Annotated in this window: 43 protein-coding genes (1 of these 43 running past the window's edge); 28 read left to right on the plus strand and 15 right to left on the minus strand. The window is 38.1% G+C overall.

The window, feature by feature from the left end:
• From QM481_RS19480 to QM481_RS19490, 3 genes are all read left to right on the plus strand, one after another.
• Nucleotides 1-735 (plus strand): IS3 family transposase (locus QM481_RS19480; RefSeq protein ID WP_283382982.1); only part of this gene is annotated, 735 nt, incomplete at its 5' end.
• Nucleotides 736-981: 246 nt separating this feature from the next.
• The gene (locus QM481_RS19485) at nt 982-1,869 is read left to right on the plus strand and encodes a DMT family transporter (protein ID WP_283382983.1); all 888 of its coding nucleotides are present in this window, start codon (nt 982-984) and stop codon (nt 1,867-1,869) included.
• A 388-nt stretch (nt 1,870-2,257) separates the two neighbouring features.
• A complete protein-coding gene (locus tag QM481_RS19490) occupies nt 2,258-3,652 on the plus strand; it encodes a DUF6056 family protein (RefSeq protein ID WP_283382984.1) in 1,395 nt (464 codons plus the stop codon).
• A gap of 280 nt (nt 3,653-3,932) precedes the next feature.
• Here QM481_RS19490 and QM481_RS19495 read toward each other — a convergent pair whose 3' ends face one another.
• Nucleotides 3,933-4,892, minus strand: a complete 960-nt coding sequence (locus QM481_RS19495) for an AAA family ATPase (protein ID WP_095166371.1) — start codon at nt 4,890-4,892, stop codon at nt 3,933-3,935.
• 342 nt (nt 4,893-5,234) lie between these two features.
• Here QM481_RS19495 and QM481_RS19500 point away from each other — a divergent pair, with 342 nt between their 5' ends.
• Nucleotides 5,235-6,566 carry a DUF58 domain-containing protein gene (locus tag QM481_RS19500; protein ID WP_283382985.1) on the plus strand — a complete coding sequence of 444 codons (1,332 nt, stop codon included), beginning with the start codon at nt 5,235-5,237 and terminating at the stop codon, nt 6,564-6,566.
• A gap of 414 nt (nt 6,567-6,980) precedes the next feature.
• On the opposite strand, the gene QM481_RS19505 is transcribed toward QM481_RS19500, so the two are convergent.
• On the minus strand, nt 6,981-8,255 hold the full coding sequence (locus tag QM481_RS19505; protein ID WP_095166370.1) for a Glu/Leu/Phe/Val family dehydrogenase: 1,275 nt from the start codon (nt 8,253-8,255) through the stop codon (nt 6,981-6,983).
• Nucleotides 8,256-8,699: 444 nt separating this feature from the next.
• Between QM481_RS19505 and QM481_RS19510 the strand changes: the two genes are divergently transcribed.
• The 5 genes from QM481_RS19510 to QM481_RS19530 all read left to right on the plus strand — a co-directional run bounded on the left by QM481_RS19510 (nt 8,700) and on the right by QM481_RS19530 (nt 13,659).
• The gene (locus QM481_RS19510) at nt 8,700-9,098 is read left to right on the plus strand and encodes a TraR/DksA family transcriptional regulator (protein ID WP_240915740.1); all 399 of its coding nucleotides are present in this window, start codon (nt 8,700-8,702) and stop codon (nt 9,096-9,098) included.
• 171 nt (nt 9,099-9,269) lie between these two features.
• Nucleotides 9,270-11,855: a M14 family metallopeptidase gene (locus tag QM481_RS19515; protein WP_283382986.1), complete on the plus strand. Its 2,586-nt coding sequence runs from the start codon at nt 9,270-9,272 to the stop codon at nt 11,853-11,855.
• 71 nt (nt 11,856-11,926) lie between these two features.
• Nucleotides 11,927-12,265, plus strand: a complete 339-nt coding sequence (locus QM481_RS19520; RefSeq protein ID WP_283382987.1) for a phage holin family protein — start codon at nt 11,927-11,929, stop codon at nt 12,263-12,265.
• Between the two features lie 238 nt (nt 12,266-12,503).
• Nucleotides 12,504-12,932, plus strand: coding sequence for a hypothetical protein (locus tag QM481_RS19525; RefSeq protein ID WP_283382988.1), 429 nt, complete (start codon nt 12,504-12,506; stop codon nt 12,930-12,932).
• Nucleotides 12,892-13,659 (plus strand): phosphoglycerol geranylgeranyltransferase, encoded by a 768-nt coding sequence (locus QM481_RS19530; protein ID WP_283382989.1) that lies wholly within the window; start codon nt 12,892-12,894, stop codon nt 13,657-13,659. The genes QM481_RS19525 and QM481_RS19530 overlap by 41 nt, the downstream gene beginning before the upstream one ends.
• A 17-nt stretch (nt 13,660-13,676) precedes the next feature.
• On the opposite strand, the gene QM481_RS19535 is transcribed toward QM481_RS19530, so the two are convergent.
• Complete coding sequence (locus tag QM481_RS19535; RefSeq protein WP_283382990.1) at nt 13,677-16,760, minus strand: serine hydrolase domain-containing protein; 3,084 nt, start codon at nt 16,758-16,760, stop codon at nt 13,677-13,679.
• 561 nt (nt 16,761-17,321) lie between these two features.
• A protein-coding gene (gene prfB, locus QM481_RS19540; RefSeq protein ID WP_166553164.1) for a peptide chain release factor 2 occupies nt 17,322-18,396 on the minus strand; the annotation gives its coding sequence in 2 pieces (ribosomal slippage) (nt 17,322-18,335 and nt 18,337-18,396; 1,074 coding nt in all).
• 373 nt (nt 18,397-18,769) lie between these two features.
• On the opposite strand from prfB, the gene QM481_RS19545 reads away from it, so the two are divergent.
• From QM481_RS19545 to QM481_RS19555, 3 genes are all read left to right on the plus strand, one after another.
• On the plus strand, nt 18,770-19,762 hold the full coding sequence (locus QM481_RS19545; RefSeq protein WP_166553165.1) for a DUF4382 domain-containing protein: 993 nt from the start codon (nt 18,770-18,772) through the stop codon (nt 19,760-19,762).
• A gap of 323 nt (nt 19,763-20,085) precedes the next feature.
• Nucleotides 20,086-21,480 carry a dihydrolipoyl dehydrogenase gene (gene lpdA / locus QM481_RS19550; RefSeq protein ID WP_166553166.1) on the plus strand — a complete coding sequence of 465 codons (1,395 nt, stop codon included), beginning with the start codon at nt 20,086-20,088 and terminating at the stop codon, nt 21,478-21,480.
• Nucleotides 21,481-21,641: 161 nt separating this feature from the next.
• Nucleotides 21,642-23,462 (plus strand): FAD-dependent oxidoreductase, encoded by a 1,821-nt coding sequence (locus QM481_RS19555; RefSeq protein ID WP_283382991.1) that lies wholly within the window; start codon nt 21,642-21,644, stop codon nt 23,460-23,462.
• Between the two features lie 80 nt (nt 23,463-23,542).
• Here the strand turns inward: QM481_RS19555 and QM481_RS19560 are convergent, their stop codons facing one another.
• Nucleotides 23,543-24,538, minus strand: a complete 996-nt coding sequence (locus QM481_RS19560) for a YhdH/YhfP family quinone oxidoreductase (protein WP_166553168.1) — start codon at nt 24,536-24,538, stop codon at nt 23,543-23,545.
• A gap of 347 nt (nt 24,539-24,885) precedes the next feature.
• Here QM481_RS19560 and QM481_RS19565 point away from each other — a divergent pair, with 347 nt between their 5' ends.
• The 3 genes from QM481_RS19565 (at nt 24,886) to QM481_RS19575 (ending at nt 26,239) form a co-directional block, all read left to right on the plus strand.
• Complete coding sequence (locus QM481_RS19565; protein ID WP_283370408.1) at nt 24,886-25,221, plus strand: winged helix-turn-helix transcriptional regulator; 336 nt, start codon at nt 24,886-24,888, stop codon at nt 25,219-25,221.
• A gap of 135 nt (nt 25,222-25,356) precedes the next feature.
• Nucleotides 25,357-25,812, plus strand: coding sequence for a GyrI-like domain-containing protein (locus QM481_RS19570; RefSeq protein WP_166553170.1), 456 nt, complete (start codon nt 25,357-25,359; stop codon nt 25,810-25,812).
• A 34-nt stretch (nt 25,813-25,846) separates the two neighbouring features.
• Entirely contained in the window at nt 25,847-26,239 is a 393-nt protein-coding gene (locus tag QM481_RS19575) for a VOC family protein (RefSeq protein ID WP_283382992.1), read from the plus strand.
• Nucleotides 26,240-26,391: 152 nt separating this feature from the next.
• Here QM481_RS19575 and QM481_RS19580 read toward each other — a convergent pair whose 3' ends face one another.
• From QM481_RS19580 to QM481_RS19595, 4 genes are all read right to left on the minus strand, one after another.
• The gene (locus QM481_RS19580) at nt 26,392-27,642 is read right to left on the minus strand and encodes a sulfate adenylyltransferase subunit 1 (protein ID WP_283370411.1); all 1,251 of its coding nucleotides are present in this window, start codon (nt 27,640-27,642) and stop codon (nt 26,392-26,394) included.
• A 42-nt stretch (nt 27,643-27,684) separates the two neighbouring features.
• Nucleotides 27,685-28,062: a four helix bundle protein gene (locus QM481_RS19585; protein WP_166553173.1), complete on the minus strand. Its 378-nt coding sequence runs from the start codon at nt 28,060-28,062 to the stop codon at nt 27,685-27,687.
• Between the two features lie 63 nt (nt 28,063-28,125).
• The gene (cysD, locus tag QM481_RS19590; protein ID WP_095166345.1) at nt 28,126-29,076 is read right to left on the minus strand and encodes a sulfate adenylyltransferase subunit CysD; all 951 of its coding nucleotides are present in this window, start codon (nt 29,074-29,076) and stop codon (nt 28,126-28,128) included.
• A 211-nt stretch (nt 29,077-29,287) separates the two neighbouring features.
• Entirely contained in the window at nt 29,288-29,998 is a 711-nt protein-coding gene (locus QM481_RS19595) for a phosphoadenylyl-sulfate reductase (RefSeq protein WP_166553175.1), read from the minus strand.
• Nucleotides 29,999-30,205: 207 nt separating this feature from the next.
• On the opposite strand from QM481_RS19595, the gene QM481_RS19600 reads away from it, so the two are divergent.
• The 5 genes from QM481_RS19600 to QM481_RS19620 all read left to right on the plus strand — a co-directional run bounded on the left by QM481_RS19600 (nt 30,206) and on the right by QM481_RS19620 (nt 37,292).
• Nucleotides 30,206-30,901 (plus strand): AlbA family DNA-binding domain-containing protein, encoded by a 696-nt coding sequence (locus QM481_RS19600; RefSeq protein ID WP_205691002.1) that lies wholly within the window; start codon nt 30,206-30,208, stop codon nt 30,899-30,901.
• Between the two features lie 222 nt (nt 30,902-31,123).
• Nucleotides 31,124-32,512, plus strand: a complete 1,389-nt coding sequence (locus tag QM481_RS19605; protein WP_283382993.1) for a monooxygenase — start codon at nt 31,124-31,126, stop codon at nt 32,510-32,512.
• Between the two features lie 279 nt (nt 32,513-32,791).
• A complete protein-coding gene (locus QM481_RS19610; RefSeq protein WP_095166342.1) occupies nt 32,792-34,735 on the plus strand; it encodes a KUP/HAK/KT family potassium transporter in 1,944 nt (647 codons plus the stop codon).
• Between the two features lie 77 nt (nt 34,736-34,812).
• The gene (locus tag QM481_RS19615; protein ID WP_166553178.1) at nt 34,813-35,874 is read left to right on the plus strand and encodes an NAD-dependent epimerase/dehydratase family protein; all 1,062 of its coding nucleotides are present in this window, start codon (nt 34,813-34,815) and stop codon (nt 35,872-35,874) included.
• A gap of 734 nt (nt 35,875-36,608) precedes the next feature.
• Nucleotides 36,609-37,292 carry a hypothetical protein gene (locus QM481_RS19620; protein WP_283382994.1) on the plus strand — a complete coding sequence of 228 codons (684 nt, stop codon included), beginning with the start codon at nt 36,609-36,611 and terminating at the stop codon, nt 37,290-37,292.
• Between the two features lie 199 nt (nt 37,293-37,491).
• Here the strand turns inward: QM481_RS19620 and QM481_RS19625 are convergent, their stop codons facing one another.
• The 4 genes from QM481_RS19625 to QM481_RS19640 all read right to left on the minus strand — a co-directional run bounded on the left by QM481_RS19625 (nt 37,492) and on the right by QM481_RS19640 (nt 40,066).
• Nucleotides 37,492-38,484, minus strand: a complete 993-nt coding sequence (locus tag QM481_RS19625) for an aspartate-semialdehyde dehydrogenase (RefSeq protein ID WP_166553180.1) — start codon at nt 38,482-38,484, stop codon at nt 37,492-37,494.
• A 114-nt stretch (nt 38,485-38,598) separates the two neighbouring features.
• Nucleotides 38,599-39,120, minus strand: a complete 522-nt coding sequence (locus tag QM481_RS19630) for a hypothetical protein (protein WP_283382995.1) — start codon at nt 39,118-39,120, stop codon at nt 38,599-38,601.
• A gap of 212 nt (nt 39,121-39,332) precedes the next feature.
• On the minus strand, nt 39,333-39,920 hold the full coding sequence (locus QM481_RS19635) for a 5-formyltetrahydrofolate cyclo-ligase (RefSeq protein ID WP_283382996.1): 588 nt from the start codon (nt 39,918-39,920) through the stop codon (nt 39,333-39,335).
• Nucleotides 39,917-40,066, minus strand: coding sequence for a DUF2256 domain-containing protein (locus tag QM481_RS19640; RefSeq protein WP_283382997.1), 150 nt, complete (start codon nt 40,064-40,066; stop codon nt 39,917-39,919). The genes QM481_RS19635 and QM481_RS19640 overlap by 4 nt, the downstream gene beginning before the upstream one ends.
• Nucleotides 40,067-40,876: 810 nt before the next feature.
• Here QM481_RS19640 and ileS point away from each other — a divergent pair.
• On the plus strand, nt 40,877-44,266 hold the full coding sequence (ileS, locus tag QM481_RS19645) for an isoleucine--tRNA ligase (protein ID WP_283382998.1): 3,390 nt from the start codon (nt 40,877-40,879) through the stop codon (nt 44,264-44,266).
• 448 nt (nt 44,267-44,714) lie between these two features.
• Here the strand turns inward: ileS and QM481_RS19650 are convergent, their stop codons facing one another.
• Nucleotides 44,715-45,056, minus strand: a complete 342-nt coding sequence (locus QM481_RS19650; RefSeq protein ID WP_283382999.1) for a hypothetical protein — start codon at nt 45,054-45,056, stop codon at nt 44,715-44,717.
• 360 nt (nt 45,057-45,416) lie between these two features.
• On the opposite strand from QM481_RS19650, the gene QM481_RS19655 reads away from it, so the two are divergent.
• A complete protein-coding gene (locus QM481_RS19655; RefSeq protein WP_283383000.1) occupies nt 45,417-45,884 on the plus strand; it encodes a hypothetical protein in 468 nt (155 codons plus the stop codon).
• A gap of 159 nt (nt 45,885-46,043) precedes the next feature.
• Nucleotides 46,044-47,477 (plus strand): TolC family protein, encoded by a 1,434-nt coding sequence (locus QM481_RS19660; protein WP_283383001.1) that lies wholly within the window; start codon nt 46,044-46,046, stop codon nt 47,475-47,477.
• 348 nt (nt 47,478-47,825) lie between these two features.
• Here the strand turns inward: QM481_RS19660 and QM481_RS19665 are convergent, their stop codons facing one another.
• Nucleotides 47,826-50,333, minus strand: a complete 2,508-nt coding sequence (locus tag QM481_RS19665; RefSeq protein ID WP_283383002.1) for a glycoside hydrolase family 95 protein — start codon at nt 50,331-50,333, stop codon at nt 47,826-47,828.
• Between the two features lie 627 nt (nt 50,334-50,960).
• Between QM481_RS19665 and QM481_RS19670 the strand changes: the two genes are divergently transcribed.
• The 5 genes from QM481_RS19670 to QM481_RS19690 form a co-directional block, all read left to right on the plus strand.
• Nucleotides 50,961-52,118, plus strand: coding sequence for an iron-containing alcohol dehydrogenase (locus tag QM481_RS19670; protein ID WP_283383003.1), 1,158 nt, complete (start codon nt 50,961-50,963; stop codon nt 52,116-52,118).
• A gap of 466 nt (nt 52,119-52,584) precedes the next feature.
• Nucleotides 52,585-54,231 (plus strand): helix-turn-helix transcriptional regulator, encoded by a 1,647-nt coding sequence (locus QM481_RS19675; RefSeq protein WP_283383004.1) that lies wholly within the window; start codon nt 52,585-52,587, stop codon nt 54,229-54,231.
• 588 nt (nt 54,232-54,819) lie between these two features.
• Nucleotides 54,820-55,506, plus strand: a complete 687-nt coding sequence (locus QM481_RS19680; RefSeq protein WP_283383005.1) for a hypothetical protein — start codon at nt 54,820-54,822, stop codon at nt 55,504-55,506.
• 36 nt (nt 55,507-55,542) lie between these two features.
• Nucleotides 55,543-57,228 (plus strand): hypothetical protein, encoded by a 1,686-nt coding sequence (locus QM481_RS19685; protein WP_283383006.1) that lies wholly within the window; start codon nt 55,543-55,545, stop codon nt 57,226-57,228.
• An 82-nt stretch (nt 57,229-57,310) separates the two neighbouring features.
• A protein-coding gene (locus QM481_RS19690) for a hypothetical protein (protein ID WP_283383007.1) crosses the window boundary here: on the plus strand, nt 57,311-57,671 show its 5' portion. The gene runs 74 nt beyond the window's last position; the window shows 361 of its 435 coding nt (coding positions 1-361); the start codon lies at nt 57,311-57,313; its stop codon lies beyond the right edge, outside the window.

The raw sequence follows: 57,671 nt of genomic DNA on the forward strand, positions 1-57,671 counted from the left end.
TATCAGCCAGAAGGAATCGGACGAGATGCCTTTATTAGCATTGGACTCTATTATGGCTTTCGAGTAAAAGCCTATAGAAACCTCTGTAGGACTACTTTTTCAAGTCCTTACAGTCGTTACAGTCGTTACAAAAACCTTTTGGTTGATAAAGTTATCACTGATATTAACCAACTCTGGACGAGTGACATTACCTATTTTAAAGTAAATGATCGGTTTTACTACATCGTTTTTGTTTTAGATGTGTATTCTCGTTTTATCGTTGGATATTCTCTTGCGGATAATATGAGAGCAGAAAACAACATCATTGCTTTAAAAATGGCATTGAAAACTCGGAAACAGAATAAGTTCAAGCATGAGCTTATCCATCATTCAGACAGAGGAAGTCAGTACATCAGTGAAACCTATATTAGCATTTTAAACGAAGCTGAAATTAGCATCAGTATGTGTAATGAAGTTTACGAAAATGCTCATATTGAAAGAGTGAATGGCACGATTAAAAATCAGTATCTAAGCTATAAAAATATTACAAATTTTGACGAATTAGCAACTGAGCTTAAAACGGCTATTCACACATACAACTATCAAAGACCACACGCAGCCCTGAAAGGACTAACACCTTTTGCGTTTGAACAGTACATCAAAGAACTAAACAATGAAAACAAACCTAATTTGCCGATTTGGACATGTGATTATTCAAAAAACACAAACCCAAATCAAACTATTTTACTATTTTGATTACTTTAACTTGGCTAAAACTCAGGGCAACCTATTTTAGGCAAGGACAACAATAACTGTCAGCACTTTATATTCATAATTCATAATTTATAAATCCTCTAAATGAGTTAACTTTTCAGTTAGGAAACAGCGTGTCTATGGACTAATGTTTACTAACTCAATGGTTAACTCATTTTTGTTTATACGCCACTTTTATTTCATTTGTTCTAAAACAAGTATACCTTGGTTGATTAAACAACAGATTTTATGCAAAACAAAACTACCAAAGACTATATCCAATTACACTTCATTGTATTATTACTTGGTTTTACGGCGATATTAGGGACTCTTATCTCTGTACATTCTTTGAGTACTGTATTTTTCAGAACTGCCATTGCTGCTGTTGGAATATATTTTGTGTTAAAGTTTCGTCAGGTAGATTTAAAAATAGATCGCTCGGGAGCAATCAAGTTATTATCAACAGGATTTTTGATTTCATTACATTGGTTTTTGTTTTTCTTTGCTGCCAAAATATCCAATGTAGCCTTATGCTTGGCTGGCTTTTCCACCGCTACTTTGTGGACAAGTATTATTGAGCCTATTACTTACAAACGCAAAGTTCGTCCACATGAAGTGCTGCTTGGCTTATTAGTCATCGGTGGACTTTGCATGATTTTTTTATCAGAAGTAAAGCATATTTGGGGTTTGATTTTAGGTATTTTGGCAGCTATGCTAAGTGCCTTATTTTCGGTAATCAACTCCAAACTTGGTAAGTCGTTTCCTTCGCAGGTTATCACATTTTACGAAATGACGGGTGCAGCGATTACCTCATTAATTCCTTTGCTCTATACTCTCAAAAGTGGCTACTTAACCATCGATCAAGTAATTCCACATGGTTGGGATTGGCTTTGGTTGGCGATATTATCTTTGATTTGTACGGTATATGCGTTCACTGTTACGATAGGTTTACTGATTAAATTTTCAGCCTTTATATTCAATCTTGCCCTCAATCTGGAGCCTGTTTATGGGATTATATTTGCCTATCTAATTTTTGGAGAAAAAGAACAAATGAACTTAGGTTTTTATGCAGGAACAGGGGTTATTTTAATCGCTATTTTGATTTATCCTATCTTGAATAAAAGGTTTGGCAAATGATGCTTTTCTCTATCAATGCGAGTATTTATTAATTGACTAACAAGAAAATCTAAGAAATCAGGTAATTTTGCTAGGGGTATCTTTTAAGAATTATCATTTAAAAGATACCTTTGAAGGCAATAAGAGTTTATACGTTCTAAAATTCTTATTACCGCACATCATCACATAAGTTAGCGGGTAAAATTAAAAGAATTTTACCCGCAGTAGGCATTAAGCGATACGCCGTAAGCTGAAAGTTAAATAGTTTTTTTCATGGAGGAATTAAAGCTTTTTTGCCTAACGCCTACGGCTTATAGCCTAAAGCACATTAATGCAATTTTATTTTGCAAGATTATTTGAGTCTAGGTAGGCTTCTTTCATATTCATTCACTCTAGTTTACGTTCGGTTTTGAAACTTATACAAACTAAAGCATTTTCGCATTCGATTATCTGGGTAATTTTCTTACTTAGTGTAGTGCCCATTGCGATTTTGGGCTATTTCAATCATCCATCTGTAGCAGACGACTATTGCTTTGCCTACATGACCCGTGATTATGGATTTTGGGAAGGTCAGCGTTTATACTACGAAGGCTGGTCGGGGCGATATATTTCTAACATGTTATTCCATGCCTCACCGCTGGCATTTGGTTATTTTGGCTTTGTCAAGATTATGCCTGTTCTCATTTTGGCGCTACTATTTCATTCATTTTACCTGATGATTGGAGAGTTTATTCCAACAATTCGTAGTAATAAACTAGTGCTTACAGGAGCATTTTTGAGCCTTTATATTGCCGAATCTGCAAGTATTATTGATAATTTTTTCTGGTACACTTCAGTCTTTATTTTTCCCATATCGGTGTGCTATTGGATGTATTTGGTGGCTGTGCTCATACGATATTATTCTCCACAATATCAATCTCTTCAAAATGCCGTAGCCTTGCTTTGCGCCACATTAGTTTTTTTTATTGTAGGTTCAAACGAAGTGGTAATGTTGATGATTATTGCTTTTTTAGGACTGGTTTGGCTATATTTTCTTCTTTTCGAAAAGCGTTTTGACAAGTTTTTTACCATGCTTGGCATTGTAGCTGTGTTGTGTGCGTATTTCTTGGTAATCAAAGCCCCAGGTAACCAAGTTCGTATGCAAGGTGGCGCTTTGAGCGGTAATATCGTCTTGGCAATAACGAAGGCAATCAAATCAACATTCAAAGATAGTTTCCACTGGGTAGTTTATAGCCCACTCCTGCCTATGACTCTTTTGTTTGCGGCATGGTATCAAAAATTTGTACCCAATACCAAGATAGCATTATTCAAAACCAATTTGCTATATACCATTGCAAGCCTTGGGGTTTTGCTTACGTTAATGTTTTTTGCGATTCACTACGGTAACCCTGATGGCGTGCCCGATCGTGTCAAAAATGCCATTTATGTGTTTTTCTTAGCAGGCTGGTTTTACTTGATATTAAGTATCTTAAATCAGTTTCCAAAACTGATTACTTTACCTTTGCACAACGTTGTTTTTGTACTGGGCTTAACAGCATGGTCGTTATTTGCTTGGTCAAAAAGTACCAATCTACGAATTATGTATGCGGATATTCGCTCAGGAAATGCCAAAGGATATGATGAAGAAATGACGGCTAGATACAAGCTAATTCAGGAGTCAAAAGCAGATACCATTTATGTAACACCTTTGAAACACGCTCCCAAAACCTTGTACTTCGATGAGATTAAAGATAATCAAGACCATCTTTGGAACAAGTGCTATGCTACTTATTTTAAAAAGAAGGTGATTGTGATGAAGAAATAAATCTACTATCACATCCTTTCCTTAATTGAGTGATTTTTTGATTGAGTGGATGAGTGATTATTGTTAATCTACATTTTACTAGTAAAGACGCAATGCTTTGCGTCTAAAGAGGTACCATGTTGAAATACATTATCAAAAAAGGCGGTCGAAATTAGTTTTCGACCGCCTTTTTTGATTTTACCGTGCTAGATATGACGCTGATTAAGACGCAATCATTGCGTCTCTACTGCTAAAGCTCAGATTTTTAACTACTAAAGTCAAAATGGTTTCTATTTTCAACTTATCTACCAATAGCCACTCTTCTCAAAATCGTATCAATTACCTGCATAGTGGTTATACCATCAGCTTCGGCCTCGTAATTGAGCATAATTCTATGGTTTAGTACATCTGGTGCTATTTCTTTAATATCTTCTGGCAATACGTAGTCTCTTTCATCAAGATAAGCTAATACTTTTGCGGCAAGGTTCAGGTTAATCGTTGCACGCGGTGATGCACCAAACTGTACATAACGAGCCTCATCTCTCAAGCCGTAATCTCCAGGTTTACGTGTCGCAAAAATCAATTCGATGATATATCTTTCGAGTGTTTCTGAAATCGTAATTTTATTAATTTCTTGACGGATATTAGATATGTCTTCTTTTGTCAAAATAACCTTCGGCTTATAATTAAAGTCCATATTTGACATTTTTTGCATTACCTCTAGTTCTTGTTCTTTGCTCAAATATCCCATAAATACTTTTAGCATAAAACGGTCAACCTGAGCTTCTGGCAACGGAAACGTACCTTCTTGCTCTACAGGGTTTTGGGTAGCTAGTACCAAAAAAGGCTTATCCAAAATATAACTTTCGTCGCCAATGGTTACTTGCTTTTCTTGCATAGCCTCCAACAATGCCGACTGCACTTTGGCAGGTGCACGGTTGATTTCGTCAGCCAAAATGATATTGGCAAAAATAGGTCCTTTGCGTACCTCAAAATCATCAAGCTTACGATTATAAATCATCGTCCCAATCAAATCAGCAGGCAATAAGTCGGGGGTAAATTGAATACGGTGAAAATTCAAATCGAGGATTTTAGCTAGTGTATTTATCGTAAGGGTTTTGGCCAAACCTGGCACACCTTCCAAAAGAACGTGTCCTCCAGTAAAAAGTCCAATCAACAATCGGTTGGTAAGGCGCTCGTGCCCCACCACGATTTTACCCATTTCATCAAATACCTGTTTTATTTTTGCGCGAGAATTCATCAGTCAATAAGAAGTAAGTTTTTGTACAAGTTTGCCTAAGTACAAGCAAGAGTTTATTTTTACAAGCCTTTTCCAACAACACTATTCTCTTAGGCTTTCGTGACAAGTTTACGAAAAAAAGCTCAAACTGCCAATCGTATCGAGTTTCAATGAATAGAAGCTTCTTTGCTACATTCAAAACCTTCGAGTAGGTTCAATCTTCCCTCTTTCATTCATTTTAAAAAACTTTCCCCTTAAAGTTGAAACAAAGCGTTTGACTTTATGAAAAAAACCATTCAAATTTACCAATAGCAAAGAGTCTAGTTCTATGCTGTTGTCTTACTCGCACAATTCCACTTTCTCGTGAAACAAATCTTATCTATCTATATCAATAAGCCTGTCTATTGGGGATTTACCGCTCTCATTAGTCTTTTCTGCTTAGCATTTGTATTGCCTTGGCTTTTTAATATTTCTGTGTTATTGAGCTTGGCATTTGGAGGAATGCTTTTGGTAGACTTAGCAATGTTATTGGGGAGTCAAAAAACGTTTATTGCCAAAAGATTTATTCCAGAACGTTTGTCCAATGGCGACCAAAATACCATCGAAATAGCCTTAGAAAACCGCTATGGTTTTGAGGTAAAGATTAGCTTAGTCGATGAGATTCCTTTTCAGTTTCAAAAAAGAGATTTTCAGATAGATACCCAACTAGCAAGTAATACAACCCAAAATTTACAATATACCCTCCGACCTACCCAACGAGGAGAATATCTATTTGGCGCATTAAATGTATTTGTGAGTTCGCCTTTGGGTTTGTTACAACGGAGATTTCAGTTTGAAAAAGATAAAACGGTAGCCGTCTATCCCTCATTTTTGCAAATGCGAGAATACGAATTAATGGCGATTTCGAACCGATTAACGGATGTGGGCATCAAAAAAATCAGACGAATTGGACATACGCAGGAGTTTGAACAAATCAGAAGCTACGTACAAGGCGACGATATTCGAACGATCAACTGGCAAGCTACAGCCCGACGCAATGAGCTGATGGTTAATAGTTATCAGGACGAACGAGCGCAGTCGATTTATTGTCTTATCGATAAAGGTCGAATTATGCAAAGTCCTTTTGATGGACTCACGCTATTGGATTATGCGATTAATTCGAGCTTGGTGTTGTCAAATATCGCTTTACACAAGCACGATAAAGCGGGAGTGATTACTTTTTCGAATAAAATTAATCAAACGCTTTTGGCCGACCGTAAATCGGGACAACTTCACCGTATTTTGGATATGTTGTACCACCAACAAACACTTTTTCAGGAAAGCGACTACGAGGCATTGTACATCCATGTCAAAAAGCAAATCAAGCAACGAAGCCTGTTGATAATTTATACCAATTTTGAAACGGTCAATTCTATGCGTCGTCAGTTGCCTCATTTTCGAAAGCTTGCCAAAGAACATCTAGTATTAGTCGTTTTCTTTGAAAATACGGGACTACAGAATATTCTTGAACAACCCGCTTCGACAACGGCAGAAATTTACCAAAAAACTATTGCAGAAAAGTTTTATTATGAAAAAAAGCTGATTGTGAAAGAGTTAGAGCAATATGGGATTCAAGCATTATTGACAAGTCCACAACAATTATCAATTAACACCATCAATAAATACTTGATGTTGAAAGCTAAAGGAGCGATTTAAAGGAGTTATTAGGTATTGGTTATCGGTTATTGGCTTTTGACCTGTTAATTTATACCAAACATGAGTCATCCCCAGTTTAGTAATTGAATGTATGATTATATTAAAATTTTTATTCTAGCAGTAGAGACGCAATGATTGCGTCTCAAGCCAAGTTATATATAGTAGTTGTTTATCAAAAAAGGCGTTCGAAATAAGTTTTTCGAACGCCTTTTTTGATAAACATTTAGAGAATATTCCCAATGTTGCACTTTGGGATAACACATTTTTTAATTTTTGTTTTGCAATAAGAAAAGGTAAATGAATGAATATGTTTCACCCAAAAGCGGTCAAAAATTGTTTTTTCGACCGCTTTTTAATACGGATTAAGACGCAAGCATTGCGTCTCTACAGATACGTTAAAATCACTCAATACGATTAATATCCACCTCTAAATTTGTAGGTATCAGCTACTTTTTTGATAGCTACGATATAGGCAGCAATACGCATCGGAACATTAAATTGTTGAGAAGTTAAGAATACCTTGTCAAAAGAATCTTTCATGATACGGTCTGAACGACGGTTAATACGGTCAAGATTCCATTTGTAGCCCATGCGGTTTTGTACCCATTCAAAATACGATACGGTTACACCACCAGCATTCGCCAAAATATCAGGTACAACCAAGATACCTTTTTCATTGATAATATCATCAGCTGATGCCGAAGTTGGACCATTAGCACCTTCTACAATCATTTTTGCTTGAATAAAGCTAGCATTATCGTGTGTAATAACGTCTTCTTTAGCAGCAGGCACTAATACATCTACATCCAGCGTCAAAAGTTGTTCGTTAGTGATTTTTTCTGCTCCTGGGAAGTTTTCTAAAGTACCTCGATTCAAGTCTCTATATTTGATAGCACCTTCGATATCGATACCGTTTTCGTTGTAATAGGCACCCGAAATATCAGAGATAGCCACTACTTTTACCCCTCTTTCATGTAACAAAATAGCCGCATGCGAGCCAACATTTCCAAAACCTTGAATAGCCGCAGTAGCCTTATATGGATTAATTTTTAGTTTGTCCATACCAGCCATAGCCGAAACCATCACACCTCTACCTGTTGCCTCTGTACGACCCAATGAGCCGCCCAATACAAGTGGTTTACCAGTTACGACAGCATTTACAGTCATACCCTTTGCTTTGGAGTATTCGTCCATCAACCAAGCCATCTCACGAGGACCAGTACCCATATCAGGCGCAGGAATATCACGATCTGGGCCAAATACATCTAACATAGCTACCGTGTAAGCACGCATCAAACGCTCCATTTCACCCGCAGACATTTCGCGTGGGTTACAAGCAATACCACCTTTTGCACCACCGTAAGGAATATCCACAACGGCACATTTCCAAGTCATCCAAGCTGCCAAAGCACGAACCTCGTCGATGTTTACAGCTGGGTCAAAACGAATACCTCCTTTGGCTGGACCAAGAATATTTGAGTGTATAACTCTGTGACCCTCAAACACTTTGATTCTTCCATCGTCCATGGTAATAGGTAATCCAACCGTTACTTGGCGTGCGGGTACTTTCAAGATATAGTACATTTCTTCAGAGATACCTAACAACTCAACAGCCTTGTCAAATCGTTGCATCATGGATTCTAAAGGGTTCTCCTTATCTTTGATAGGAGCTGGTTCTATGTATGTCATAGCATTATCACAGTTTGTTGAAATCTATTAAGTTTTATAAAAAAATTGAGTGATTTTTCTCATAAATTAATCACCAGCTCGTTCTTTATAAAATACAAAATAAACTTCCAAAAAATCAATTTGTTAATGAAATATTCACAATATTGCAACCCTTAAACGAGAATGTCAAGTGTCTGGTCTGTAAGTAGAAATACCCGATTTTTTAGCCAAAAACACAATTTTACACAATTTTTCATTTTTGCTTTTTAACTTTATGGGTAATACAAGCATTTACCAAATAACCATTGGCAAAATTGGTAAATTACCAAATTGTTATTTTTGGGAAAATTTTTATTATTTCTTGAAATATTTCAATTACTAAAAATTTACCACGTATATTTGCGCAATTTTAAGGATGTTCCCTACGCAAAGGGATTTTGACTCACTAAAATCATTGGTACAATTATGATGAATACAGGTTCGGCAGAAGAAAAAACACGCTACTCTGAAGAGGAATTGAAGGAGTTTGAAGAGCTAATCACTAAAAAATTAGATGACACTCGTAGTGAATTAAATTACATCCGTGAAGCTCTACACAAGCGTAACGACCCAGGTACTGATGTGACTTCGGGAAGCTCAAAGTTGATGGAAGATGGTGCTGATACTTCTGAAAAGGAAAGTATGAGCCAATTGGCTGCTCGTTTACAAAAATTTGCAACGCAGTTGGAAAATGCCTTGATTCGTATCAAAAATGGCACTTATGGTGTTTGTATTGATACTGGCAAGTTGATTCCAAAAGAGCGTTTGAGAGCAGTGCCTCATACTCAACAAACAATCGAAGCAAAACTCATGAAGCAACGTTAGTAACGTTTGTCCACTGAGTTTCTAGTGCTTTTACTTAAAGGTTATCTAGCTACTAGAAAATCTTTTGGTAATTCGTGTGCATTTATTTTTTGAAAACTTTATATAAGCGCCAACACACAAGATGGTGCTCAAATTTTTATCGTCTTTCTTTATCAACCAACTTTTCACACTATGAATTACCGCTACTCGTTTAGCATTAGCATATTAAAGCGGGCAACCGCTTTTTTGCTTTTAATGCTTAGTCATTTGTCGTTTGCTCAAGTAGCAGACAGCTATTATTTACCACAAAATGTCAAATATGACCCAGCCATTCCAACGCCACAGCAATATTTTGGCTTCCAAGTAGGCGAATGGCATATCCAGCACGAACAGCTTGTTGGATATATGAAAAAGGTTGCTGAAGTATCTAATCGTGTCAAGTTAGTCGAATACGGAAGAACTTACGAAAACCGTCCGTTACTCCTCTTAACTATTTCTTCTCCAAAAAATTTGGCCAATATCGACCAAATCAAAGCTGAACACCACAAACTTGTTGAACCAGATAAGTCATCTAGCCTCAAAACGGCAGATATGCCAATCGTTGTTTGGATGGGCTATTCGGTACATGGCAACGAAGCCAGTGGTACTAATGCCTCTCCTTTGGCGGTGTATTATTTAGCAGCAGCACAAGGCGCAGAGATTGATTCGGTCTTGAATGAGTCGGTGATTTTGGTTGACCCACGCATCAACCCTGATGGTGGCGAACGTTTTTCGAGCTGGGTAAATGCCAATAAAAGCATGAACTTGGTAGCTGACCCCAACAGTCGTGAGTTGAATGAAACTTGGCCAGGTGGTCGCTACAATCACTATTGGTTTGACCTTAACCGTGACTGGTTGTACACTCAGCACCCTGAAAGTAAAGGTCGTATTGTGAAATACCACGAATGGAAGCCTAATATTTTGACTGACCACCATGAAATGGGAAGCGGCTCGTCATTCTTTTTCCAGCCAGGTATTCCAGCACGTACGCACCCTATAACACCAAAGAAAAACATTGAACTAACTGAGAAAATCGGAAAATTCCATGCTTCTGCTTTGGACAAAATCGGCTCTTTGTATTTTACCAAAGAAGGTTACGATGATTTTTATTACGGAAAAGGTTCGACCTTCCCAGATGCACAAGGTTGTATTGGTATCTTGTTTGAGCAAGCAAGTTCACGTGGACACTTACAAGATACACCTAATGGACCGATGAGTTTTGCCTTTACGATTCGTAATCAATTTACGACAACGCTTTCTACACTACGTGCCGCAAAAGCAATGCGTCAAGAATTGTTAGATTACCAACGCTCGTTTTATCAGGAGAAAAATCCTAGCGCTACGCAAGCCTACGTTTTTGGTAATACAACAGATCATGTGAAGACTCATGAAATGATCCGTATTCTACGTCAGCACGACATTGAAGTGTATCGTTTGTCAAAAGATGAAACAGTAGAAGGTAAATCATTCAAAAAAGAAAATTCGTATGTAGTGCCACTTTCACAACCACAGTATCGTTTGGCACAGGGTATTTTTGAAAAACGTACCAAATTCGAAGATTCACTTTTCTATGATATTTCAGCATGGGGAATGCCATTATGCTTCAACGTACCTTATGGCGAAGCTAAAACGCCTGTAGCTTTAGGCGAGAAGTTATCCAAAAATGATTTCCCTAAAGGTCGTGTGGTTGGTACAAGCAATTACGCTTACTTGTTTGAATGGGATGGATATTTTGCACCACGTGCTGCGTATGAACTACAGAAAAAAGGCTATAAGCTTAAAGTTGCCACAGAACCATTTACAGGCGTAATCGAAGGCGGCACCAAGTCTTTTGACTATGGTACTGTAGAAATTACCGCTGGCGGTAACCAACTAAGCAATCTCGACGGATTACGAACGTTACTAGAAAAATTGGCTGAAAGAGATGGTATTGATTTCTATGCAGCTCCAACAGGCTTGACGCCAACTGGTATTGACTTAGGAAGTAGCTATTTTGCCCCAATGCGCGCACCACGTCCATTGATGATTACAGGAGCCGGTATCAATCCAAACGATGCGGGAGAAATTTGGCATTTGTTGGATACTCGTGTAAACTTGCCATTGACGATGTCTGATATTGCACAAGTAAACCGTATGAGTCTTGACAAGTACAATACCTTGATTCTATCGAGTGGTGAGTATAGCGCCTTGAACGAAGAGAAAATCAAAAACTGGGTACGTGCAGGTGGTACACTAATCGCCGTAACAGATGCTGTACCATGGGTAGCTTCGAAAGGGCTTTCACCAGTAAAAATCAAAAATACGCCTGCAGATACTACTTCAAGTCCAAAACCTTATGCTTTGGCTGAGAGATACAAAGGCGCTCAATTAATTGCTGGAGCTATTTTTCAAGTAAAATTAGACCCAACTCACCCAATTGGTTATGGCTACAAAGAACCTACTTTGAGTGTATTTAAGGACAATACAATTTTCTTAGAAAAAATCAAAGATCCGTACAATGCTCCATTAATTTACGCTAACGACCCATTGGTTAGTGGGTACATTACAGAGCCAAACAAAAAGACCATGAAGAACACTCCAGCAGTAGTTGCTACAGCTTACGGAGCAGGAAAAGTTATCGTGATGACTGACAATCCTAACTTCAGAGCTTTTTGGTATGGAACTAATAAGTTATTTTTGAATGCTATTTTCTTCGGAAGCAATATCCTTTCTGGTATCAGAGGGGGCGACGAAGACTAATATATAGCCCGAACCCTAGTTCGGAGTTCATTCATAAACCTCCGAACTAAGGTTCGGGCTGATTCAAAAATATGAAACTTTTAGAACCCAACGGCTTGGTCGATAATTTGTACAAATACGTACAAACTCAAATTGAACTAACTCAGATTGAAGTTCAAGAACGCATTGAAGCAGCCATCAAAAAGCTGGTGTTACTGCTTGTTTTGGGCATAGTTTCTGCCATTTTCCTTGTCTTTGTCTTCATTACTTTTGCCCTTTACCTAAATCATCTTACGCATAGTGACTTTTTAGGATTTGTGATTGTCACAAGCCTACTTGGTATCATTACAGGGCTTGTATTTTTTCTTCTCAAACAACCTTTACAGGAAAACGAACCGCTCAAAACTCCCTCAACCAATACGGTTGAATAGTAGCTCGGAAACTCATTTTTGAAGAATTTTCACAGAAAAGAATACTTTTTTTCCTAGTTTTGAACGCAAAGAGCTTTCCACACCTAAGGGTTGTAGAAGTGCTTGATGCATTGATTGGTATTTTTCTAAACATTTATACCTTAATTTTTCAATGTTTAGAAATGTGTTTTTCGTTTGAATCAAAAGGTTTATCAATCGTTTTTCATTCAAATCTTTCGAGATAAAAGCCCTATCCCTTATGTTACCAGCATTGAGTTCACCAAACACAGCTGCTCGCAAGGAGCAATTGCAGCAAGAAGCACAGGAATATAAAAATAAAATCGACACGCAAGTAATCACTCTCAAAACCGAAGCTACTAAAGTCGGTACAGCCACTTTGGTCATTGGTGGTGTTTTGTTTGGCACTTATTTATTGTTCAGATGGCTTTCGCCTGCCGATAAAAAAACGAAGGTGAAAGAAATCGTCTACGATGAAAATACCAATCTTCCTCTGGCCGTTAAAGAACCCAAAGAAGAATCATGGATTATTAGCTCAATCAAGGGATATATCATGTCTTTTTTGATTGCCATTGCTAAAGACAAAATCTTAGAAGCGATTTCGCTGATGAAAGAATCTATTAATGCTGATGCAGACGACAACAACAACCTTACTCCAACAACTGAATAGCTTTAAAGAGCAACGAAAAAAGGCACTAGCGGTGCTTATTGACCCTGATAAAGTGGATGAAGACTCTTTATCGAAGTTGTTGGCTCTTTGTAATACCTATCCAATAGATTTCTTTTTGGTGGGTGGTAGTTTAATTACCACGCCTTCTATCCAGTCTGTGATTAGTCAAATTAAATCGCAGACTTCTAAGCCTGTCATTCTTTTTCCAGGAAATAGCTTGCATATCGAGCCATCAGCCGATGCCATTTTGTTTTTGTCATTGCTTTCGGGACGAAATCCTGAATTTTTGATTGGTCAACATGTGGTTGCTGCTCCTTTGCTCAAACAAAGCCAGCTAGAGGTATTATCGACAGGTTATTTGCTTATTGAGAGTGGTCGCCCGACGACGGTCTCGTATATGTCTAATACCACGCCAATTCCAAATAACAAACCAGATATTGCGGCTTGTACCGCTTTGGCTGGACAATATTTAGGAATGAAATTAATTTATTTGGATGCAGGTAGTGGAGCCGAAATTCCAGTCCCTGCCAAATTGATTCAGGCAGTGAGAGGGATGATTGATATTCCGTTGATTGTAGGAGGAGGATTAAATACGCCTGAAAAGGTAGCTCAAGCCCTAGAAGCAGGGGCAGATATTATCACGATTGGCAATGCCTTTGAGGACAAACCAGAGTTTTTGGAAGAAGTAGCAAAGGTTTTTGAAAAATATAATCAAGCTTCTATTTGACTCCTGATATTTCTACTCTATTTAAGCGCTTTATAAACCACATCCATTACTTTTCTACGAATACCTAATGTATTTATTTTGGTGTTTTCAGCTGAAGTATTTACTCTGTTAGACAAAAATACAAATACGATTTCCTTGGTTGGATCTACCCATACAAGCGTGCCTGTATAGCCCGAGTGTCCATACGAGGTGGGTGATACCAAAGAGGATATATAGCTACTAGAGCCTCCTGAGGGCAATCTATCCCAGCCCAATGAGCGATGACTTCTTGGAGATTTGGTTTGGGTAAAATATTCGACAGTACTTTCTTCCAAGTACTTTTTGCCAGCATACGAGCCTTTGAGTAAATTCATTTGCATCAAAATAGCCAAATCTTTTGCTGAACTAAACAAACCTGCATGTCCAGATACACCTCCCAACATGGCAGCAGTTTGGTCTTGTACCGTTCCTTGTAATAATCTCTCTCTAAATACCTTATCGTTTTCAGTCGGTGCCATCTGAACTTTTGGAAAACGTTGTAAAGGATTATAGCCCGTAGTAGCTAGCCCTAATGGTTGATAAAACGTGTTTTTTACAAAAATATCCAAAGATTGATCTGATACTTTTTCTACTAAATGTTGCATCATAATCAAACCCAAATCACTGTAGACAAATCCATAATGTCCTTCTTTGTCTTTTTTTCCAGTCAATGACGATTGAATTACCCAATGCCAAACAGAATCACGAATAGCAGTTTTGGCATACATTCCTTCGGCTACTTGCAATGGATATTCGGACGATTCAGTATTGCTGTAATATTCATTTTTCCAACCTAAAGGTGTGCGTGTACGATTCCAAAAAGGGATATAAGCTACTAACCCTGCCTGATGCCAAAGCACATCTTTGATGGTAATATGTTCTTTGTTAGTACCACGTAACTCCTCTAAATAAAAAGAGACCTTTTGTTCAAGGTCTATTTTCTTTTGATCGTATAAAGCCATAATGGCTTGTAAGGTGGCTGATACTTTGGTCACTGATGCCAAATCATAAATGGTTTGGTCGTTGACTGGATTGCTGGACGACTCATAACTTAGTCGTCCGAAGTTTTTCTGATATACAATTTGTCCTTTACGAGCTACCACCACTTGACAGCCGGGAAAAGCTTTTTGCTCAATGGCACTCTGAACAATCGTATCTATTTGGTTAAGTGTTGTGGTATTAAAACCCAAACCTTCAGGATTACCATCTTGTACCAATCCTGTTTGATTGGTAATAATACCATCTCCTGCTTTGTACAATCCTTCTACGGATACTGGAAGTTTTCCTTTGGCTGAAAGTCTACCAAAAATCACATTAGCAACTGCTTTGTGCGCTTCAGACACATCCTCGTAGCCACAAATTACGGTTTTAGACTCGTTGAAATATTTTAAACTGTAAGGGTTTCCAAAAACACATAGAATGACATTGGTTTTCTTTTCTAGTTTTTTGATAAACTCCTGCATTGAAGTACTTACTCCGTAGCGTGTATATGGCGTGTTTTTCAAATCATGAATCCCAACAACCACCGTGCTAGTTGAGTCTACTGAGCGAAGGACTTCATTATAAAATGCCTCAGAATTTTTGCCTCCGCTAGTAAAATGTTGGAAGTTACCGTATTGATCCAAAGCCCTTTCAAAACTATTATCAGGACTGATATCAAGACCTACGGAAACCAATTTTTTGTCTCCCCCACTCATTGGAAGTAAAGTCTGGTCATTTTTCACCAAAGTCACAGCACCATTGAATAACTCTTGACGAATGGCTGCTGCCTCTTGCGTATGAAGGTCTTGATATAGGTTAGTAGTCTCAACATATTTGAATTTGTTTAACCCTACCCAATATTTAGCATGTAAAATTTTCTTTACTCTATAATCTACCTCCGCTTGTGGAATGGTGCCATTGGTAATGGCTTCTTTGATTTTTTTGATACCTTCTGGAATATTTTCAGAGTATAACAAAATATCATTTCCTGCCAAAAACGCTTGCAAATCTACGCCACCGGGTATATGAGGAGATGTTTGAACTCCACGCATATTTAAGGCATCAGTAATAACTAATCCTTTAAAACCCATTTCTTGTTTCAACAAATTTGTCACAATAGTTGGAGAAAGCGTGGCAGGTTTCCAATCATATACTGGTACTTGGAGGTGTCCAACAATAACAGACTTGATAGAATCATTAATTAATCGTTGGAAAGGATATAGTTCCATGTCCTTGAGGCGTTGTGCACTATAAGCCAATTGAGGTAAGGTACGATGTGAGTCTCCATGTGTATCGCCATGCCCCGGAAAATGTTTGGCACAAGCCAATAATTGCTCAGCCTGCATACCACGCATATAAGCACTACTTTTGGCGGCTACATTCTCGCGTAGCTCACCGAAAGAACGGTGTCCAATAATCGGATTATTAGGGTTGCTGTTGATATCTACTACTGGAGCAAAATTGAGATGCACACCCAAACGCTTACATTGACGAGCAATTTCTTGCCCCATACGATAAATCAAGTCGTTGTCTTGAATCGCACCAAGGGTAATTTGTTTCGGAAAAGCCATCGTATAATTCATACGCATAGCCAAACCCCATTCGCCATCGATGGATACTAATAAAGGAACGCGAGCTTGTGATTGAAGACGGTTATTGATTTGTGCTTGAAGGTGAGGTTCGCTTTTGAAGAAAATTACTCCTCCTACTCCATAATTGTTGACAAGTGTTTCAACTTTTTTGAAATGTCCTTCTCCATTATTGGGATGTACCGCCAACATGAAGAACTGACCTATTTTTTGGTCATCTGTCAAAGTTGTAAATACACTATCAACCCATTGATTTTCTAGTAAAATACTGTTGGTATTAAAAAGAGGAGCTGTTGGCGGTGTAAAAACCATATTCGCAATTGGGTGCGCTATTGCCACACGTCGCACACGTGCACGACTTTTGCGTGATCGACTACTTTTGCGACTCACATGGCGACGCTTTCGGGCTCTTTGCTGTTCAAGCGGTGAAGCCGACGAAACATCCGTTGCCACAACGATGGCACCTAACAATAGGGTTATAATACAACTTAACGCTAATAATCTTTTCAACATCTTCTTCTCTAATTTCCTATTCAGTCTATTGCTAAACTAAACGAATTCAATGGCTAGGTTATCTTTTATTGTCCGTTTTGACAATCATTTTCCACAAAAACCACTCCTCAAGCCTAATTCCACAAAACAAATTTTCTTTTAAATTACAAATTTACCATAAATACTTTGGCATTAAAAACCTGAAACCAAACTTATTATCAATTGCGTGAATTGTGATGGAGGGTTTGAGTGATTTTACTTATTTATGTATTCATGTGGCATTGTGAGTCATAAATTAGGGTTGTTATGAAGGATTTTATTTTGTCAAAAAGAGTTCTTATGATTAGTATTTTTAGATGTAGTGGCAACCATTGCAGTTGTCGCCTTCAAAATAGCAACTACAAGAGTTGCCACTACATCAATTTCATTAAAAAAAGCGGTCGGAAATTGTTTTTCTGACCGCTTTTGGGGTAATAATATGCTACGTCTAACTCGGCTTAAAACGCAAAGCATTGCGTCTCTACCAATGACAATGTATTTTTAATAATCGCTCAACCACTCATTCACTCAATTCACCTGAAACTATTGTTCCATCAAATAAGCTTTGATAAATTCGTTGATTTCGCCATTTAATACAGCATCTGTATTAGAAGTCTGGTAATTGGTTCTATGGTCTTTTACACGACGGTCGTCGAGGACATAACTACGGATTTGTGAGCCCCATTCAATCTTTTTCTTTCCTGCTTCTACCTCGGCACGAGCAGCGTTACGCTTTTCAATTTCGATTTGATAGAGTTTAGACTTCAATAATCGTAGGGCAACTTCTTTGTTTTGTAGCTGTGAACGCTCTTGCTGACAAGCAATAATAATTCCCGAAGGTTTGTGCGTCAAACGTACTGCTGTTTCTACTTTGTTTACGTTCTGACCACCTGCACCTCCCGAACGGAAAGTATCCCATTCAATATCTGCGGGATTTACGTCAATTTCAATTGTATCATCGGCCAATGGATATACATATACAGACGCAAAAGAAGTATGACGACGAGCATTGGAGTCAAACGGAGAGATACGAACTAAGCGGTGTACCCCATTTTCGGACTTAAGATTTCCATAGGCAAATTCGCCATCAATTTCGAGTGTCACAGATTTTACACCCGCTACATCGCCATCGTTATGGTCTACTTCTCTTACTTTGAAGTTGTTTTTCTCGCCCCACATGATATACATACGCATCAGCATAGCAGCCCAGTCTTGCGACTCTGTCCCTCCTGCTCCTGCATTGATTTCTAGTACAGCAGACATATTATCGCCTTCATCAGACATCATTTTGCGGAATTCGAGTTCACCAAGTTGGGTTTCAAGTTTCTCTCCTTCGGCATCTACCTCTTCTTCTGAAGCTTCGCCAAGGTCATAAAACTCAAAAATAGTTTCTAAATCCCCCAAGTGTCCATTGGCTTTGTCAAAACCCGAAGTCCAGAATTTCAATTCACGCATTTGGCGCATGATGCTTTCTGCTTTTTTGGGGTCATTCCAAAATTCAGGATCTAGCGTGATGGTTTCTAATTCTGAAATTTGGTACTTCTTGTTATCGTAGTCAAAGATACCTCCTCAAAGCCTCTACTCTGGCTTTCAGGTCATTGAACCTGTCTCTTGTCATGTTGTTTGATTGTTTTAATTGAGGTGCAAAGATAGTGCATTTTTAGGGAAGAAATAACAGCGACTTCGGTATTCGGATTAAGGATATTGGATTTCGAATTTGTGGTAATTGGTTAAAATAGGAATGGTAAATTTTATTCCGCAAGCCAATTCTCATATCTCTATTTCGTCACCCAATCATGTGAAGCAGCATCTAAAGTGGTTTTTCTGAAAAAGTTTAAAATGAGTGTTTTAGAAAAACGTTGCCTTTTTTTAACCACATCATTGGGTGATAATTAAATCTGAGTCACAATTCTTATCGTTAGTTAAGTACAAAAGTCTTCAAACGATGGCTTTACGTCCTTTACTTTATTCCCTTAAATTTTTCCTTATTTATGAAAACTAACAAATTCCTTACATTGGCCCTAGCTGTAATGGGCGCTGGTATGATTCAATGGTCTTGTAGCAAAAACGAAGATAGCATCGAGCCTGTTCAGCAAGACCCTAACGCACCCAAAGGTCAAGTACGCATTGGCGTGACGGATGCTCCTATCGACAATGCCGAAGTCAAAGGTGCTTTTGTTACAATCACTGAAGTACGTGTTGATGGTAGAGTTTTCGATGCTTTCAAAGGTCCTAAAACGGTCAATATTGCAGAACTTAACAACGGAAATTTCCTAACGCTTGGCGAAGGGCAGTTGCAAGCAGGTACTTATTCGAAGTTGACTTTTTTCTTTGATTATGAAAAAGATGCGATGGGAAATGCGCCAGGGTCTTACATTCTTAAGGCTGATGGCACAAAAAGTAAACTAGTTATTTCGGGAAATGCCCGTAACTATCTTGACTTAAATACAAAACCTTTTACCATTAGTCAGGATGGAACAACCGATTTGATGGTAGATTTTGATTTGCGTAAAGCGATTAAAACATTCAATGAAAATGCACAAAAACAATACTCTTTTGTAACCTACGGCGAGTTACAATCCTCGATTCGAGTGGTAAACAAAACGGCTACAGGTACTATTTCTGGACAAGTGAGTGGTTATAACGCAGCCACAATGGGCAATGTAGTAGCCTTTGTGTATAAAAAAGGGGAATTTAACCAAAACGTTGAAACAAAAGGTCAAGGAGAAAGTTCAGTAGAGTTTAAGAATGCCGTATCGAGTGCCAAGGTAGATGCCGCAGGTAATTTTAAGGTATCATTCTTGGAAGAAGGAGATTACGAAATCCATTTTGCTTCCTTCAAAAGTTCGGGCGATGCTAATTCGTCTGTAGCGCTAAACTCATTCTTGAACCTTTCAGGAAATCTTGATTTGACAAAACTTTCGGTAAAAAGTAGCACAGAGGTACGTTTATCACTATCTATCAAAGGTTTTTTAGGCTTATAAAAAGCAATAGATTATAAACAGCTCATTTTTTATCCGAAAAACACTGGTTGACGAGTGCTTATACCTTGAATTTATATCTTAACTTAATTTGTTTTGACAATCCTCCTTCGAATTTTCGGAGGAGGATTTCGTTTTTTACTGAGAGGGTTTACTGCTTTTGAATATTTATACTTCTTCCTCAATACCTTGAAGTTATCAAAATTGACAGATGAAGTATAAACTGTATAAGTTTAGCCAAAAACTTGTAATTAATCACTTAGCAGTTGACAGCTTATAACTATATTTGTAGCCAAATTGTACTTTTCCCTTTAAAATAGAACAAAATGGCAACAACTTATGATTTAATAGTGATTGGTTCAGGACCAGGTGGATATGTAGCTGCAATTCGTGCGTCTCAGTTGGGTTTGAAATGTGCCGTAGTAGAACGCGAATCGTTGGGAGGTATCTGCTTGAACTGGGGCTGTATTCCTACTAAAGCTTTATTGAAATCAGCGCAAGTTTTTGAATACATCAAACATGCTTCTGATTACGGTATTACTGTTTCTGAAGCTAGCGCAGATTTCGGTGCTGTTATCAAGCGTTCACGTGGCGTTGCCGATTCCATGAGCAAAGGTGTTCAATTCTTGATGAAGAAGAACAAAATTGACGTAATCATGGGTAACGGTAAAGTAAAACCTGGCAAAAAAGTAGAAGTAACCGCTGCCGATGGTGCTGTTACAGTATATGATGCCAAAAATATCATGATTGCTACTGGCGCACGTGCTAGAGCTTTGCCAAATATCCCTATCGATGGCGTAAAAGTAATCGACTACCGTAAAGCAATGTCTCTTGAAACTCAACCAAAATCATTGGTTGTGATCGGTTCTGGAGCAATCGGTGTTGAGTTTGCTTACGTGTACGCTGCTATGGGTACAAAGGTGACGATTGTAGAATTTATGCCAAACATCGTTCCTGTTGAAGACGAGGACGTATCTAAAGAATTGGCTAAACAATACAAAAAATTAGGTATCGATATTCATACTAACTCATCTGTTGAATCTGTAGATACAGCTGGTGAAGGTTGTAAAGTATCGGTAAAAACTCCTTCTGGTAATATCACAATCGACTGTGACATCGTTCTTTCGGCTGCTGGTGTTATTTCTAACCTTGAAAACGTAGGTTTAGAAGATGTTGGTATTATTACTGACAAAGGCAAAATCTTGGTTAACCAATGGTACGAAACTAACATCCCAGGCTACTATGCTATCGGTGATGTTACACCAGGTCCTGCATTGGCTCACGTTGCTTCTGCCGAAGGTATTATCTGTGTGGAAAAAATCGCTAACCACCCAGTACACCCATTAGACTATAGCAATATTCCAGGCTGTACTTACTGCTCTCCAGAAATTGCTTCTGTAGGTCTTACTGAGAAAAAAGCAAAAGAAGCTGGATACGAAATCAAAGTGGGTAAATTCCCATTTGTAGCATCTGGTAAAGCTACTGCTGCTGGTGCTAGAGACGGTTTTGTGAAAGTAATTTTCGATGCAAAATACGGTGAATTCTTAGGTGCACACATGATTGGTTACAACGTAACTGAAATGATTGCTGAAGTAGTTGTGGCTCGTCGCCTTGAAACTACTGCTCATGAAATCATGACAGCTGTTCACCCTCACCCAACTATCTCTGAGGCTATCAAAGGTGCAACTGAAGCAGCTTATGGCTGTGCTGTTGACTTATAATCAGCGTTGATATTCTTCATAAAGGCCGTGTAGAACCCTCTACACGGCCTTTGTTTTTTATATAACTTAGAATAAAATTAAAAGGCAGAAGATGATTTGAAAGAGCTGAATTACCCTTCTACTTTTATCATTTTATGAGTCTTCTCAAGATTTTATCATTTATGAAAAAATTTGCACTCCTCTTTATATACTTTATTCCTCTTTGGAGTTTCGCACAGCTAAAAACAGATGTTCTTGTGATTGGTGGAGGTGCTAGTGGCGTGATGGCAGGTATTCAAGCTGCTCGGTTGGGCGTAAAGGTTACCATTATTGAAGAGGAAGCTTGGCTTGGTGGAATGCTTACTTCGGCGGGGGTCAGTGCCATAGATGGTAATCATCATTTACCAAGTGGGCTTTGGGCAGAATTCAAAAATGCACTTGTCAAACATTATGGTACAGCCACCGCCCTACAAACAGGTTGGGTAAGCCAAGTGATGTTTGAGCCTCAAGTAGGACAACAGATTCTTTCCGAGATATGTAGTAAAGAATCAAACCTTCATGTGTTATTGGGCACTCGATATACACAGATTATTTCTCAGAATAACAACTGGCTTGTTTCTTTGGCAGGAAATACCTCCGAAACTATTCAGGCCAAAATCCTTATCGATGCTACCGAGTTAGGCGATGTTGCAGCTCTCTTAGGGGTAAAATATGACTTAGGAATGGATGCCAAAAGTACCTATCAGGAAAGAGTAGCTCCTCAGCAAGCCAATGACATTATTCAGGACTTGACATACGTGGCTGTACTAAAAGACTACCATCAGGTTCAAAAGCCTGTAAGCCCTTCTGCTGATTATCATAGAGAGGATTTTATTTGTGCTTGTGAAAAATTATGCCCTGACAAACAAATGCCTAGACTTTGGGATTGTGAAAAAATGAAAACGTATGGGAAGCTACAAAACGACCTGTACATGATTAATTGGCCAATTCATGGCAATGATTATTATGCTAATATGGTTGATATGAATGCCGAACAACGCAAACAAGCCATTATTAAAGCCAAAGAGCATACCCGAAATTTTGTGTACTTCATGCAAACCGAATTAGGCTGGAATACCCTCGGATTAGCTGATGTTTTTGAAACAAAAGATTCTCTCCCTATGATTCCCTATCACCGCGAAAGTCGACGTATCAAAGGACTAGCACGCATCAATATGAATCATCTTGAAAAACCATTTACCCAAGCCGAACCACTTTACCGTACAGGTATCGCCGTGGGAGATTATCCTATAGATCAGCATCATGGCAAAAACCCCAAAGCACCCGATTTGTACTTTGTTCCAGTACCTTCTTTCAATATTCCTTTGGGGAGTCTTATCCCTGAGAATGTCAGTAATCTTATCGTTGCTGAAAAATCTATCTCCGTATCCAACCTTGTCAACGGAGCTTCACGCCTTCAGCCTGTTGTCATGGAAATAGGACAAGCGGCTGGCGTGCTGGCTGGTCTTGCGGTTCAAAACAAGGTTTCTCCAGAAAAGGTATCTATTCGAAAAGTACAAAATACCTTAGTCAACCAGAAAGCATACCTGATGCCTTATATCGATGTCTCTCCTGAGCATCCTTATTTTAGAGCTATTCAAAAAATTGGAGCAACAGGTATCTTGAAGGGAGAAGGTAAAAACAACAAATGGTCGAATGAAACATGGTTCTACCCAGACTCCACCATTTTGTTGAAAGATTTCTTGCTAGGACTAAAACCTTACTATCCCAAGCTCAAGTTACCCACATTTATAGAGTCGGAGTTGAGTTATCCACTGAGTTATCCACAATTGGCGAGCATATTTATCCACATATCACCAAAACATCAAGTAAATCTTCCACCGACAGGAACTATCCAAAGAGGAGAACTTGCCTATCTGGTGGATAAAGTATTAAATCCTTTTTATCAAAAAATCGACCATCAAGGGTTTTTAGCACAAGAAAAAAACACAAAAAATCCATAGATTTACCTTCTATTTTTTACCAATTCTAGAAAGATAAATCTATGAATTTCGGAAAAAGGTTTTATCGGGATTATCCTATTTTAGTCAATAATTTTAACCAAGCTTTTCCCCAATGCTTTTCCCTGTAACATCAAGTCTAATTTTGCTGGAACTTCCTCTAAACCAATCTCATGACTAATTAAATTTAGGTTGTCTAACTTCCAGTCACTGGCTAAATGCTGCCAAATTTCTAGGCGTTTAGACATTGGACATTCGGCCGAATCTATACCTAACAGAGCATTGCCTCTTAAGATAAATGGAAATACCGAAGTAGGTAAATCAGGAGATGCCACCAGACCGCAAGCTGCAACAGCTCCGCCATAGTGAAGTGACTTCAAAATAGTTGCCAAGATATTCCCTCCTACGGTATCTACTGCTCCTGCATAAATGGACTTTAACATCGGACGACCAGAGGTATCATTTAAACTTTCGCGACTAACAATCTCGGTTGCCCCTAAACGCTGGAGTAACTCCGCTGCTTCGGGTTTTCCTGTGACAGCCACTACCTCGAAGCCTAATTTTGCTAAAATAGCTACCGATAAAATACCTACTCCACCCGTTGAACCTGTGACAATCACTTTGCCTTTTTCTGGACTAACCCCATATTTCAACAAAGCATCAATACATAAACCTGCCGTAAAACCCGCTGTACCCAGTATCATCGCTTCGGCAAGACTCAATCCTGCTGGCAGAGCAATTACCCATTTGGCAGGTACACGGATATATTCGGCCAAAGCACCCGAAGTATTCATTCCCAAATCGTAACTGGTGACTAATACTTCTTGTCCAACCGAAAAATTAGCATCGGTACTTTCAACCACGACACCCGAGGCATCAATCCCTGGTGTATGCGGATAATTACGGGTTACGCCTTTGTTTCCAATCGAGGATAGGGCGTCTTTATAATTCAAAGTAGAATAATGGACTTTGATTAATACCTCACCTGCGGGTAAGTCTTCGATATTACGTTGCGTGATGGTTCTTACATATTGCTTTTCAGCATTTTCGGATACCACAAGGGCTTTAAATTGGCTCATAGTTTTGTTATGTTAATGGGCATTTTGCCCGCTTTAAGCTTTATGCATTAAGCTCAAAACTGTGCTTGCCTACGGCTTACTGCATAAAGCGTAATAATTTATTATTACTAATGATATATCTATCTATTACTTCTAATCAAAGAGTTATTTCAAAATTTCTATTCTTACCCAATATCTCAACTGAACTTTACCACTCTCATTAGATTGCTTTCAGATAAAATTCATTTATTTTGCTTTCTGTCATAAACTTCTACAAAATATCCCTGAAAGTCAAGCAATTACAAAGGGTACAGATACTTACAAAAAATGCAGTTTTGCTGACTATCAATGTTTTATTTTTTGAAATAATGGAAAAAAATCTTGTTGAATATAACTGTCCTTCAGATGTATTTATGAAAGTCTTGAAGGGAAAATGCAAAACCACTTTATTGGTACTTATCAAAAAAGGGGTCAATCGATTTGGCGAAATGAAACGCGCGCTTCCAACCATTAGCGAACGTATGCTCGCTAAGCAATTAGATGAACTCGAAGCAGATGGTATTTTGAGTAGAACCGTTTTTGCCGAAGTTCCGCCACGTGTGGAATACGCTTTGACCGAATATGGAGAAACGCTTTACCCGATTGTAAAGGAAATTCGAAAGTGGGGCCGTATTCATCAGGAAAAAACTTTACAAAATATATAATTTTTTTTGACCCTACTGACATACCCTTGTCACTGAGCTGTACTTATTTTGTCATGTCTTCAATGCAAAGCGAAAAGTTGAACATTGATTTAACCCATTGCAAAAACTTCTTATACTTTAAACTTCACAATCAAAATGACAACTAAACAAATCCCTGCTCAGAAGTATTTTATCTACAGTACTGAAACTACCTTACCGCATGTCAATACCATAGCTATGCGAGAAGTAGAACCTCTGTACGTAACGGCATCTCAATTAGGTTTAGAAGCACAAGGACCTTTAGAGTTTATTTATTGGAATGCCTCTGGCGACCCGACCAAACCTTTTACACTCGAAATCGCATTGCCTGTCAATGAAGCAGAGGTTGAGTTACCTGAAAAATATACTTTAACAACACACGAAAGCTTCAAGGCTATGGCTCATGTGCATCATGGTGATTTCAGTAATATCGAGGCTGTATATGAAGTTTTATTTAAGGAATTATATGGCAGTGGCGCAAAACCCACCAATCAAGTTCGTGAAGTGTATATTCATTGGGTCGATTTAACTTCAGCCGACAATGTTTCAGAGATTTTATTAGGAATAGAATAAGATTTATTTCGTCAAAACTCAAATCCTATTTGCTATGATTAAGTTTGCCTATACCATTCTGTATGTCTCAGATGTTGAAAAGTCTGTGGCATTTTATGAAAAAGCTTTTCAATTTACTACTAAGTTTATCAGCCCCGACAGTACGTACGCAGAGTTGATTACAGGTGAAACGACTTTATCTTTCGCGCATAAATCTTTAGCCGCAAGTAATTTGCCTGAGGGTTTTCAGGAAAGTAGTCTTTCGTCTAAACCTTTCGCTATTGAAATTGGCTTTACTACCGATGATGTTGAAGCTTTGGTACAACAATCCATAGAAGCAGGCGCCACCTTGGTAGCTCAGCCAAAACAAAAGCCTTGGGGACAAACAGTAGCTTATGTGCGTGATATTGATGGCTTTTTAATAGAGCTTTGTACGCCGATGGGATGAGGATATTGAGTGAGTTAGCGATTGGAGATTTAGTGATTTTCATTCTTAGGCATACATCATCCAAATCCTTTAATTCTTAAAATTATTTACAAAAAAAGGTTGTCAAAGCTCTATAGCCTCGACAACCTTTTTTTCATTCTTTTTTGTCAAACCTACAACACAAAACCAACACCTACGGTTGAGTGTGAAAACTCATCTACTAAAATAAAAGCTCCGTTAGATGGGTTATCTTCGTATTTATCTGCAAAAATTGGTTTGGCAGTTTTGATTGTTACCTCTGCAATTTCGTTTAATTTCAATTCTGAGAAATCAGCAATAACATCGTGATTTACGACATCGTACTTTTTATTCAAGCTTACAACTTTAGCTTTTGAATCGTTGATACCATGTTGTAAAATGTAGTTGCGACCCGAAGTAAGTGCTTGAGAGTCTAACCAACATACTTTTGCATTGATTTCTTTCAACTGCGCTGGTTGGTCGTCTGATTTTACCAACATATTACCACGCGATACATCCACATCTGTTTCGAGAGTAATTACTACAGATTCTTTTGGACCAGCTGTTTCGAGCTTTTGACCAAATTTCTCAATAGTAGCAATTTTTGTACTTTGTCCAGTTGGCAATACCGTTACAGTATCTCCTACAGTAAACTCACCACTAGCAATTTTACCAGCATATCCTCTATAGTCGTGGAATTCTTCTGTTTTTGGACGAACCACAAATTGTACAGGGAAACGAGCCGAGTGCGAAGCACCAACTGCTGTTTCTGGATGGAATTGCTCTAATTCTTCTAATAATGGTAAACCGTTGTACCAAGACATTTCGTCAGATTTGGTAGAAAGGTTTTGTCCGTACAAAGAAGACATAGGAATGAAAGTAATCTCTTGACCTTCGAAAGATACTTTTGAAGCTAAATCTTCAACGCTAGCTTTGATTTCGTTGAAACGCTCTTCGCTATAACCTACCAAGTCCATTTTATTGACACAAACAACAACTTTTGGAATTCGCAAAGTAGAAGCGATAAAGAAGTGACGGTAAGTTTGCTCCAACACACCATTACGAGCATCAATCAAAATCATTGATACTTTGGTATTCGAAGCACCAGTTACCATGTTACGCGTATATTCGAAGTGCCCAGGCGTATCGGCAATGATATATTTGCGTTTTGGTGTCGAGAAATAAATATGTGCCACGTCGATTGTGATACCTTGTTCACGCTCGGCAATAAGGCCATCTGTCAACAATGACAAATCAAGAAAATCAAGACCTTTTCTTTTCGAAGCCGCTTCAAGTGCTTCGATTTTGTCTTTTGTGATAGATTTTGTTTCGTATAATAAACGTCCAATCAATGTACTTTTTCCGTCATCAACCGAACCTGCTGTTGCTATTCTTAAAATGTCCATCTTTCGATTTGGGATTTTAGATTTTCGATAGGGGATTTTACCTTATCTCTCTTTTACTCTAGTTTTTTGTTCTAAACTACGTTTTGCTGTTTTGATTGAGGATACTATAATAGAGGTTAATTCATTGGCCTCCGTCATGAGTAATTCCAACTTTTCTTTTTTAACAATACCTGATTCTACTAAAAGCTCTAACCAAAAAAGAGATTCATCCGCTTCCTCCTCAACAATTCCTAACTTTGCAATAAATTCAGCTTGTGAACGTGCACGGCAAGAGGCTCTATAATTGGCTGCAACAGCAGTACTAGATCGTACTATTTGTTTTGCAATAACCTGTGCTGAAACAGTCTGAGGCAAAGAGTCTACAAGTCGAATAACTCTAATAGCAAATGTTTTTGTTCTTTGCTTTATTAGCTCTTTCATAAGATTAAGGTTTTGTAGAAAGCTTTCAGATAAAATCTGAAATCAAAAATCAGCAATCCGAACTTAGAAATATCCTTGTTGCTTGCGTTTTTCCATGGCAGCTTCAGAGCGTTTGTCGTCGATGCGGGCACCACGTTCTGAGATTTCGGCAGCAAGGATTTCGCCAATAATATCGTCTAGCTCTACTGCTTCTGAAGATACCGCTGCTGTACAGGTCATGTCGCCTACTGTACGGAAACGTACTGTAGCTTCGAATGGGATTTCGTCAGCGTCTTTGTTTAAGTATTCAGAATCAGCCCAAAGCATTCCATCTCTTTCAATTACCTGACGTTTGTGCGAGTAATAGATTGAAGGAATCGCCATTTTCTCTTCCTTGATATAATTCCAAACATCTAATTCTGTCCAGTTTGAAATAGGGAAAACACGTACGTTTTCACCAATAGAGATACGTCCATTCAACATATCGAACAACTCAGGACGTTGGCGTTTAGCATCCCACTGACCGAAGTCGTCACGTACTGAGAAAATACGCTCTTTAGCACGAGCTTTTTCTTCGTCGCGACGAGCGCCACCGATACAAGCATCAAACTTAAATTCTTCGATTGTGTCTAGCAAGGTTACTGTTTGCAAAGCATTTCTTGAAGCATACTTACCTGTCTCTTCTTTTACTTTGCCTTGGTTGATAGAATCTTGCACATAGCGAACGATTAGGTCGGCACCTACTTCGTTGGCTAGCCAGTCTCTAAACTCAACGGTTTCAGGGAAGTTATGTCCAGTATCGATATGTACTAATGGGAAAGGGATTTTCCCTGGATAAAACGCCTTTTGTGCCAAGCGCACAAGGGTAATAGAGTCTTTACCCCCTGAAAACAACAAAGCAGGACGCTCAAACTGCGCCGCTACTTCGCGGATAATATAAATGGCTTCGTCTTCCAATTCACGAGGAAACACACCCCATTTTGGTTGCGCTTCGGAAGCTACTTCAACATCTTTTTCTATCGATACATTACTCATATTCTATTATTATTTAATCAATATTCTTCTATATATTGAGTGATTTGAGAATGAGCGATTTGACTCATTCATGGTCAAATTGACAAATTCACTAAGTTAGTGGACAAAATAAAAATTACACATTCGGCTTTCAGCAAAAGTATCTCTCAATTCAATGAAGCGTTTTGGCTTAATGCCTAAAGCTTACAGCCCATAGCCTATTAATTCAATTTTATTTTGCTGCATGTAATCCGCATTCTTTTTGAGATGCTTCCCACCACCAACGACCTGCACGAGGATGCTCTCCTTCGGTAATAGCACGTGTACATGGCGCACAACCAATCGAAATAAATCCTTTGCGATGCAATGGACTATCAGGAACGCGATTAGCTTTGATATAGGCCAATACCTCTTCGTAAGTCCAGTGGATTAATGGATTGAACTTAATGATTTTATTAGCTTCATCCCACTCTACAATTGGCATATCCGAACGGTTGTCTGATTGTTCGGCACGCAAACCTGTAATCCAAACCTCTGCACCTGTCAAAGCACGCTTTAATGGTTCGATTTTACGAATAAAACAACATTCTTTACGATTCTCAACAGAGAAATAAAAACTATTAAAGCCCTTTTCCTTTGCCAATGCTTCTACCTTTGCTGTATTTGGGAAATACGTTTCGAACGATTGATTGTACTTAGCTCTTGTAGCATCCATCAAATCGTACGTTTCCTGAAACAAACGACCAGTATCAAGCGTAAAGACACGAATATTGAGAGCAGCATTGGTAGGATTGTTCTTGTAGATTGCGTCGGTAATTACCTGATCTTCCTGCCCAAATGAAGTAGAAAACACTACATTTTGATAATTTTCGGCTACATACTGAAGCGCTTCGCCGAGAGAGAGTGATTCTAATGTTTGTTTTAACGCGAATAAATCTGCCATTTTCACATAAAGCAAGTATCGTACCTTGCTGATTTAGCGAGGCTTAGCCTCATTTCAATTCTACTACAAATATATATAAAGTCTAGTGATAAAGTAGTCTTGTTAGGTGAAATATTTTTTATTTACATGAAATTTTCTCAATCTAAAACTGTTATCTTTAAAAGCAATAGTGACAACTAAGCGTGTCGAGCATAAATATAAAAAGCTATGAATCAGAGACTTGTTTCGTATTTTGAAAAAACAAACAGTCGCAGCCGCATGTCGGACATGGACTTGAAGGATTTGAAAAATCTTGTGCGGAAAGGAGAAGGCAGTCAACTCGAATTCAAGCTAAAAGCCAAGCATCCTGAAAAAATTATTCGTGAAATAGTAGCCTTTGCCAACACTGATGGAGGAACCTTATTGTTGGGTGTTGGCGATGACAAAAGTATTCCAGGCTTAAAATTCGCTGACGATGAGGAGTTTATTCTGGTACAAGCCATTGAAAAATTTTGCGACCCTCCTATTAATTTTCAACTCGAACGAATGGCTATTACCAACGAGCGTGATATATTGATTTTTACGATACCTCAAAGTAATGAAAAACCGCATTTTGTTAAACTTTCGTCTACAGAACCTCCAAAGGCTTATGTAAGAGTACAAGATCGTTCGGTACAAGCCAGCAAGGAGGTTAAGCAAATTTTACGTCGTGAAAATGAGGAAGGTATTCGATTTGTATTTGGGGAAAAAGAAAAAGTATTGATGGAGTATCTAGCTCAACATCAAAATATTACTTTAGAAAAATTTGCTGAGATAGCCAAAATTCCACTATGGCTCGCCTCAAGAACATTGGTGTTATTGGTATTAGGTCATGTACTAAGAGTACAACCCAACGAGTTGGTAGATACGTATGTGATTTACTAAATTATTGCTGAATGAGGATTCTTGTGTAGAGCAACCATATTTTAAAACTCTACACAAATCTTTGGGCAAAATTGAATAAATGTTACCCGCGATAGGCAATATGTCATAGGATAAAAGTATTCCTAAATACATTTTTGCCAAACGCTTACGGCTTATAGCATAAAGCGTATTAATACAAAAGTTAACCATTTCTGTTTTCTTTACATTTCTCGAACCTCCAATATGAAAAACTCTTACTCCATTTTGTTATTTGGAGCTTTTTTAAGCGTACTTACCATTACTCTAAGTTGCTCTAAAAAATCTATTGATAGCAATGATACTACCACAGCATCCTCTTTTGACTTAATTCAACAAAAGATATTAACCCCCTCTTGTGCTACCTCTGGTTGTCATGCCTCCACCAGCGACAATACCTATGCTCAACATGGCTTGGTGCTAGAAAAATCTGTAGCTTACCAAAATCTCGTAGGGATTAGTCCCAAGAATGATTTGGCCAAGACAGACAATCTGCAAAGAGTTAAACCTTTTAAATCTTTAGAAAGCCTTCTTTTTCATAAACTCGAATGGGATGCAAGCCACCACAGTGGCAAGCAATACGGCCTTCCGATGCCGCTTGGAAGCAATGCTTTATATGTAGGACAAATTGAATTTATCAGAAGATGGATAGAAGCTGGTGCTCCACGCACAGGCGATGTGGTAGACAAAACTTTATTGGACGACACTACGCCAAGCTATGCCACAAATAGTACACCTTTCGAAGCACTCAAAAGTCCACAAGAGGAAGGAGTAACAGGTATTCAGTTGCATGTAGATGCTTTTAATGTAGCGGCTAATTTTGAAAGAGAAATTTTTGTTCGAAAAAGTTTGGGCAACTCTAGCGATGTGTATGTCAATCGCATCAAGCTCAAGTCCCGTGCCAATAGTCACCACTTAGTTCTTTATGATTTTAGAAATAAAGATAATGCTTTGTTGATACCTACTATTGATGTGGTACGTGATTTGCGTAATGCTGATAATTCTCTAAATGCCCTTACTGTTTTACAAATGTCAAACCATATTTTCTTGGGAGGGGGCACCGACCCTAATCAAGATTATATATTTCCTGAGGGTATAGCCTTGAAACTCCCCGCTGGTGCTGCAATTGATATAAATCCTCATTATTTCAACAAAACGAATCAACCGTTTTTAGGCGAAAATTATGTCAATCTCTACACGGTTCCTGCTTCAAAAGTCCAGAAAGTAGTGCAAATGATTGATTTTAATAATACAAGCTTTAGTCTTCCTGCCAATCAGCGCACCACTATTACCAAAGATTTTAAATTTGATAGCAATGTCACCATCGTTTCGCTCACCTCACATAATCATAAGTATGGTGAAAAATTTGTTATCAAAATCAAAGGAGGCACACGAGATGGCGAGACCGTTTATGAAAGCACCGACTGGGAACATCCTAAAGTGATTAATTTTAGCGTTCCTATACAACTTAAAAAAGGCGAAGGATTAACCTCCGTAGTAACCTATAACAATACAACTAACAAAAACTTAGGCTTTGGTTTAACCTCTGAAGATGAAATGAATATCATCTTTGGATACTACTATGTTAACCCATAAAGCCAAATTCCAAATCATCAGCGACTTAATCCGTTCATAGATAAAATATATCTTTCATTAATTGGGGAACTTTTTCTTGATGAATAAATCAGAAGAGATATTATATTTGCTCACTTTTAGCACTTTGAAATATTATCAGACAAATATCTATTACAAAACCCCTAACTTTTTGTGTTTTTTATAGATTAGAGAAACGTACTTACCAACAATAAGTCATAATTTACAGATACTCAGACAAGTAATTCTAATCATTATTATAAAACACAAGCGATTCCATCTATGGAACACAAACATACCGACAAAGCCACAGCAGCGGGTCTGCTAGTGGCAATGGGAATTATCTACGGTGATATTGGTACATCCCCACTCTACGTAATGCAGTCTATAATAGGCTCCGCTCCTATCAATGAAACAACCGTTTTAGGCGGTTTATCTTGTATTTTTTGGACATTGACCTTACAGACAACACTCAAATATGTTATCCTGATTTTGCGAGCAGATAACCGAGGCGAGGGTGGTATTTTTGCACTATTTGCCTTAGTTCGTCGTCATGCCAAATGGCTCACAGTTCCTGCAATCATTGGTGGAGCTACCCTACTAGCCGACGGAATTATCACACCTCCCGTGTCAGTCGCCTCCGCTGTTGAAGGTCTTCGAATGATAAAACCTGACATTGAAACCGTACCAATTGTACTAGCAATTATCACTGTTTTGTTCATGTTCCAAGTGTTGGGAACTAAAATGGTAGGTCGTGCATTTGGTCCTATCATGTTGATTTGGTTTAGTATGCTTGGTTTTCTAGGCATTGTATGGATTGCCAAAGACTGGAGTATTCTAAGAGCGTTTTCACCACATTATGCGATTCAGTTGTTAACCAACCCTTACAACGGCGAAAGTGGATTCTGGACATTGGGTGCAGTATTCCTTTGTACTACTGGTGCTGAAGCCTTGTATTCAGACTTAGGTCACTGTGGCAGAGGCAACATTCGTGTGAGTTGGGTATTTGTAAAAATCTGTTTGATTCTTCAATATTTTGGTCAAGGAGCATGGTTGATTCATCAAAATGGTAGCCTTTTGAACGGACGCAAACCTATTTTTGAATTGATGCCAGAATGGTTCTTACTTTGGGGTATTGTCATTGCAACAGCCGCTGCCATTATTGCCAGCCAAGCCTTGATTTCGGGTTCATTTACATTGGTATCGGAAGCAATTCGTTTGAACTTCTGGCCAAAAGTTCGTCTGAACTACCCTTCAGACCAAAAAGGTCAACTATATGTACCAAGTGTAAATATCTTCCTTTGGTTGGGATGTATGGGTGTGGTATTATGGTTCAAAGAATCGGCTAATATGGAAGCTGCGTATGGTTTGGCCATTACCCTTACCATGTTGATGACTACTGCTTTGATGGCCTATTATCTACATGTCAAAAAATTCGATATGTGGTGGATTGTAGCATTCATTGTAGTATATGTATCTATTGAAGGCTCATTCCTAGTTGCCAACCTACGTAAATTTGTACATGGTGGTTATGTTTCTTTGATTATTGCCACTGCAATTATTGCCCTGATGATTATTTGGTATCGTGCATTTATCATCAAAATGCGTTTGACCGAATATGTCAAATTGGTAGATTATATCGAGCCGTTGAAAGACTTGAGTCAAGATATGAGTATTCCAAAATATGCTACTCACTTGGTATTTATGTCAAATGCCGCTCGTACAAGCGAAATCGAATCGAAAATCATTTATTCGATTTTTCAAAAACGTCCAAAACGTGCTGATATTTATTGGTTTGTTCACGTAGATACCCTCGATGATCCGTATACAATGGAATACAAAGTGGACATCATTGAGCCAGACGACGTGATTAAGGTAACTTTCCGTCTTGGTTTTAGAGTAGAACAAAAAATCAATTTATACTTCAGAAAAGTAGTTGAAGAATTGGTAAAAAATGGAGAAGTGGATATTACTTCACGTTATGAGTCACTCAATCGCCAGAATGTAATTGGAGATTTCCGTTTTGTCGTTCTTGAGAAATTCTTGTCTTACGACAACCAATTATCTATGTTTGAGTCTTTAATTATGAAAGCTTATTTCTTTATCAAAGACTTTACGCCATCTGAAGACAAATGGTTTGGTTTGGATACGAGCGCCGTAAAAGTTGAAAAAGTACCATTGGTTATTCGCCCAGCAGAAAACATTCGTTTGAAGCGTATTGACTAATTTTTTATCCATATTCAAATCGTGTTCTATCAAGTCTTTGTATAGAACACGATTTTACTTTTAATAAACAATCATATATGAAAATTTTGATTACAGGAGGAGCTGGTTTTGTTGGTTCTGCCCTGGCAATTGCTCTAAAAACAAACTATCCCTCTTACGAAGTTATTTGCCTTGACAACCTCCGTCGCAAAGGTTCAGAACTAAACCTTCCTCGTTTGGCACAAGCTGGTGTTACATTTGTACACGGTGATATTCGTAATAAAGAAGATTTTGATGCACTTCCTATCGTAGATGCCCTTATCGAAGCTTCAGCAGAACCTTCTGTTTTGGCAGGATTGGATGGTACACCTGATTATCTAATCAATACCAACTTGGTAGGTACTATCAACTGTTTGAACTTTGCGAAAAAAAGTAATGCCAACTTTATCTTCTTGTCAACTAGTAGAATTTATCCAATCAAAACGATTGAAAAATTAAACTTCGTTGAATCAGATACACGTTTTGCCTTAGCTGATGAACAACCAGTAAGAGGTGTATCGTCAAAAGGTATTGCTGAAGATTTCCCATTAGATGGCGCTCGCTCTTTGTATGGCGCTACGAAGTTGGCTTCTGAATTAATGATTCATGAATACAATGAATTTTATGGTTTAAAAACTGTTATCAACCGTTGTGGTGTATTAACAGGACCATGGCAAATGGGTAAAGTTGACCAAGGAGTAATGGTTCTTTGGGTAGCAAAACACTATTTCGAACAGCAATTAGCCTATATCGGTTACGGCGGTTCAGGAAAGCAAACCCGTGATATGCTTCACGTACTTGATCTATATCGTTTGATTGATTTCCAATTGCATAATATGGATAAAGTAAATGGCGAAATCTTAAACGTGGGTGGCGGTGTTGAAGTAAGTGCTTCTTTACAAGAACTAACGCAGATTTGTCAGGAAGTAACAGGCAAAACAATTCCTATTAATAAAGTAACTGAAAACAGAGCTGCCGATATTCGTTTGTACGTAACTGACAACTCTAAAGTTACTGCCTTGACAGGATGGACACCAAGCATTTCAATGAAACAAATTGTTTCTGAAATCACCGCATGGTTAACTGAATACGAAAGTCAGTTGGCTTATGTATTGAAATAGATTGGGGCTTTCGGCAATCGGATGCACAGCATTAGCATGCTTACCTCAATTGAGTGATTTAGTGTTTGAGCGAATGAGTGATTATTTTTAATAAAATTTTTACTTAATGCTTTGCATCTGAAGATGTATCGTTCTAAAATATAGTATCAGAACATGAGTCATTCCTAATTTTTAGGATTGGGATTATTCTCCAAGTTTTTATTAACATGAGTCATCCCGAATTTTAAGATTGGGGTTATCCTCCAAGTTTTCATCAAAAAAGCGGTCGAAAAATATTTTCCGACCGCTTTTTTAATGAAAACATACTAGATTTTTATTCAGCATAAGACGCAATCATTGCGCCTCTACCACGAGAATACAAATTTTAACATAATCACTCATTCGCTAAATCACTAAATCGCTAAATTCGGGATGACTCATGTTTGATGCTACTATATTGGCTTAAGACGCAATCATTGCGTCTTTACTGCGAGAATACAAACTTTCACATAACCACTCATTCGATCAAACACTAACTCACTCAATTCGACATGATTCATGTTTCATTTTCCGTTTGATAATTATTTGATTATCAAAGTTGTAAAAGACCGTTTTTTTCTTATTTTTATATAAATTTCTTCTAATTGCTCCGCCCATATCAATCTTATATATCCAGTAATCACATCCTTATCTTGCCGTTTTTCAAATTATGACACTTTGTGATTTTACTCACTTATTTAAGACCTTGATATACTATGAAAAAAACTCTACTTATTGCGATTCTTTTATTGTGTATTTTATATGCTGACAGTCTGGGGCAAATTCAAATTAGCTCAGGCTTCAGCTATATTGGAGAAGGCGGATGGGGTAATAAAGCTCAATATGCAGGCTCGGGAATAGATATTAGTGCTAAAAAGTATTTGACAGAAAACCTCAGAATCGGTATGAATTGGGGCGTATATGATATGCGAACCAACTTGATGATTCAAAAGCAAAGCGACGCTCTGCCTATTGTTTATGGTCGAATTCTGAAGCGAGTTGTCCCACTCAACGTTTCAGGAGAGTATTTTTTATGGACAAAACATCTCATAAAGCCTTTTGTGGGCTTAAGTACTGGTACCTATATGAGCCAGTATGACACACAAATTGAGAAAGACTATGAGTATCTAACACCTCGTAAAACTTTTGAAAATAGCATCAATTGGGGCTTTTCACCAAGCGTAGGACTTCAGTTACAAGAAACAGCCGACCGTTTGGGTCTCTATCTAAAATTTAGTTATACTGGGATTCAGTATAGTTCTTCGCAAGGAGGATATACTTCCTTTTATGGCGTATATGCAGGTTTTAGTTTTAAGTTTGGGAAAAAAGTTTACTGGCGTCCTCCTGTATTGACAGTACCAAAACCAGCTCCTTATTTCGAATCCAAAGACCAACGATAACAAAAAAGCCGAGACTCTCGTCTCGGCTTTTTAATTCATCATCGAAGATAAGCCAAAAGATGAACTGGACACCACTCCAAATACACCGCTCCTCTTCCTTTTTTTTGACTCTTGATGCTCAAACCTAATAAAAAATATTTTGTTGTAGGCTTTAAGCTGTAAGCAATAGGCTCTTACCTATGGCTTTCATGCCTTCTGATTACAATAGATTGTTTTTAGACAAATACTCTGCAATTTGAACAGCGTTTGTAGCAGCACCTTTACGAAGGTTATCCGCAACAATCCACATATTCAGCGTTTTTGGTTGAGTTTCGTCACGACGGATACGACCTACAAATACTTCGTCTTTACCATGCGCATTGATTGGCATAGGGTAAACAAAGTTTTTCGGATCATCTTGTACGATTACACCTTCTGTATTTGCCAAAAGATCAAATACTTCTTGCAAATCGAATTCGTTTTCAAACTCAATGTTTACTGACTCTGAGTGACCACCAATTGTAGGAATACGAACCGTAGTTGCAGTCACCGCAATTGAGTCATCCATCATAATTTTCTTAGTTTCGTTCACCATTTTCATTTCTTCTTTGGTGTATCCGTTATCCAAGAAAACATCGATGTGTGGCAATACGTTCAAGTCAATTTTGTGAGGATATACCGCAGGTACATCTGTACGGCCTTCACGTTCTGCAAACAATTGGTCAACCGCTGCTTTACCAGTACCAGTTACTGATTGGTAAGTTGAAACAACCACACGCTTGATTTTGTATTTCAAGTGCAATGGGTTCAACACAACTACCATTTGAATAGTTGAGCAGTTAGGGTTTGCAATAATTTTATCTTCAGTCGTCAATGTATGAGCGTTGATTTCTGGAACTACCAACTTTTTAGTTGGGTCCATACGCCATGCCGACGAGTTATCTACCACTGTAATACCTGCTTCAGCGAAAAGAGGAGCAATCTTTGTAGATGTACCACCACCTGCAGAAAAAATCGCTACATCAGGCTTCATCTTGATAGCATCTTCGAAGCCTACTACGGTGTACTGCTTACCTTTAAACTCAACCTGTTTACCTACTGAACGTTCTGAGGCTACTGGGATAAGTTCTGTTACAGGGAAGTTACGCTCCGTTAAAACTTTCATAATTTCGCCACCGACCAAACCCGTGGCTCCGACTACTGCTACTTTCATTGTTTTACGTACTTTGTTTTTTGGTTATAGTGAAAAGCTGTATGCTTTTATTTATCAATTAAAAAGAAGCATTTAACAGCCGAAAACTTAAGCTAGCGATAGCTAACTCATTACTTAAAAAGTCTGTTTCCAACCTAAGCCAATGACTGGCGTTTGGTCAGATGTTTGATTTATACTTAGCCCAATCCTACTTTGTTGCAGTTGCAACTGATTGTATCGAGCAATAGACTTCGACAAATGGACAGTCGAGCGAAAATTCAAATAGGTGGTAATCACCAAAGCACTGCCCAATGAAGTCCAGTAAAAATTATTTGAAACTTTATCTCGATTAAAAATTGTATAAAGTGAAACCCCAGCTGATGCAATATTGACCCATTGCATGGCTTTTCGTTGACTCTTAAACTTCAAGAACCTACTACTTACTTCGGGGTCTTGTAGTTGTAATAATGGAATTTGTAATGCCAATGGGTTTTCGATAGTCTGCCTTTCGTAGATATATTTCATACCCCAAAAACTGCGCTCTACTGCAATATACTTTGGTTTGGGAAGCTCTGTCTGTCCCAAAGCTGCCTGAGAAATCCCCCAGCATAGTACTACACACCAACCTATTTTTGCATACTTTGATAAACGCATCATTCCATACTTTTTAAGTGTCAAATAGGGCTTTTTCTATAAGTTTTTGACAAATCGTGAGTAATTTTCTGATTTTCACTACGTTGCGACCCGTCAAAAAGTCCGCAAAATTACTCCATAATCTCCGAAGAGAAAAGAAATTTCTTTAGTTTGAATAATATATTCCTAATATTTTAATAAAATACTATGCTATACTGTTTCCAAAGGGTTCTTTTTCAGTTTTTTACTCCAAATTCATAACATCTTTGTGGAGTCACACAAAAATCGAGTGGAATGTCCCATTCGCCTACTTCTTCTATTAATGGCACTGCTTCTTCGAGACATACGCCTATTTTTTGTACTTCTGGTCGGCAATCTGTCAGAAATCTATCATAAAAGCCTTTGCCATAACCCACTCTATTTCCTTTTTGATCAAAAACTAATAAAGGTAATAAAACAGCATCTATCTTTTGAGGCGATACTTGTTGTGAAGAGTTAGGCTCAGGTTCGGGAATACCCCATGCGCTCAAAGTGATTGTTGCGGGCTTATATAAATAGTGTTCCATTTCAAAGGAGTTAGGAACGACCCTCGGCACTACCAATTGCAATTGTGGGTATTTTAACTGAAGTTGTTCAATCAGCGGAAAAGTATCTATTTCCTTCTGAATACGAATCGGCAAAAAGAGATGCAAATAATGTATTGTCGAAAAATCGAAGTTTTCCAATACTTTTTCCACAATTCGCTCACAGCGCTGTTGATATTCAGATTCAGTAAGGTTATTGCGTTTTTCTTTATACTGTTTTCGTAATTCCTTTTTGGTCATTGATTGTGTGATTTTGTTTTACGGCATTTTTCGGAGCAATATTTTACCTCATCCCATACTTTCTCCCATTTCTTTCGCCATGCAAAAGGTCGCTTGCAAGTTTCGCAAATTTTTGAAGGCAAATCTGCTTTTTTACGCATTTTCATCACTTTATCTATTTTAAAAATCTAATTTTTTATGACTTAAAAACCATTTAAAGCAGATAAATGTTAAAAAACAAGTCTAAAAAAATGACTTTTGCAAGTTTCTGAAAAAACTATTATTACCAAATTTCGCTCATTTATTGCCAAAAACTTTCCATTTATGACAGTTCATCGAATACAAACCACAAGCCCAGTTTTTAGGTATAAATTTGTATCAACAATAAGGCAATAAAGTTAGAGAGAAAACGATGCCTAGCCACTAAAAAAAAATTACGTTGTGATTCTCAATAGATTTTAAATTGGTGCAGCTTTTTAAAGTCAAAAATATAAGATCACGACACACCAAAGTTAAGGATTCGACATTACGCATCCGCCAAGTTTACTTCAATTTAAGGGCTTGAAGTAAATATAATAAGTAGAAAAAAATTTCATAAGTAGGAGAGTTAGAAGGGCAATAATCTTTTAATGTTGTGCAAAAAGGTGTATCTGTAGTCAGGTACACCTTTTTTATTTGTTGCGAGTTTTGAGTAATGTGTTTTGAGTTGTCCTATGTCCGAAATCAGAAATCCCAAATCTAAAATTGTTTGAAATCCTTCGTACACTCCTAATGGAGAATGGATGTCGCAACAACCTATCCTTTATTTCTCCTTTACTTATTTTCAGGGTATCGACTCCCCTTTTAAAAAGGTTTTTGTACTTTTGCAGGAATTTTGGGGCAAGTTGTTATGTTTCAGTAATACAAGGGCTTCCTTAGCCTATCATCTGCCCCCATTTGGCAAGTAACAAAACGTGCTTTTTAGCAAACAGTTTATAATGAACTTCAAAGAATATAAAAACCTAGATTACGCTCAGGTAGCAGATGAAATTTTGCAATTCTGGCAAGAACAAAAGGTTTTCGAAAAATCCGTCGAAATCCGTGAAGGGCAACCTACTTTTACTTTCTATGAAGGTCCTCCATCGGCCAATGGTACACCTGGTATTCACCACGTGATGGCACGTGCCATTAAGGATATTTTTTGTCGCTACCAAACCCTCAAAGGCAAGCAGGTAAAACGCAAAGGTGGCTGGGACACGCACGGTCTTCCTGTAGAGCTTCAGGTAGAAAAAGAATTAGGTATTACAAAAGATGATATTGGTAAAAAAATCTCGGTAGAAGAATACAACAAAAAATGCCGTGAGACAGTAATGAAATTTACTGACCTCTGGAACGACCTTACCGAGAAAATGGGCTACTGGGTAGACCTTGATGACCCATATATCACTTACAAAAACGATTATATTGAGTCTATTTGGCATTTGTTGAAGCAGTTGTACGACAAAGGTTTGTTGTACAAAGGTTATACCATTCAGCCCTATTCGCCAGCAGCGGGTACAGGTTTGTCTTCGCACGAATTGAACCAGCCTGGTTGTTACCGTGAAGTAAAAGATACTTCGTTGACAGCTCAGTTTAAGGTAAAACTTACAGGAAAATCAGGGTACTTGTTCGACGCAGCCGATAGCGATAATATCTATATCTTGGCTTGGACGACTACGCCTTGGACACTTCCTGCCAACTCGGCGTTGACTGTTGGAAAAAACATTGATTACGTTTTAGTAAAAACGTATAATCCATATACTTATTTGCCAGTAAACGTAGTATTAGCACGTGATTTGGTAGGTAAATATTTCAACGAAAAAGGAAAAGATGCTGACTTTGAAGCTTACAAAGACGGTGATAAAGTGATTCCTTGGACGGTGATAATGGAGTTAAAAGGTGCGCATTTGGAAGGTATCGAATACGAGCAATTGTTGCCATACATTCAGCCAGATGCTCCTGCATTCCGTGTAATCTTGGGTGACTTTGTTACGACAGAAGATGGTACAGGTGTGGTTCACACAGCGCCAACTTTTGGTGCAGACGACTTTAGAGTGGCTCAGCAAAATGGCGTGCCTGCGATTATGGTGAAAGACGAGAGTGGCAAAGAAGCCCCTATCGTTAACCGCCAAGGTCGTTTTGTAGCTGAGATTACGGACTTTGCTAACGAGCCTGTAAAAGAAGCTTATCTTTCAGACGAAGAAAAAGAAATCGAGCGTGAAAAACAAGGTCGTGACAAATACCTTTCTGTAGACGAGCGTATTGCGATTAAGTTGAAAACTGAAAACAAAGCGTTCAACGTTCAGAAATTTGATCACCCTTATCCTCACTGCTGGCGTACTGACAAACCAGTCTTGTATTATCCACTCGACTCTTGGTTTATCCGTACTACTGCGGTAAAAGATAAGTTGATTGCCTTGAACAATACGATTAACTGGAAACCTGAATCTACAGGTACTGGTCGTTTTGGTAACTGGCTTGAAAACTTGGTAGACTGGAACTTATCACGTTCTCGTTATTGGGGTACTCCACTTCCTATCTGGCGTTCGGAAGATGCAGAAGAGGTTTGTATCGGTTCTACTCAGGAGTTAATCAATGCCGTAAAACACGCCTTGAAAGACGACGCTTTGAGTGCAGAACAAAAAGAGAAAAACCAAGCATTCTTAGATGCAGCTGATCAAGATACCCTTGATTTACATCGTCCGTTTGTGGATGAGGTATATTTGGTATCTGCTTCGGGTAAAGTAATGACGCGCGAAACAGACCTTATCGACGTTTGGTTTGACTCAGGTGCAATGCCTTTTGCACAATGGCATTACCCATTTGAGAATAAAGATATTTTCGAAAAATCATATCCTGCTGATTTTATCTCTGAAGGTGTTGACCAAACTCGTGGTTGGTTCTTTACCCTTCACGCTATCTCAGCCATGATTTCGGATTCGGTAGCATTCAAAAACGTAGTTTCGACAGGTTTGGTATTGGATAAAAACGGTAACAAAATGTCTAAACGTTTGGGTAATGCTGTTGACCCATTCGAAACGTTGAAGAAATATGGTGCTGACCCAACTCGTTGGTATATGATTACTAACGCACAACCTTGGGACAACTTGAAGTTTGACTTGGCAGGTGTAACAGAAGTACGTAACAAGTTCTTCGGTACATTGACTAACACGTACAACTTCTTTGCTTTGTATGCTAATTTGGATGGCTATCAGCCAACAGGCACATTAGATAAGAGCATTGCTACAGAGCTTGACCGTTGGATTTTGTCAAAACTTCAAACTTTAGTGAAAGAAGTTGACGAATCATTTAATACATACGAGCCAACCAAAGCAGGTCGTGCTATCCAAGAGTTTGTGAGTGATCACTTATCTAACTGGTACGTACGTTTGGGAAGAAGACGTTTCTGGAAAGGCGACATGACTGATGATAAAAAATCAGCGTATGAAACCTTAGCATACTGCTTAAAAACTGTTGCTCAATTGATGTCACCAATCGCTCCTTTCTATGGAGATTGGTTGTTCAAAAACGTGACGATAAACCAATCAGATGCGCAAGAATCTGTACACTTAACAGATTTCCCAACTGTTCAAGAAGAATGGATTGATGAAAATCTTGAAACTTCGATGGACTTGGCACAGCGTATTTGTTCGTTGATTCACTCATTACGTAAAACTAATAAAATCAAAGTTCGTCAGCCATTGTCGAAAATCTTGATTCCAGTATTGAGCGAAAAAACGCGTGAGCAAATCCGTAGCGTAGATGATTTGATCAAGTCAGAGGTAAATATCAAGTCGGTTGAATACCTAGATGACGCATCGGGTGTATTGTCGAAAAAAGTAAAACCAAATTTCAAAGCACTAGGCCCTAAGTTTGGTCCACGTATGAAAGAGGTAGCAGCTTTAATTTCGGCTATGAGCAACGATGATATTGCTATTTTAGAAAAAGAAAATCAATACACACCAGCAGGTAGCGACATCGTAGTTACGCCAGAGCTTGTTGAAATTTTGACAGAAGACCTTCCAGGTTATCTTTCAGCTAAGGACAACGAGTTGACAGTAGCACTAGATATCACAATCACTGACGAACTTCGTCAAGAAGGGATTGCTCGTGAGTTTGTTAACCGTGTTCAAAACTACCGTAAGGATTCTGGATTTGAAGTAACAGACAAGATTAAAATTGAATTATTGAATACGCAAGCTGAAGTTTCGGCAGGGGTATTGGCATTCAAAGAATATATCTCACAAGAAGTTCAAGCAGTTTCATTAGAAGTAGTAGATACTTTGAGCGAATCTGTTGAAGTAGAAATGGAAGAATTGGTGCTACAATGGCGAATCGTCGTAGCCTAGTTTATTGAGTGAGTTGGTGATTGAGTGGTTGAGTGATTTTTAACTCTTAATTACTTTTTCAAATAAATAAGCGCCGTAGGTAAAACAGCTTAAGTTGTTATATCTACGGCGCTTTCTTTTTTGATGACTATTGCTAGTTCACGACTAAGTCTTGAACTAGTCTAATTTCTTAATAGCATTCTACCCTATTGCCAATTTTTATTATCGATTTCCTTCTCTTTTTCTCGTTAAAAAACTCACCGAATTCAATATAAAAACTAACGCTGTTACACAAAGTCCAACTATTTGCATTTGTGTAAAATCATGAGCAAAAAGTAGCAATACACCAATCGAGACGATTGAACCTAATAATGAAAAGAAAAGCAGGATATTTTTCAGTGTAGTATTCATAACAGCTATGATTTGGTTTAAAATAATCCTTTAATTCGTAATGATAGAAAACTTCTATTTACCTTCTAATTGGAGTATATGGAATAGGTTCTTTGATATAAATGACTACTTCCGTATATCGAAAGTCTCCCACATATTTTGGACCAAAAGATGTAACAAGGGCATAAGTCAGATCTATTTCTTGGCCATTGACTAGCATATAGTATTCGTAAAACACCGGCTTGGCTTTACCTAATTTCAAAATACTAGAGTTTTTGTTGTTATAGATAATAATGGAATCGACAATGGATAAGTCTTTGGTAAACCTGTCTAACTGTTGGGCCGTATTTATACCATTACTTCGGTCAACAGGAGGAGTTGATTCGTCAGATTGACACGCACTAAGCAAGCTGAACATCAAACATAGAGAATAGATTAATAGGTTTTTCATTATGAGTAATTGTTATTTATGTAGAAAAGTTTTTGGGGGGAATGTAAATTATCTTCGGCTAATTTAAGCCTATTCTTCTAAAAACGCTTATTTTTTTGATATAATCCACAGAATCAATAGCATAGAAAAATATATTTTCAAAAAAATATCAATCCTTGCAATCCAATCTTCAATCTGCCCCGTATATATTTTTGAATTCCAACATTTGTGAGACAATAAAAAAAACGACAGCATGCCTTCATTGGCATGGGTTCCTTTGTATTGTCTCTATTTTACGTTGAGCTGTCCTAAATCCATATATTCCACATTTACAAAAACTCATTTTTTATTATGAAAAAGCTCTTTATTTTATCCGCACTAGTATTTGGTTCTGTTGTAGCATCTCATGCACAAGCACTTACAGGAACTCTTAATGGCGTATTAAATCCAGTTGTTGGCAATCTTAATGCTCCTGTAGTAACATCTAATGTTGCAAATCTTACAAGCCCATCAAACGGAGGTCTTACCGTTGTTTCAGGTACAAGCGGTTTAGTTAATACCGCAACAAGTAACGTAGCACGTTTGAATACATTTGCAGTGGTAAACACATTGTCAAATAACCCTACAGTAGCTAATCTTAACGTTAGCAATACACAAGTACTAGGAAACAATGTAAATAACAATACAACTGTTGTGACGAATTTATTAAACAATACTAGTGGTGCGAAATACATTTCGGCAACAGCTCCTACAACAGTAACAGGAGGTTTGGCAAACGTTGGCATTACACCATCAGTTGCTGTGATTATTAATAAATAATTTTTCTTATAAGGAGTTATTTGTAAATATTTTACCCGCCATTATAACTCCTTAACCCGTAAAAATCAATTGGATAGCTGAAGCCACTGATAGGCATACGTGCTGAGTCAGTGGCTTTTTTATTAAACCATCAACAACCACCAGTATTTTGGTTGACCTATGAAAACTTTTTTCTTCATCATAACTTTTTTAGCGATAAGTCTGATGCCTGTCCGAGCGCAAAAGGTTTGGAATCTTCATCAATGTATCCAACATGCTCAAAACAATAATCTTCAAATCAAGCAAACTCGTCTGAACCAAGAGTTAGCATTAGAAAAAACTATTTATACCAAAACCGACCTCTATCCTACCGTTCAGTTTTCGGTAAGTCCGACGTTGGCAATGGGACGTTCGCTTGACCCCACAACCTATCAATATGCGACCAATGGTTTTATCAACAATATTATGGGAGTAAATATGAACCAAGTATTGTGGGCGGGTGGTCGTAAAAAAAACTCCCATCAACAAAGTATCGTTGAACAAGAGATAGCGAGCCTTCAAGAACAAAAAAATACTGTTGCCATAGCCATACAAATCACACAGGCCTATTTTCAGATATTATTACAACAAGTTTATGTCAAAAGTGCCGAACGTCAGCTCAGCATTTCGGGTGAGCAACTAGCTATTTTCCAAAAAGCTAATACTACTAATCCAGATACGGCTTACAGTATTTTGGAATGGCAAGCACAAGTAGCCAACGATGAGTTTACGTTGACAAAATATAAAAATGAGTTGAAAACAGCTCAAATTAACCTTGGTACACTTTTGGCATTGCCCGATCCTTTGGGCATTGAAATTGCAGAAATAAAAGACGAAACATTTACCATAGATAGACCTATCGGGCAAAAAAAGGGAGAGTATGACTTATTTTACAAAATGGCATACTGGCATCCATCAACCAAAATAACGCAACTCAACCAAAAATTAGTGGCTTTGCAATTCGATGCTGTAAAGGCCAGTGCCTATCCTACAATCTCATTGGCGGCAGGAGTGTCTTTGCCCTTTTCGAGCCTTTTTCGTGAAGTAGACCAAGCTTATTTGGTTCGCACCGATACCATTCCTGTGTATTCGCAAGGGCAATTACGTCTGGCACTTTCCCCAAACTACGCATACAGTTACAAGACCACGTCTTTGGTTTCGCAATGGAAACAACTGGCCAGTGCGTATGTGGGTTTTCAAATCAATTTGCCTATTATAACAGGTGGACTTCGAAAATACCAGCAACAACAAGCCGCCATCAATATCGAAAATGCACATATTTCGATGCTTTCGGCACGAGCTGAGATTTATAAAGAAGCGCTCTTATCAACTAATAATTTGGAAGCGGCCATTTTGCAATATCAGGCAGCACAAAAAACATTACAAGTCTGGCAGGTGTATTTTAATACCACCTTACAGAAAGTACAACGAGGAGAAGTGAAAATAAAGGATTTTGAATCGGTTAAAAATAGCTTTTTTACGATTCAACAAAACGCAGAGATAGCCAAATACGATTGGCTTTTGAAAAAGAAAATCTATCAATATTATAGCACTGGCAATATGGAAGATTTGTGAGTTATTGAGTGATTTGTGGTTGAGTGAATGAGTGATTATTTTGAGCTAAATGACTATCTGTGAATTAACACCTTGCATCCGATTTCAGACTATTGCGGATTTGGGACTTCTGATTGCAGAAATATTGAAATATTTCCCTCAAAATAGAATTTTAAAAAATAGGTTACACTGCCAAAATAAGAGATTTAATTCCACTTAGCGGGTGAATTTATTCACCCGTAACAAAAAAGGCAGACGAAAAACTAATTTCGTCCGCCTTTTTTGTTACTAAATTTTAAAAGGATATATCTCTAGACACAAAATATTGCATCTCTACAGATGAAATAGTAGACTAATCCTTTATCTCTGCTATTGACAAACGATTTTTTCGCCTTTTTTAGTCACTACATCGTATTCGTAGTACTTTTTGGTTGTTTCTGTAGCTAAGGGTTGTCCAACTACCGAAATAGGTTTGGCGCCATCAATACACTTTAAAAGCGGGTTTGATACTGTTCCTTTTGCTAGTTTTGCCCCTTTGATTTTCAAAGATACTTCAGAACGAATACGGCAAGTGCCTCCCAATTTTGATAAGATAGTAGCATTTTTGAGTTTACCATTTTCCCAAGTCATATCCACCTCAAATCCTCCACGCGCTACCAATCCTTTTACTTGTCCTTTTTGCCAAGTACTTGGCAAAGCTGGTAATAGGTGTACTGCGCCAGAGTGTGATTGTAACAACATTTCGGCAATACCAGAGGTAGCACCGAAGTTTCCATCAATCTGGAATGGCGGGTGAGCATCAAACAAGTTACGATATACACCTCCTTTATGATAGTCATATCCTTCAAAACCAATAGGACTCAAAAGGTTTTTGAGAATAATCATCGCATGGTCGCCATCTAATAATCTCGCCCAGAAGTTTACTTTCCAACCCATTGCCCAACCTGTACCTTCATCGCCACGACGTAATAAGGAATTTTTCACGGCTTTATACAATTCAGGGGAAGTCCAAGGGTTTACTTGGTTACTTGGGTGCAAAGCATACAAATGTGAAGAGTGACGATGATGTACATCTGTTTCTTCAAAATCCTCTGACCATTCCATCAAGTTCCCTTTAGCGTTGATTCTGAAAGGTTGAAGTTTCGGTAATAACTCTTCCAATTGCTTCACAAAAGCAGGGTCTTGATTCAATGCTTTGGCCGCTTGATAACAGTTGTTCAATAACTCACGAGTCAAGGCTAGGTCCATAGCTGTTCCTGCCGAAATAGCTAAGTTTTTTCCTTGATACTTATACTGGTTTTCGGGAGATACCCCAAAAGCTAACTCATAATAACCCGCATCGTTTTTATCCAAGAAACCAATCACAAATTCGGTGGCGCCTTTCATCACTGGATAAAACTCCTGTAAAAACTGCTTGTTGCCTGTGTACAAATAATGCTCATACACATGACTGCACAACCATGCAGCACCCATTTGCCAGTTGGCCCAAACAGGGTCGCCAGTACCAAAATCACCAACAGGAGAAGTCAAGCCCCAGATATCGGTATTGTGGTGCGCTACCCAGCCTTTGAGATTGTAGTGTAGTTCTGCCGTTTTTTTACCATTTACGGATAAATCTTTAATCAAATTCATCAATGGTTCTGTCAATGGCGAAAGATTACACATTTCGGCAGGCCAGTAATTCATTTGCACGTTGATATTGGTCGTATAGTTAGAACTCCATGGTGGACGTACCATATTATTCCAAATACCTTGAAGGTTTGCTGCCTGACCGCCATGGCGCGACGAAGAAATCAACAAATAGCGACCATAATTAAACAACAAAGCTACCATTTGTGGGTCAGCATCTTTGGCATAATTAACAATTCGCTTATCGGTAGGAATATTAGCCGTGCCTTTGCTTTCCAATGCCAAGTCTACACGACCATACAGTGCGTGATAATCTTGGTAGTGCATTTTACGAATACTTTCATAAGAACGCCCCGATGCCAAGCGCATCCATTGACCCGCCTGTTTTGAAGGTTCTAGACCGTCCAAACCTGGCGATTTGAAACGTCCATTGTAGCTTGTAGCTGCTACTACGTACACTTCTGCCTCTGAAGCATTCTCCAAGACCAACTGATTATCTTTAACACTTACTTTACCTGTTGCAGATTTGACTTGTACCCAAACCTCCGCTTCCATTCCTTCGCCATTCCAATCGTCGTATTGAACGGCTTCTTCTGGCTTAAAGCCTCCTCTGTAATTGGGTTCTACATGTTTAGGTGCTTTCAATCTAATTTTTAAGATATTGCCATCAACCCAAACCTTATTTTTCATCAAAGACGATGCACCAATCGTAAAACCTAAACTACGACCACCTTTAGCTGTCAAACGCATAGCCATTACTTTATCAGGGAAGCTAACTAGTAGTTCACGCTCATAAGTAGCCTTAGGTGTGTTATAGCGAACATGAGTGGTAGAAGTATTCAAATCCAAATCACGGTAATACTCTCCAATCTGAGTAGTATCCGAAAATGTCATCGTAAGATCGGCAAGAGGCTGATACGACTGTGTAAATGCGCCTTGGAGTTTTTTAGAAAGCTCCTCTGCTTCGGCGTATTTCTTTTGTTTCATCAATGCCTTTACTTCAGGGAAGTACTGAGCTGCATTGTGATTGTTCCAATCTTTGGGAGCACCCGACCAAAAATCGGTATGGTTTAGCTGAATGAGTTCTTTGCCAGTACGACCAAAAACCATAGCACCCAAATGACCATTACCAATAGGGAGCGCTTCTACCCATGTTTTGGCTGGTGAATCGTACCAAAGTTTATCGGTCTGCGCAAAAGACTGCACACCCAAAAGCGAAGCACAAGCCCATAAAAAAAGTTGTTTCATGAAAGAATTGAGTTTAGATAGTTTGATTACCAGTAGGAAGTATTAGTGCTGAATTGTGAGTTGTGAATTAGTACTGTACGAAGGATTTCCAACTATTGCGGATTTGGGATTTCTGATTTCGGAAATAAAGAAAATCATCTTTGTTTTTACAAAATACAGAAGGTTACAGTTCCGAAATCCAACATCCGATATCCGAAATAAATGGTTTTATAATTCTTCGTACACTACTAGTTGTAAATTGTGAATGTAAAATAATATTTTACATTGAGTAGAAGCACCAAATTTGATTTAAGTTGTGTGCTTTAGGCTTTCAGATAACGGCTTTGGGCGGTGGATTTTGGATATGAAAAACATTTTAACACTCTTTACTCTTTGCCTGTTGCCTGTTGCCTGTTGCCTCAACAAATAACTTAAATCTTATCCTGCATGATCACTTATTACTTAAATAATCGTCTTTAAAACATTGATAACAAAAGGGGAAGCCTCCTAAAACTACTCAAAGGCTGTCCTGCTACAGAAACTTTTGTAAGGGGTAAGGTGTTTTTCTTAAAAGCTTTAGGCCATAAACATTTTCAACCATTTACAGCCTGAAGGATTATATTTTCATTTTTTAAACAAAAACCAAACATGTTAAACTTTGAATTACAGAATCCTACCAAAATTCTTTTTGGAAAAGGTCAAATAGCTACTATTGCCAAAGAAATTCCTGCAAACGCTCGTGTTTTGATGACTTACGGTGGTGGTAGTATCAAAACCAACGGTGTTTACGAACAAGTTATCGAAGCATTGAAAGGTCATGAAGTCGTAGAATTTAGTGGGATAGAACCAAATCCTACTTACGAAACGCTGATGAAAGCCGTAGAAATCATTCGTACCGAAAAGCTTGATTATGTATTAGCTGTTGGTGGAGGTTCGGTGATTGATGGAACGAAGTTTATCGTAGCAGCTGTAGACTTTGAAGGTGAACCTTGGGATATTTTAGCAAAATCTATCCGTACAACAAAAGCAATGCCATTTGGTACTGTGTTGACGTTGCCTGCTACAGGTTCTGAAATGAACTCAGGAGCTGTGGTTACAAGAGTAGCAACGCAAGAAAAATTAAGTATGGGTGGACCTGGCTTATTCCCAAAATTCTCTGTTCTCGACCCTGAAGTAATCAAAAGTATTCCTGAACGCCAGTTGCGCAATGGTATTGTCGACGCCTATACTCACGTATTGGAGCAATATATGACTTACCCTGCCAATGCTTGGCTTCAAGACCGTTTTGCTGAAAGTATTTTACAGACTTTGATTGAAGTTGCGCCAAAGATTTTGGCTGATCCTAGCAATTATGAAGCGGCTGCCAACTTTATGTGGAGCTGTACAATGGCTCTTAATGGTCTGATTCAAAAAGGTGTGCCAACCGACTGGGCTACGCACATGATTGGTCACGAACTTACAGCTTTGTACAATATCGACCATGCCATGACACTGGCTATTATTTTCCCGAACTTATATCGTAATCGTTTTGACAACAAAAAAGAAAAACTGGCGCAATACGGTGAGCGAGTGTGGAATATTACTGAAGGTACTACCGAAGAAAAAGCCCATGCTGCTATCGAACGTACTGTTGCTTGGTTGCATGAGCTAGGTGTAAAAACACGTTTGTCAGAATACACTAGCGACTATGCTCATACTGGTGAGTTTATCGAAAAGCGTTTTACCGAAAGAGGCTGGAAAGGGCTAGGCGAACGCCGTGATATTACTCCAGAAGTTGTAAAAGAAATTGTAGAAATGAGCTACTAGGAAATAGTAAGTTATTAGTTAACAGGATATTCGTTATTTGAAGATGAGTACATCGGATTTTTGATTAGATTGTTATGTTCTTTAAAATATCTTTCGTAAGTAGTAAGAAAGATTAATTTAGTAATATATCTTGGGCACAACTCGACTATAACACTTTGATTATGAACACTTTCAAATAACGAATATCCTATTAACTAATAACATCTTCTTTGAAATTCCCAATCAGAAATCCGAAATAGAATTGATTCTTTCATTAATTCATAGCTCATCATTCTCAATTCAAAAAAGCTAGCTTATCTTTGTTCTTGCACACTTGCTTTTGAGAACAATTTCTAGAATGAAAAGCCTCTTTCTTTTTCCCATACCACTAAAAAAAAAATACCTTACTGCGACAATCCTTTTTGTCTGCTGTTTAGGAAACCTTTGTCTTGCCCAACCTGTATTCAACAAAAACCAATTTATGGAAATGAGTGCAGCACAGCGCTATCGCTATGTGCATGATTATCCATTTTGGAAAGTTGCCAATGTAAATCAATTATCTTCACTACTGGCACAAATGGTTGAAGTTGCTGACTTCAAAAAGGATTATCACACCCAAATAGCACTCAGTTACTACCTTGCATTAATTGGAACCAATGTTGGTTTTAAGTTTCCCAAAGGAAAACCAACGAGTATCTCCGGAGAATTTGAAGAAATGCAAAGAATTGCTAGTCAGCAAGGTTATGATATTGAAGCATTGATTGCCGCTGCTTCATTAACTAATAGTTTGTATTTGGGTCAGAAGATTTCGAGCGAACAGTATTATGTAGATATACAACCCTCATTGGAACAACTACAAGAGCTTGGATTTGAAAAGTGTAGAGACTATAACATTGCCTCTATCCTATTTGACTTTAGTAAATGTCTTTGGGATTTGGGTGATTTTGACAAAGCCTATTTATACCTACGGATTGCCGAACGATATATCGAGCCTACTATAGAGGGAGGCTTTCACTATACTCAGGTATTAAGTTATTTACAAACCTATTGGAAAAATAAAAAGGAGTACAACAAATCGATGATTTATGCAAAAAGGATTTTAGCTTTTCATCAAAACTTCCACTCAGATATACCCGAGCACAAATATTGGAGTGAATTTTGGCTAAATTTTGCTTCCATCGACATCGCTTCGTTATTACTAGACCAAGGGAAAATCAAAGAAGGAGAAGTTTACGCCAGTAAGGGATTTCAGCTGATCAAATCTCGACTTTCATTAGATACCGTTGTCTCAAAACAAGCTGAATTTGATGCCTTAATGGTATTGATTCCTGTAAAATTAAAGCTAAAAAAAATCAATGAAGTGGCTCCACTTCTAAAGCTTGCCAATAATATCAAAACCTCATTAGAGCCTGATGGAAAACTTGACTATTTCAAGCCGCTTCGACTCTATAAATATTCTTCGGAATACTACGAAAAAGTAGGCAGTTATGCGGAGGCGTTACGATATACGCATTTGGCACAAATGCTTCAAGATAGTCTCAATCGCCGAAATGATGCTCAAAAATTATCACAAATGCAATTGCGGTATGAAGTAGAAAAGTACGCCAACCATGTAAAAGCCATTGAGAGTGAAAAGCAATTACAGAAGTATTTGCGCAACGCCATTATTTTGATTTTGCTACTGGTGCTAGGATTGGTATATGTAAACCACCAGCGTTTGCGACATAAGCATCGCGAGCAAGAAAGCGAATTGGAAGCAGCCCAAAACGAACTTGCATGGCAAACCAAACACTTTCGTAATATGTCGGAGTTAATCGAAAGCCTCCGCCAAGAAAATGAAAAACTAAATGCCTCCGATAACCAACTTGAGCATTTCGAAAAACTTATTTCATCTACCATTCTTACTGACGAAGGCTGGACTAACTTCAAGCGTATGTTTGAGAAAGTACACCCAGGTTATATGCAGTCTGCCAAAGAAAAATACCCTGACCTCACCAATGCCGAACTTCGCTTGATGATGCTCGAAAAGCTAGATTTGAGCACACAAGAAATGGCGAATATGATTGGTGTAAATAAAAATACCATTCACCAGACTCGTTTACGTTTAAGAAAAAAAACATTAGATAAAAGTTAAAACATTTCTGTAAGCCTCTGTTTTTGAAAAAGTTGTCATTTTGTCAACTTTTTGTCATGCCCATTTTTTGAGGTTTCCCAATCTTCCTTATCATCTTTGTCGTACCAATCCTGTTAGGCTTTAGTACGACAAGATTGGTTTATACTTATGGGTGCAAAACAATTGTTTTCTAAATACAAACCACTCTATTCAAGTCTTGAACCTGAACCCAAGTAAAACATTAATTAAGATTTTTGCTATAGCTGATTACTTATCGCTAACACTCTTTTTATAATATAGGATTACACGAACAAATTTATGGTACAACCTCTACCTTGAGGGCAATGGCACAAAGCGTTTTACAACGAAAGAGTCATTAGTTGTTATTCAACAAACGCTCACTTTGTGCCTAAAGCCTAATTGCTATAAACCATACTTCATTGATTGGCTAATAATCAACACCTTTATTACACTTGCTTAATTTGACACTTCCATGTTCTCAAAATTTAGTGTAAATAATCTGAATCCTTTTCTCGTAATACCTCCTATATACACCCCCGTAAATACTTTAATTATTATGTATGTATTCTAAAATTCAGTTAAAAACTTATGCAACAAAAAACTACTTTTAGTTTATTCCTTCTTTATGTATGTCTTATTAGTTACAGCAGTGTAACAAAAGCTCAATCGCTAAGCGGCACTTCTCATAAATTAGGCCTTAGTTTAAATCTTGGTACTACCCCTGGTATAGACGTTGGCTATGCCATCAGTCCAAAAATCACTGCACGTTTGGGATATAGTTATTTCAAATACAACACCAACACTACCGCTAAGACCTCTGGCGAAGAAGTAAAATTGGGAGGTGATGCCAACGTATCCATCGCTAGTCTTTCTTTTGAATATCACCCATTCAAGAAAAGTAGTTTCAAATTGTTTGGAGGCGCTTCGTATTTCGATAAAGGACAAATTGCTTTCGTTGTAACACCAACGGGCACTTACAAATTTGGCAGTACAACGTTTACACCTGAAGAGGTAGGTAACGTGCAGTTTACCGTTGATTATGGCAAACAATATGCACCTTTTGCTGGCATTGGCTTTGGACGAACTGTCCCTAAAAGAAGAGTTGGTTTTGGCTTTGAAGTAGGCTCTTACTATACACAAACACCTAAAATAACCTTAACAGGTGACAAAAGATTGAGCAGTATGAGCGAACAACAAGCCAAAGTTCAAGAAAACATGAAAGACTGGAAATACTGGCCAGTTGTCAATCTGAGATTAGCCATCAGACTGGACTAAATTTTCCTTCTTTAATCAATCTTCTTTTAAATTCAGATGAAAAAAATATTTACTTCTATATTCCGTCCTGCGGTACTGCTTTCGCTAGGACTAGCTCTTACTTTCGGTTGTCAACAAATTAATCCACTTGAAGGTGTCGAGCTTACCGTCAACAACAACGTCTATAAATCTCCGATTCTGATTGAGTTTGTAGATGCAAATCCCAACAGTAAAACTTTACCCAAAGATTTAACCGTAACAATTTCAGGACCTAGCAAAGACCTTGTTTTTACAGACCTTGGAGGAAAAGATTTTAAGGTAACAGGCAATTTGCTTTCGGTAGTATTAGGACAAAATGCCAACCCAACTGAGAGCGCTCCTGTAGAATTTACGGTATCTGTCAAAGGACCAAACTACGTATCTACCAACTACAGTGTAGTAGTAACCGATTTAGAAAGCTCTACCTATAGAGTAGCACTGACAAACCTCAATGCGTTACCCGATGGCGTTGGAGCGGTTTCAAAAACAACCTTATTAGCCATTGGCGAAACTATTACAGTGCCTGCAACCTCCTCAAAACCAGAAGTAGCTAAAATTGCTATCGCGCCGGGCACGCAAGTGAAAGATGAAAACGGTTTGGTAATCAATACTACTAACGTTTCGAGTACGATTGTGCAATACGGCACAGGTACAGAAGAAGCAGCCAATAGCTTGCCAAACGAAGGAGAAGGGAATGTCATTAAGTATAAAGATGGAACAACCGATTTTGGGACGTTTCTATCAGCAGGATTTTTGGACATTGAAATGGCTGCTGGTGGCAAAAATGTTAAAAGTTTCTCAACACCATTGGATGTAACATTATCGCTTAATCCAAACTATGAAGACCCAGAAACAGAAGCTCCAATGAACGTAGGTGATCAAATTCCTGTATGGAGTTATGATAAAGCTAAAGATGAATGGACAGAAGAAGGAGTTGCCACTATCGCCAAAGACGCCAACGGAAATTTGATTGCCAACTTTAAAGTATCCCATTTGTCAGTATGGACAGTTGCTAAAAACTATAAAGGAAAAACTTGTGGTTCCAAAACTATCAAAATAAAAGTAAGGTCTGATGTTAGATATGGCTCATCCAAATTTAGTGCAAAGATTACATACTCTAAAAGTGGAAAAGCAAAGTTCAGTAAGAGCTTCTATAATTTTAAAATATCTAATGGTTCAAGTTATTCCATTAAAGTAAAACGAGTACCTAGTGGCTATACTGGACGTATTGTCGTTACTCCAGTTAGTACTGCTCCAAATACGACTACAAGAGGTGGTACTCAGACATTTAAGGCTTGTAATAATGCAGTAGTATCTATAGATGTAAAAGTTAAAGAGGCGCCAGAACCCACTCTTACTGATACCGAATCTGACGCAGTAAAAGTTAATCTTGACTTTACAGCGGCTTGTATTAGTAAAAATATCAGTGTCAAACCTACAGTTTGGTTAAAACTTGTAGATGATACCAATGCAGAACAACTCGTAAGTGTTGTTGAAGGAAAAGCCATCATTGGTATGAAGAAAGGGGTAAAATATACCTTAACAGCTACTTACAATGGAATTGACTTCGCTGGTGAAGTTACCATCAATGGCGATAGCGCTACCATCATTTCATCAACAGGTCTGAATGGTTCTTTCCCAATTGACGTAAAAACAGGGGAAGTAAACGCAACAATTATTTATCCACTCAATAATTGTCAGTAAATAGATACAAAAACGACATCAAGGAATACATTTATTCCTTGATGTCGTTGATTTCGCTTTCCACTAATTTAAATCATAACCTATGAAAAAGACTATCGCTTCTGTAACCTGTGGCGGTTTATTACTATTAGTGATTCCTCTTTTGTTTTTACGTTGTCAAAATATTAATCCCTTTAATGATACTCGATTTCCCAATAATATGAGTAACTCTCATCCCCCAATCCTCATTGAGTTTGTGGATGAAGATCAACCTAATATTATGTTTCCTAAAAATCTAACCATTTCTATTTCTGGTCCAGACAGAAATCTAGTTCTGAGTGATCTGGAAAGTAAAAATCATAAAATTGTTGGCAACTTGCTATCGTTGGTACTTTCACCAAATGCCAAGCCAAGTGTTAAGCATCCTATTAGTTTTACCATTACAGCCAAAGGCAAACACTATG

The organism is Flectobacillus rivi (assembly GCF_030056655.1).
Lineage (GTDB): Bacteria > Bacteroidota > Bacteroidia > Cytophagales > Spirosomataceae > Flectobacillus > Flectobacillus rivi.

Coding starts and splice junctions, on each gene's coding strand:
- QM481_RS19675 (WP_283383004.1), top strand. CDS start 52,585: ATGAGTGCAGCACAGCGCTATCGCTATGTGCATGATTATCCATTTTGG.
- QM481_RS19635 (WP_283382996.1), bottom strand. CDS start 39,920: ATGACCAAAAAGGAATTACGAAAACAGTATAAAGAAAAACGCAATAAC.
- QM481_RS19655 (WP_283383000.1), top strand. CDS start 45,417: ATGAAAAAGCTCTTTATTTTATCCGCACTAGTATTTGGTTCTGTTGTA.
- QM481_RS19610 (WP_095166342.1), top strand. CDS start 32,792: ATGGAACACAAACATACCGACAAAGCCACAGCAGCGGGTCTGCTAGTG.
- QM481_RS19510 (WP_240915740.1), top strand. CDS start 8,700: ATGATGAATACAGGTTCGGCAGAAGAAAAAACACGCTACTCTGAAGAG.
- QM481_RS19515 (WP_283382986.1), top strand. CDS start 9,270: ATGAATTACCGCTACTCGTTTAGCATTAGCATATTAAAGCGGGCAACC.
- QM481_RS19485 (WP_283382983.1), top strand. CDS start 982: ATGCAAAACAAAACTACCAAAGACTATATCCAATTACACTTCATTGTA.
- QM481_RS19560 (WP_166553168.1), bottom strand. CDS start 24,538: ATGAGCCAATTTAAAGCCCTTGTGGTATCCGAAAATGCTGAAAAGCAA.
- QM481_RS19605 (WP_283382993.1), top strand. CDS start 31,124: ATGAAAAACTCTTACTCCATTTTGTTATTTGGAGCTTTTTTAAGCGTA.
- QM481_RS19575 (WP_283382992.1), top strand. CDS start 25,847: ATGATTAAGTTTGCCTATACCATTCTGTATGTCTCAGATGTTGAAAAG.
- QM481_RS19670 (WP_283383003.1), top strand. CDS start 50,961: ATGTTAAACTTTGAATTACAGAATCCTACCAAAATTCTTTTTGGAAAA.
- cysD (WP_095166345.1), bottom strand. CDS start 29,076: ATGAGTAATGTATCGATAGAAAAAGATGTTGAAGTAGCTTCCGAAGCG.
- QM481_RS19495 (WP_095166371.1), bottom strand. CDS start 4,892: ATGAATTCTCGCGCAAAAATAAAACAGGTATTTGATGAAATGGGTAAA.
- QM481_RS19570 (WP_166553170.1), top strand. CDS start 25,357: ATGACAACTAAACAAATCCCTGCTCAGAAGTATTTTATCTACAGTACT.
- QM481_RS19585 (WP_166553173.1), bottom strand. CDS start 28,062: ATGAAAGAGCTAATAAAGCAAAGAACAAAAACATTTGCTATTAGAGTT.
- QM481_RS19555 (WP_283382991.1), top strand. CDS start 21,642: ATGAAAAAATTTGCACTCCTCTTTATATACTTTATTCCTCTTTGGAGT.
- QM481_RS19580 (WP_283370411.1), bottom strand. CDS start 27,642: ATGGACATTTTAAGAATAGCAACAGCAGGTTCGGTTGATGACGGAAAA.
- QM481_RS19620 (WP_283382994.1), top strand. CDS start 36,609: ATGAAAAAAACTCTACTTATTGCGATTCTTTTATTGTGTATTTTATAT.
- QM481_RS19525 (WP_283382988.1), top strand. CDS start 12,504: ATGTTACCAGCATTGAGTTCACCAAACACAGCTGCTCGCAAGGAGCAA.
- QM481_RS19505 (WP_095166370.1), bottom strand. CDS start 8,255: ATGACATACATAGAACCAGCTCCTATCAAAGATAAGGAGAACCCTTTA.
- QM481_RS19600 (WP_205691002.1), top strand. CDS start 30,206: ATGAATCAGAGACTTGTTTCGTATTTTGAAAAAACAAACAGTCGCAGC.
- QM481_RS19565 (WP_283370408.1), top strand. CDS start 24,886: ATGGAAAAAAATCTTGTTGAATATAACTGTCCTTCAGATGTATTTATG.
- ileS (WP_283382998.1), top strand. CDS start 40,877: ATGAACTTCAAAGAATATAAAAACCTAGATTACGCTCAGGTAGCAGAT.
- QM481_RS19595 (WP_166553175.1), bottom strand. CDS start 29,998: ATGGCAGATTTATTCGCGTTAAAACAAACATTAGAATCACTCTCTCTC.
- QM481_RS19535 (WP_283382990.1), bottom strand. CDS start 16,760: ATGTTGAAAAGATTATTAGCGTTAAGTTGTATTATAACCCTATTGTTA.
- QM481_RS19630 (WP_283382995.1), bottom strand. CDS start 39,120: ATGATGCGTTTATCAAAGTATGCAAAAATAGGTTGGTGTGTAGTACTA.
- QM481_RS19530 (WP_283382989.1), top strand. CDS start 12,892: ATGCAGACGACAACAACAACCTTACTCCAACAACTGAATAGCTTTAAA.
- QM481_RS19680 (WP_283383005.1), top strand. CDS start 54,820: ATGCAACAAAAAACTACTTTTAGTTTATTCCTTCTTTATGTATGTCTT.
- QM481_RS19660 (WP_283383001.1), top strand. CDS start 46,044: ATGAAAACTTTTTTCTTCATCATAACTTTTTTAGCGATAAGTCTGATG.
- QM481_RS19615 (WP_166553178.1), top strand. CDS start 34,813: ATGAAAATTTTGATTACAGGAGGAGCTGGTTTTGTTGGTTCTGCCCTG.
- lpdA (WP_166553166.1), top strand. CDS start 20,086: ATGGCAACAACTTATGATTTAATAGTGATTGGTTCAGGACCAGGTGGA.
- QM481_RS19665 (WP_283383002.1), bottom strand. CDS start 50,333: ATGAAACAACTTTTTTTATGGGCTTGTGCTTCGCTTTTGGGTGTGCAG.
- QM481_RS19685 (WP_283383006.1), top strand. CDS start 55,543: ATGAAAAAAATATTTACTTCTATATTCCGTCCTGCGGTACTGCTTTCG.
- QM481_RS19520 (WP_283382987.1), top strand. CDS start 11,927: ATGAAACTTTTAGAACCCAACGGCTTGGTCGATAATTTGTACAAATAC.
- QM481_RS19625 (WP_166553180.1), bottom strand. CDS start 38,484: ATGAAAGTAGCAGTAGTCGGAGCCACGGGTTTGGTCGGTGGCGAAATT.
- QM481_RS19545 (WP_166553165.1), top strand. CDS start 18,770: ATGAAAACTAACAAATTCCTTACATTGGCCCTAGCTGTAATGGGCGCT.
- QM481_RS19640 (WP_283382997.1), bottom strand. CDS start 40,066: ATGAAAATGCGTAAAAAAGCAGATTTGCCTTCAAAAATTTGCGAAACT.